General features: G+C 72.9%; 48 protein-coding genes. 34 read left to right on the top strand and 14 right to left on the bottom strand.

The genetic code is table 11. The features are described from left to right. The first annotated feature begins 320 nt into the window (after positions 1-320). From gap to AB0910_RS29360, 8 genes are all read left to right on the top strand, one after another. Positions 321-1,325 carry a type I glyceraldehyde-3-phosphate dehydrogenase gene (gene gap / locus AB0910_RS29395; RefSeq protein ID WP_366747695.1) on the top strand — a complete coding sequence of 335 codons (1,005 nt, stop codon included), beginning with the start codon at positions 321-323 and terminating at the stop codon, positions 1,323-1,325. Between the two features lie 93 nt (positions 1,326-1,418). Next, a complete protein-coding gene (locus AB0910_RS29390; protein ID WP_366747694.1) occupies positions 1,419-2,630 on the top strand; it encodes a phosphoglycerate kinase in 1,212 nt (403 codons plus the stop codon). A gap of 46 nt (positions 2,631-2,676) precedes the next feature. Continuing rightward, complete coding sequence (gene tpiA / locus AB0910_RS29385) at positions 2,677-3,432, top strand: triose-phosphate isomerase (protein ID WP_366747700.1); 756 nt, start codon at positions 2,677-2,679, stop codon at positions 3,430-3,432. Positions 3,433-3,629: 197 nt separating this feature from the next. Further along, the gene (secG, locus tag AB0910_RS29380; RefSeq protein WP_345650530.1) at positions 3,630-3,866 is read left to right on the top strand and encodes a preprotein translocase subunit SecG; all 237 of its coding nucleotides are present in this window, start codon (positions 3,630-3,632) and stop codon (positions 3,864-3,866) included. A gap of 199 nt (positions 3,867-4,065) precedes the next feature. Continuing rightward, complete coding sequence (locus AB0910_RS29375) at positions 4,066-4,401, top strand: RNA polymerase-binding protein RbpA (RefSeq protein ID WP_079060169.1); 336 nt, start codon at positions 4,066-4,068, stop codon at positions 4,399-4,401. A 145-nt stretch (positions 4,402-4,546) separates the two neighbouring features. Continuing rightward, entirely contained in the window at positions 4,547-6,202 is a 1,656-nt protein-coding gene (gene pgi, locus AB0910_RS29370; RefSeq protein ID WP_366747693.1) for a glucose-6-phosphate isomerase, read from the top strand. Positions 6,203-6,205: 3 nt separating this feature from the next. After that, positions 6,206-6,766 (top strand): PH domain-containing protein, encoded by a 561-nt coding sequence (locus AB0910_RS29365; protein ID WP_366747692.1) that lies wholly within the window; start codon positions 6,206-6,208, stop codon positions 6,764-6,766. Beyond that, entirely contained in the window at positions 6,763-8,328 is a 1,566-nt protein-coding gene (locus AB0910_RS29360; protein WP_366747691.1) for a PH domain-containing protein, read from the top strand. Before AB0910_RS29365 ends, AB0910_RS29360 begins: the two co-directional genes overlap by 4 nt. A 24-nt stretch (positions 8,329-8,352) precedes the next feature. Here the strand turns inward: AB0910_RS29360 and AB0910_RS29355 are convergent, their stop codons facing one another. After that, positions 8,353-8,622 (bottom strand): hypothetical protein, encoded by a 270-nt coding sequence (locus AB0910_RS29355; protein WP_366747699.1) that lies wholly within the window; start codon positions 8,620-8,622, stop codon positions 8,353-8,355. A 623-nt stretch (positions 8,623-9,245) separates the two neighbouring features. Next, on the bottom strand, positions 9,246-10,193 hold the full coding sequence (locus AB0910_RS29350) for a heme o synthase (RefSeq protein ID WP_366747690.1): 948 nt from the start codon (positions 10,191-10,193) through the stop codon (positions 9,246-9,248). A 317-nt stretch (positions 10,194-10,510) separates the two neighbouring features. Here AB0910_RS29350 and tkt point away from each other — a divergent pair, with 317 nt between their 5' ends. The 5 genes from tkt to pgl are packed head-to-tail and all read left to right on the top strand — an operon-like array spanning position 10,511 to position 17,078. Next, positions 10,511-12,598 carry a transketolase gene (gene tkt, locus AB0910_RS29345; RefSeq protein ID WP_366747689.1) on the top strand — a complete coding sequence of 696 codons (2,088 nt, stop codon included), beginning with the start codon at positions 10,511-10,513 and terminating at the stop codon, positions 12,596-12,598. A 34-nt stretch (positions 12,599-12,632) separates the two neighbouring features. Continuing rightward, positions 12,633-13,751 carry a transaldolase gene (tal, locus tag AB0910_RS29340; protein ID WP_366747688.1) on the top strand — a complete coding sequence of 373 codons (1,119 nt, stop codon included), beginning with the start codon at positions 12,633-12,635 and terminating at the stop codon, positions 13,749-13,751. 5 nt (positions 13,752-13,756) lie between these two features. Then, complete coding sequence (gene zwf / locus AB0910_RS29335; protein WP_366747687.1) at positions 13,757-15,289, top strand: glucose-6-phosphate dehydrogenase; 1,533 nt, start codon at positions 13,757-13,759, stop codon at positions 15,287-15,289. Then, positions 15,286-16,296 carry a glucose-6-phosphate dehydrogenase assembly protein OpcA gene (gene opcA / locus AB0910_RS29330; protein ID WP_366747686.1) on the top strand — a complete coding sequence of 337 codons (1,011 nt, stop codon included), beginning with the start codon at positions 15,286-15,288 and terminating at the stop codon, positions 16,294-16,296. Before zwf ends, opcA begins: the two co-directional genes overlap by 4 nt. After that, entirely contained in the window at positions 16,293-17,078 is a 786-nt protein-coding gene (gene pgl / locus AB0910_RS29325; RefSeq protein WP_366747684.1) for a 6-phosphogluconolactonase, read from the top strand. Before opcA ends, pgl begins: the two co-directional genes overlap by 4 nt. Before the next feature lie 91 nt (positions 17,079-17,169). Here pgl and AB0910_RS29320 read toward each other — a convergent pair whose 3' ends face one another. The 3 genes from AB0910_RS29320 to AB0910_RS29310 all read right to left on the bottom strand — a co-directional run bounded on the left by AB0910_RS29320 (position 17,170) and on the right by AB0910_RS29310 (position 20,047). Continuing rightward, entirely contained in the window at positions 17,170-18,177 is a 1,008-nt protein-coding gene (locus AB0910_RS29320; protein ID WP_366747683.1) for a COX15/CtaA family protein, read from the bottom strand. Positions 18,178-18,287: 110 nt separating this feature from the next. Next, entirely contained in the window at positions 18,288-19,094 is an 807-nt protein-coding gene (locus tag AB0910_RS29315) for an ABC transporter permease (RefSeq protein WP_366747681.1), read from the bottom strand. Then, complete coding sequence (locus AB0910_RS29310) at positions 19,091-20,047, bottom strand: ABC transporter ATP-binding protein (protein WP_366747680.1); 957 nt, start codon at positions 20,045-20,047, stop codon at positions 19,091-19,093. The genes AB0910_RS29315 and AB0910_RS29310 overlap by 4 nt, the downstream gene beginning before the upstream one ends. Positions 20,048-20,202: 155 nt before the next feature. Between AB0910_RS29310 and AB0910_RS29305 the strand changes: the two genes are divergently transcribed. The 13 genes from AB0910_RS29305 to dapD all read left to right on the top strand — a co-directional run bounded on the left by AB0910_RS29305 (position 20,203) and on the right by dapD (position 30,740). Then, positions 20,203-20,949: a helix-turn-helix domain-containing protein gene (locus AB0910_RS29305; protein WP_366747679.1), complete on the top strand. Its 747-nt coding sequence runs from the start codon at positions 20,203-20,205 to the stop codon at positions 20,947-20,949. Between the two features lie 24 nt (positions 20,950-20,973). Then, positions 20,974-22,395, top strand: a complete 1,422-nt coding sequence (gene sufB / locus AB0910_RS29300) for a Fe-S cluster assembly protein SufB (RefSeq protein WP_366747678.1) — start codon at positions 20,974-20,976, stop codon at positions 22,393-22,395. A gap of 63 nt (positions 22,396-22,458) precedes the next feature. After that, complete coding sequence (gene sufD, locus AB0910_RS29295; protein ID WP_366747677.1) at positions 22,459-23,643, top strand: Fe-S cluster assembly protein SufD; 1,185 nt, start codon at positions 22,459-22,461, stop codon at positions 23,641-23,643. Beyond that, positions 23,643-23,960 (top strand): bifunctional 3-phenylpropionate/cinnamic acid dioxygenase ferredoxin subunit, encoded by a 318-nt coding sequence (locus tag AB0910_RS29290; RefSeq protein ID WP_366747676.1) that lies wholly within the window; start codon positions 23,643-23,645, stop codon positions 23,958-23,960. The genes sufD and AB0910_RS29290 overlap by 1 nt, the downstream gene beginning before the upstream one ends. A gap of 7 nt (positions 23,961-23,967) precedes the next feature. Continuing rightward, a complete protein-coding gene (sufC, locus tag AB0910_RS29285; protein WP_366747675.1) occupies positions 23,968-24,732 on the top strand; it encodes a Fe-S cluster assembly ATPase SufC in 765 nt (254 codons plus the stop codon). Continuing rightward, a complete protein-coding gene (locus AB0910_RS29280; RefSeq protein ID WP_366747674.1) occupies positions 24,729-25,994 on the top strand; it encodes a cysteine desulfurase in 1,266 nt (421 codons plus the stop codon). Before sufC ends, AB0910_RS29280 begins: the two co-directional genes overlap by 4 nt. Before the next feature lie 15 nt (positions 25,995-26,009). Continuing rightward, positions 26,010-26,474, top strand: a complete 465-nt coding sequence (gene sufU / locus AB0910_RS29275) for a Fe-S cluster assembly sulfur transfer protein SufU (RefSeq protein ID WP_366747673.1) — start codon at positions 26,010-26,012, stop codon at positions 26,472-26,474. Continuing rightward, entirely contained in the window at positions 26,471-26,806 is a 336-nt protein-coding gene (locus AB0910_RS29270; protein ID WP_345650478.1) for a metal-sulfur cluster assembly factor, read from the top strand. Before sufU ends, AB0910_RS29270 begins: the two co-directional genes overlap by 4 nt. A gap of 244 nt (positions 26,807-27,050) precedes the next feature. Further along, the gene (locus tag AB0910_RS29265; protein ID WP_366747672.1) at positions 27,051-28,466 is read left to right on the top strand and encodes a solute carrier family 23 protein; all 1,416 of its coding nucleotides are present in this window, start codon (positions 27,051-27,053) and stop codon (positions 28,464-28,466) included. Positions 28,467-28,532: 66 nt separating this feature from the next. Further along, positions 28,533-28,856 (top strand): multidrug efflux SMR transporter, encoded by a 324-nt coding sequence (locus AB0910_RS29260; RefSeq protein ID WP_366747671.1) that lies wholly within the window; start codon positions 28,533-28,535, stop codon positions 28,854-28,856. After that, entirely contained in the window at positions 28,853-29,431 is a 579-nt protein-coding gene (locus AB0910_RS29255) for a TetR family transcriptional regulator (RefSeq protein ID WP_366747670.1), read from the top strand. The genes AB0910_RS29260 and AB0910_RS29255 overlap by 4 nt, the downstream gene beginning before the upstream one ends. 82 nt (positions 29,432-29,513) lie before the next feature. After that, on the top strand, positions 29,514-29,693 hold the full coding sequence (locus AB0910_RS29250; RefSeq protein WP_366747698.1) for a hypothetical protein: 180 nt from the start codon (positions 29,514-29,516) through the stop codon (positions 29,691-29,693). 60 nt (positions 29,694-29,753) lie between these two features. Next, on the top strand, positions 29,754-30,740 hold the full coding sequence (gene dapD / locus AB0910_RS29245) for a 2,3,4,5-tetrahydropyridine-2,6-dicarboxylate N-succinyltransferase (RefSeq protein WP_366747669.1): 987 nt from the start codon (positions 29,754-29,756) through the stop codon (positions 30,738-30,740). A gap of 67 nt (positions 30,741-30,807) precedes the next feature. Here dapD and AB0910_RS29240 read toward each other — a convergent pair whose 3' ends face one another. Continuing rightward, a complete protein-coding gene (locus tag AB0910_RS29240; protein ID WP_366747668.1) occupies positions 30,808-32,637 on the bottom strand; it encodes an endonuclease/exonuclease/phosphatase family protein in 1,830 nt (609 codons plus the stop codon). A gap of 282 nt (positions 32,638-32,919) precedes the next feature. Here AB0910_RS29240 and AB0910_RS29235 point away from each other — a divergent pair, with 282 nt between their 5' ends. Beyond that, a complete protein-coding gene (locus AB0910_RS29235) occupies positions 32,920-34,443 on the top strand; it encodes a hypothetical protein (protein WP_366747697.1) in 1,524 nt (507 codons plus the stop codon). Positions 34,444-34,465: 22 nt separating this feature from the next. Here the strand turns inward: AB0910_RS29235 and AB0910_RS29230 are convergent, their stop codons facing one another. Both AB0910_RS29230 and AB0910_RS29225 read right to left on the bottom strand, forming a co-directional pair. Beyond that, entirely contained in the window at positions 34,466-35,584 is a 1,119-nt protein-coding gene (locus AB0910_RS29230) for a hypothetical protein (protein WP_366747667.1), read from the bottom strand. After that, complete coding sequence (locus AB0910_RS29225) at positions 35,581-36,540, bottom strand: 5-dehydro-4-deoxyglucarate dehydratase (protein ID WP_366747666.1); 960 nt, start codon at positions 36,538-36,540, stop codon at positions 35,581-35,583. The genes AB0910_RS29230 and AB0910_RS29225 overlap by 4 nt, the downstream gene beginning before the upstream one ends. Before the next feature lie 306 nt (positions 36,541-36,846). On the opposite strand from AB0910_RS29225, the gene AB0910_RS29220 reads away from it, so the two are divergent. From AB0910_RS29220 to AB0910_RS29210, 3 genes are read left to right on the top strand one after another with little or no spacing between them, the layout of a single operon-like run. Continuing rightward, the gene (locus tag AB0910_RS29220) at positions 36,847-37,656 is read left to right on the top strand and encodes an NAD(P)-dependent oxidoreductase (protein ID WP_366747665.1); all 810 of its coding nucleotides are present in this window, start codon (positions 36,847-36,849) and stop codon (positions 37,654-37,656) included. Positions 37,657-37,707: 51 nt separating this feature from the next. After that, positions 37,708-39,060: a TerD family protein gene (locus AB0910_RS29215; protein ID WP_366747696.1), complete on the top strand. Its 1,353-nt coding sequence runs from the start codon at positions 37,708-37,710 to the stop codon at positions 39,058-39,060. Then, positions 39,057-39,818: an SDR family oxidoreductase gene (locus AB0910_RS29210; protein WP_366747664.1), complete on the top strand. Its 762-nt coding sequence runs from the start codon at positions 39,057-39,059 to the stop codon at positions 39,816-39,818. Before AB0910_RS29215 ends, AB0910_RS29210 begins: the two co-directional genes overlap by 4 nt. Positions 39,819-39,933: 115 nt before the next feature. Here AB0910_RS29210 and AB0910_RS29205 read toward each other — a convergent pair whose 3' ends face one another. Beyond that, on the bottom strand, positions 39,934-43,209 hold the full coding sequence (locus AB0910_RS29205) for a glycoside hydrolase family 3 C-terminal domain-containing protein (RefSeq protein WP_366747663.1): 3,276 nt from the start codon (positions 43,207-43,209) through the stop codon (positions 39,934-39,936). A 579-nt stretch (positions 43,210-43,788) separates the two neighbouring features. After that, positions 43,789-44,586, bottom strand: a complete 798-nt coding sequence (locus AB0910_RS29200) for an IclR family transcriptional regulator (protein WP_345649159.1) — start codon at positions 44,584-44,586, stop codon at positions 43,789-43,791. A 174-nt stretch (positions 44,587-44,760) separates the two neighbouring features. Here AB0910_RS29200 and AB0910_RS29195 point away from each other — a divergent pair, with 174 nt between their 5' ends. The 4 genes from AB0910_RS29195 (at position 44,761) to AB0910_RS29180 (ending at position 51,166) form a co-directional block, all read left to right on the top strand. Next, a complete protein-coding gene (locus AB0910_RS29195) occupies positions 44,761-46,293 on the top strand; it encodes an aldehyde dehydrogenase (NADP(+)) (protein WP_366747662.1) in 1,533 nt (510 codons plus the stop codon). A gap of 361 nt (positions 46,294-46,654) precedes the next feature. Continuing rightward, the gene (locus tag AB0910_RS29190) at positions 46,655-47,134 is read left to right on the top strand and encodes a MarR family winged helix-turn-helix transcriptional regulator (RefSeq protein WP_366747660.1); all 480 of its coding nucleotides are present in this window, start codon (positions 46,655-46,657) and stop codon (positions 47,132-47,134) included. Further along, positions 47,131-50,382: an FUSC family protein gene (locus AB0910_RS29185; RefSeq protein WP_366747659.1), complete on the top strand. Its 3,252-nt coding sequence runs from the start codon at positions 47,131-47,133 to the stop codon at positions 50,380-50,382. Before AB0910_RS29190 ends, AB0910_RS29185 begins: the two co-directional genes overlap by 4 nt. Before the next feature lie 133 nt (positions 50,383-50,515). Next, positions 50,516-51,166, top strand: coding sequence for a DsbA family oxidoreductase (locus tag AB0910_RS29180; protein WP_366747658.1), 651 nt, complete (start codon positions 50,516-50,518; stop codon positions 51,164-51,166). 103 nt (positions 51,167-51,269) lie between these two features. Here AB0910_RS29180 and thpD read toward each other — a convergent pair whose 3' ends face one another. The 4 genes from thpD to ectA form a co-directional block, all read right to left on the bottom strand. Then, entirely contained in the window at positions 51,270-52,169 is a 900-nt protein-coding gene (gene thpD, locus AB0910_RS29175; RefSeq protein WP_366747657.1) for an ectoine hydroxylase, read from the bottom strand. Between the two features lie 172 nt (positions 52,170-52,341). Beyond that, a complete protein-coding gene (locus AB0910_RS29170; RefSeq protein ID WP_366747656.1) occupies positions 52,342-52,737 on the bottom strand; it encodes an ectoine synthase in 396 nt (131 codons plus the stop codon). A gap of 249 nt (positions 52,738-52,986) precedes the next feature. Continuing rightward, positions 52,987-54,276 carry a diaminobutyrate--2-oxoglutarate transaminase gene (ectB, locus tag AB0910_RS29165; protein ID WP_366747655.1) on the bottom strand — a complete coding sequence of 430 codons (1,290 nt, stop codon included), beginning with the start codon at positions 54,274-54,276 and terminating at the stop codon, positions 52,987-52,989. A 261-nt stretch (positions 54,277-54,537) separates the two neighbouring features. Continuing rightward, entirely contained in the window at positions 54,538-55,116 is a 579-nt protein-coding gene (gene ectA, locus AB0910_RS29160; RefSeq protein ID WP_366747654.1) for a diaminobutyrate acetyltransferase, read from the bottom strand. Between the last annotated feature and the right edge of the window lie 536 nt (positions 55,117-55,652).

Raw genomic sequence — 55,652 nt, 5'->3', positions numbered from 1 at the left:
GGTGTCGACCTGCGGGTCGGCGTACGAGGGGTCGACCCAGGCCGTCTCGGTGCGGGTGGGACCGTGGCCCCACCCGCCGGATGCCCGGCGGGGCACAGCGGCCGGCGGGGTGCCTCGCGGGCTCGTGGGGGCGGTCTCGGAGGGCCGTCGGGTTTCCGCCCATCGGGCCGGGTTCGCGCGCAGGTGAGCGGCCCCGCCGAGGGCCCCCTCTGATGTCACGGCCCGGAGCCGGGGGCGGTAGGGTCGTAGGTGGTCGGGGACATCCCATACAGCTCGCCGGGCGTCGCGACGCACGGCGTACCAACGAGGAGATCGGTTTCGTGACGATCCGCGTAGGCATCAACGGCTTCGGCCGCATCGGGCGTAACTACTTCCGCGCGTTGCTGGAGCAGGGTGCGGACATCGAGATCGTGGCTGTCAACGACCTGGGTGACACCGCGACCACGGCCCACCTGCTGAAGTACGACACCATCCTGGGCCGCCTCAAGGCCGAGGTGACCCACACCGCCGACACCATCACCGTCGACGGCCACACCATCAAGGTGCTCTCCGAGCGCAACCCGGCCGACATCCCCTGGGGCGAGCTGGGCGTCGACATCGTCGTCGAGTCGACCGGCATCTTCACGAAGAAGGCCGACGCCGAGAAGCACATCGCGGGCGGCGCCAAGAAGGTCCTCATCTCGGCTCCGGCCACGGACGAGGACATCACCATCGTGCTGGGCGTCAACGAGGACAAGTACGACCCCGCGAAGCACACCATCATCTCCAACGCCTCCTGCACCACCAACTGCGTGGCGCCGATGGCGAAGGTCATGCTGGAGAACTTCGGCATCGTGTCCGGCCTGATGACCACGGTCCACGCCTACACGAGCGACCAGCGCCTCCAGGACTTCCCGCACCGCGACCTGCGCCGTGCCCGCGCCGCGGCCGAGAACATCATCCCGGCGAGCACCGGCGCGGCCAAGGCCCTCGGCCTGGTCATCCCGGAGCTCGCGGGCAAGCTCAACGGCATGGCGATGCGGGTGCCCGTCCCCACGGGCTCCGTCACCGACCTGGTCGTCGAGACCGAGCGCGTGGTGACCAAGGACGAGGTCAACGCCGCGTTCCAGAAGGCCGCCGAGGGCCAGCTCAAGGGCTACCTCTCCTACACCGAGGACCCGATCGTCTCCTCGGACATCGTCAACTGGCCGGCCTCCTGCACCTTCGACTCCTCCCTGACGATGGTTCAGGGCAAGAGCGTGAAGATCATCGGTTGGTACGACAACGAGTGGGGCTACTCCAACCGCCTCGTGGACCTCACCGTCTTCGTCGGCAACCAGCTCTGATCCGTACGGCACGAGCCCAGGGCCCGGCCCGCGCAGCGTCGCGGAGCACGGGCCCTGTGGCCTGTCGGCAGCCCTGAGGAGACCAGGAGACCCATGAGGACGATCGAAGAACTTCTGGCGGACGGCGTACGCGGCAAGCGCGTCTTCGTGCGCGCCGACCTGAACGTGCCCCTGTCCGGCACCGCCATCACCGACGACGGCCGCATCCGGGCCGTCGAGCCGACGGTCGCCCGCCTCGCCGAGGCCGGCGCGCGCGTGATCGTGGCCTCGCACCTCGGCCGCCCCAAGGGCGCGCCCGACGCCGCCTTCTCGCTGGCGCCCGCCGCCGCCCGCCTCGGCGAACTCCTCGGCAAGGACGTCGCGTTCGCGACCGACACGGTCGGCGACTCCGCCGCTCGGACCGTGGCGGCCCTCCAGGACGGCCAGGTGGCCGTGCTGGAGAACCTGCGCTTCAACCCCGGCGAGACCGCGAAGGACGACGCCGAGCGCGGCGCCTTCGCCGACCGGCTCGCCGCCCTCGCCGACCTCTACGTCGGCGACGGCTTCGGCGCCGTGCACCGCAAGCACGCCTCCGTCTACGACCTGCCGGCCCGCCTGCCGCACGCCGCGGGCTTCCTCATCGCCACCGAGGTCGGCGTCCTGAAGAAGCTCACCGAGGACGTCGCGCGCCCCTACGTCGTCGTGCTGGGCGGCGCCAAGGTCTCCGACAAGCTCGGCGTCATCGACCACCTCCTGGAGAAGGCCGACCGCATCCTCATCGGCGGCGGCATGGCCTTCACCTTCCTCAAGGCCCAGGGCCACGAGGTCGGCTCCTCGCTGCTCCAGGAGGACCAGATCCCCGCGGTGCGCGAGTACCTCAAGCGGGCCGACGAGCGCGGCGTGGAGTTCGTGCTCCCCGTCGACCTGAAGGTCGCAGCCGAGTTCCCCGACCTGAGGACCAAGGCGCCCGCCCACCCCGAGACCGTGCGCGCCGACGCCATGCCCGCGGGCAGGATGGGCCTCGACAACGGCCCCGAGACCTGCGCGCTCTACGCGTCGAAGCTCGCCGACGCGGCCACGGTCTTCTGGAACGGGCCGATGGGCGTCTTCGAACACCCCGACTACGCCGAGGGCACCAGGGCCGTGGCCCAGGGCCTGCTCGACTCCTCCGCCTTCACCGTCGTCGGCGGCGGCGACTCCGCGGCCGCCGTGCGCACGCTGGGCTTCGACGAGTCGGCGTTCGGCCACATCTCGACCGGCGGCGGCGCCAGCCTCGAATACCTCGAGGGCAAGACGCTCCCCGGCCTCGCCGCACTGGAGGACTGACCTTCCCATGACCGCAACACCCGAGAGCACCGGCCGCACGCCGCTGATGGCGGGCAACTGGAAGATGAACCTCAACCACCTGGAGGCCATCAGCCAGGTGCAGAAGCTGGCCTTCGGCCTGAACGACAAGGACTTCGCGGCCGTCGAGGTCGCCGTCCTGCCGCCGTTCACCGACCTGAGGTCCGTCCAGACCCTGATCGACGGCGACAAGCTGAAGATCAAGTACGGCGCGCAGGACATCTCAGCGCACGACTCCGGCGCGTACACGGGCGAGATCTCCGGCCCGATGCTCGCCAAGCTGAAGTGCTCGTACGTCGTCGTCGGCCACTCGGAGCGGCGCCAGTACCACGGCGAGACCGACGAGCTGTGCAACGCCAAGGCCAAGGCCGCCTACCGGCACGGCCTCACCCCGATCCTGTGCGTCGGCGAGCCCGAGTCCGTGCGCGAGGCCGGCGGCCACGTCGCCCACACCCTCGCCCAGGTCGAGGGCGGCCTCAAGGACGTCACGGCCGAGCAGGCCGAGACGCTCGTCATCGCCTACGAGCCGGTCTGGGCCATCGGCACCGGCAAGACCTGCGGCGCCGACGACGCCCAGGAGGTGTGCGGCGCCATCCGCGGCAAGATCGCGGAGCTGTACGCGCAGGACGTCGCCGACAAGGTGCGCATCCAGTACGGCGGCTCGGTCAAGTCGGGCAACGTCGCGGGGATCATGGCGCAGCCCGACATCGACGGCGCCCTCGTCGGCGGCGCCTCGCTGGACACGGACGAGTACGTCAAGATCGTGCGCTTCCGCGACCAGTGAGTGTGCCGTAGCACGGATTCGTCGTACCCTTGCGGGGGCCGGCCCCGGACGCGAACGTCCGGCGGTGGGCCCCCGCAGTGCGCGGCGGGTGGTGCGGCCGCTCAGGCCGCGGCCCGTCCGTCCGATCTGCTCGACAGATCGTGTCAGATCTTGTCCCAAGTTGTCCGGTCCGCTTGTCCGAGGAAGTTGGTTCAGCCGTGGTTCTGGGGTTCTCGATCGCCCTCATCGTCTTCAGCCTGCTGCTGATGCTGCTGGTGCTGATGCACAAGGGCAAGGGCGGCGGCCTCTCCGACATGTTCGGTGGCGGCATGCAGTCCTCCGTGGGCGGCTCCTCGGTCGCGGAGCGCAACCTCGACCGGATCACGGTCGTCGTCGCCCTCCTGTGGGTGGCGTGCATCGTGGTGCTGGGCCTGGTCATCAAGCTCAAGGGCTGAGCACGCGCGGGTTCCGCCCCGCTGGACGCGGCCTATCATGAGGATCCGCGCCCGGCGCGAGGGGCAGCAACTCCCTTAACTGGACGCGTGTTCGGCGTTCTCTAGACTGGGGCGCCCAGGGGCGCCCGGCCGTCGGGGAGCCCGGCAGCGCAGCTGCCGTTCGATGCTTTGCGGCACCATCACGCAGGGAGTTACGACCGTGGCAAGTGGCAACGCGATCCGGGGCAGCCGGGTCGGAGCGGGGCCGATGGGCGAGGCCGAGCGCGGCGAGTCCGCGCCCCGCCTGCGCATCTCCTTCTGGTGCTCCAACGGGCACGAGACACAGCCGAGCTTCGCCAGCGACGCGCAGGTCCCCGAGACGTGGGACTGCCCCCGCTGCGGCTTCCCGGCAGGTCAGGACCAGGACAACCCGCCGGACCCGCCGCGCACCGAGCCCTACAAGACGCACCTCGCGTACGTGCGCGAGCGGCGCAGCGACGCGGACGGCGAGGCGATCCTCGCCGAGGCGCTCGCGAAGCTGCGCGGCGAGATCTGACCATGGCGGACCGGCCGGGACACCCAGGGGTGCCCGGCCGGACGCGTCCGTGCCCGCCGGTCCCTCGGCCGTCCGCCTGATCAATTAGGTTGGAGGCCGAACAGGGGCACGCATCGAGGCACGAGAAGAAGTGGGCTGATCCGACATGAACGCTTACGGGGCTCGCACCAGGCTGGACAAGCTGCCCGAGTGGGCCGCGCTCGCCAAGCACCGCGAACAGTTCGGCGACACGCACCTGCGCGAGCTGTTCGACTCCCGCCCCGCGCGGGGCACCGAGTACACCGCGCGGGTCGGCGACCTCAGCGTGGACTACTCGAAGCACCTGGTGACGGACGAGACGCTGGCGCTGCTGCGGGACCTCGCGAAGGCCACGGGCGTCGCGGAGCTGCGGGACGCCATGTTCCGCGGCGAGAAGATCAACACCACCGAGGACCGCGCCGTCCTGCACGTCGCGCTGCGCGCCCCGCGCGACGCGGTCATCGAGGTCGACGGGGAGAACGTCGTACCGGCCGTGCACGCGGTCCTCGACAAGATGTCCGGTTTCGCCGAGCGGGTGCGCTCCGGCGCGTGGACCGGGCACACCGGCCGGCCCATCAAGAACGTCGTCAACATCGGCATCGGCGGCTCCGACCTCGGTCCCGCCATGGCCTACGAGGTCCTGCGCACCTTCACCCGCCGCGACCTCACCGTCCGCTTCGTCTCCAACGTCGACGGCGCCGACCTGTACGAGGCGGTGCGCGACCTCGACGCGGCCGAGACGCTGTTCGTCATCGCGTCCAAGACGTTCACGACGATCGAGACCATCACCAACGCGACCTCCGCGCGCGCGTGGCTGCTCGGCGAGCTGGGCGCGGGGCAGGAGGCGGTCGCCAAGCACTTCGTCGCGCTGTCCACCAACGCGGGCAAGGTCGCCGACTTCGGCATCGACACCGACAACATGTTCGAGTTCTGGGACTGGGTCGGCGGCCGCTACTCGTACGACTCGGCCATCGGGCTCTCACTGATGATCGCGATCGGCCCCGACCGCTTCCGCGAGATGCTCGACGGCTTCCACACCGTCGACGAGCACTTCCGCACCGCGCCGCCCGAGTCCAACGTGCCGCTGCTGCTCGGCCTGCTCGGCGTCTGGTACGGCTCGTTCTTCGACGCGCAGACCCACGCGGTCCTCCCGTACAGCCACTACCTGTCGAAGTTCACCGCGTACCTCCAGCAGCTGGAGATGGAGTCCAACGGCAAGTCCGTGGACCGCGACGGCAGGCCGGTCGACTGGCAGACGGGCCCGGTCGTATGGGGCACCCCCGGCACCAACGGGCAGCACGCGTACTACCAGTTGATCCACCAGGGCACCAAGGTCATCCCCGCGGACTTCATCGGCTTCGCCCGCCCCTCGGCGGACCTGCCGGCCCCGCTCGCCGCGCAGCACGACCTGCTGATGGCCAACTTCTTCGCGCAGACCCAGGCGCTCGCCTTCGGCAAGACGCCCGACGAGGTGCGCGCCGAGGGCGTCGCCGAGGAGCTCGTGCCGCACAAGACCTTCCGCGGCAACCACCCGACGACGACCGTCCTGGTGCCCGACCTGACGCCCTCGGCGCTCGGCCAGCTGATCGCGCTGTACGAGCACAAGGTCTTCGTGCAGGGCGCCGTCTGGAACATCGACTCCTTCGACCAGTGGGGCGTCGAGCTCGGCAAGGTGCTCGCCAAGAACATCGAGCCCGTCCTCACCGGCGAGAAGTCCGCCGAGGGGCTCGACTCCTCGACGACCGGACTCGTCGCCCTCTACCGCTCGCTGCGCGGCCGCTGACCGATGACGACGGGGGCGCAGGCGGCCGGGTCCGCGCACACGGCGCCGCACCGGGGCACCGGAGGGCCCGCGGGCCCGGAGTACCGGCTGCGGCCGCCCAGCGAGGCGCTCGACCCGCGCGCCGTCGCCTGGTGGCGCACCCAGTGGCTGCTGGCCGCCGCGGGTCCCGCCGCGTCGCTCGCCCTCGTCGGCGCGCTCGTCGGGCCCGCGCGCGTGCCGCTGCTCACGGCGGCCGCCGCGGTCACGGCCGCGGGCCTCGCCTGCGCGGCCGCCGTGCCGCGCTGGTGGTACCGGGTGCACCGGTGGGAGGTCACCGACGACGCGGTCTATGCGCGCTCCGGCTTCTTCTGGCAGGAGTGGCGGGTCGCGCCGATGTCCCGCATCCAGACCGTGGACACCGTGCGCGGCCCGCTTGAACAGCTGTTCCGTCTTTCGACCGTCACGGTGACCACGGCGTCGGCGAAGGGGGCCGTGCACCTCAGGGGCCTCGACCGGGACACGGCCGCGGGCCTCGCCGAGCGGCTCACCCGCATCACCCAGGAGACGCCGGGCGACGCCACATGACGGCGGGCGCGGCGGAGGCGGACGGGCGGACCGCGCCGCCGGGCCCCGCGGAGACCGGGCGGTGGCGGCGCCTCGACCCGCGGACGTACGTCGTCACGGCGCTGGTGCTCGCCGGTGTCGTCGTCATCGCGGGCGCGCCCGCGGCGCTCGGCATCATGGCCGCGCTCGGCGTGGCCCGCGCCACGCTGTGGACGGTCGCGGGCGCCGTGCTCGCCACCGCGCTCGGCACCGGCGTCGACTACGTGCGCCGGCGCCGCACCGGCTACCGCGTCGGACCGGAGCGCGCCGAGCTGCGCCAGGGCCTGCTGCTGGTGAAGCGCCGCTCGCTGCCGCTGGAGCGCATACGGACCGTCGACCTCACCGCCAGCCCGCTGCTGCGGGTGTTCGGCCTGGTCACCGTACGGATCGGCACCGGTGAACACGCCCGCGACGGCGCCCTCGAACTGGAGTCGGTCGCCCGCGCGGAGGGCGAGCGGCTGCGGCGGGAACTCCTCGCGCACACCCCGGTGCCCAAGGCGCCGCCGCCCGACGAGGGCACGCTCGCCGCGATACGGCCCGCCTGGGTGCTGTACGCGCCGGTCTCGTTCCTCTCCCCGCTGCTCGCGGGCGCCTCCGTGGGCGGCCTGCTCCAGGTCAGCGACTGGTTCGGGGCGCAGCGCGACGTGATCGGGCTGGTGGCGCGCTGCTTCCGGCACGCGCCCCTGGGCTGGGCCGTCGCGGGCTCGGCTGCGGCCGCGCTGGCCGCGGGCGCGGTCGGTGCGCTCGGCGTGTGGACCGAGATGTGGTGGAACCACCGGCTCGAACGCGAGCCGGGCGGCACGCTGCGGGTGCGGCGCGGGCTGTTCACCGCGCGCTCGGTCTCCATCGAGGAGCGGCGGCTGCGGGGCGTCGAGGTGGTGGAGCCGCTCGGCGTGCGGCTGCTGCGCGCCGCGCGGGTCGACGCCGTCGCGACGGGGCTCGTGCACAAGGACGCGGGGGAGAAGCACGTCGACCACCGCAACCTGCTGCCCGCGGCGCCCCGGGCCGTCGCGCACGCGGTCGCCGCGCGGGTGCTCAGGGAGCCGGTGCCGCCGACGGCCGCCCCGCTGGCCGCGCACCCGGCGGCGGCCCGGGGCAGGAGGCTGCGCCGGGCGCTGGCCGCCGCGCTCGCGCCGGTCGGCCTCGCCGCCGTCCTCGGCCCCTGGTGGGCGGCCGCGTGCGCGGCGGCCGTCGCGCTGCCCGCGGCGGCGGCGCTCGCCCGGAGCGCGTACCGGGCCCTGGGGCACGGCCTGAGCGGCCCCTACCTGGTGGCGCGCTCCGGCGCGGTCCGCAGGTCCACGGTGGCGCTGCAGCGCTCGGGCGTGATCGGCTGGACCGTACGGCAGTCGTACGTCCAGCGCAGGGCCGGGCTCGTCACGCTCACCGCCACCACGGCTGCGGGCCGCGGCCGCTACCGCGTGCCGGACGCCGCGGAGTCCGAGGCGCTCGCCTTCGCCGAGGAGGCCGTACCCGGCCTGCTCGCCCCGTTCCTGATCACGCGGCCGCCGCGGGGCGGGGACAGCAGCGTGCGGCACGCTCTCTGACGGGGTGCGGGCGGGCGCCCGTCCTCAGGCCGCGCCGCGCCCGCCGAGCTGGATGCCCGCCATCCGCCTCCACTCGTACGGGCCCGTGACGACCTTGGCCGCGAGCTCGCCTTCGAAGGACTCCCGCAGTGCGAGACCCGCCTGCTCGGCCGCGCTGCGCGCGACCTCGTCGGACGGCGCCACGAGGTCGCCCCAGCCGCCGTCGGCGCCGACCAGCACGATGCGGGTGCCGCGCCTGCCGAGGTAGGCGAGCTGCCCCTCGGCGCCGCCGTGCCGCGCCCCGAACGCGCGGATCTGCTGGGCGAGCCGCGCCGCACTCCGCGCGGCCCGCGCCGTGCGCCGCCGCTCCCCGGCATCGACCTTCCCGACCGGAGCCTCAGCCGTGGCGCCGGCCTTGCCCGCCGAGCCCTCACCCTCCGCCGAGCCCTCCCCGGCCGCCGCGTCGGCTGCCGCCTTCCCCGCCGGAGCCTCAGCCTGCGCGCCGGCCTTCTGGGCCGGTGCCTCAGCCTTGGCAGGGGCCTTCTGGACCGGGGCCTCGGCCTTGGCTGCGGGCTTCCCGGCCGCGGGCTCGGCCCGCGCGGCGCCCTTCTGCTCGGGCTCGGCCCGCGCGTCGGGCTCGGTCTCGGCGGCCTTCGGCGCTCCGGCCGGTTCCGCGGCGGGAGCCTTCGCGGCCTCGGGCGTGGCGGCCGGCTTCTCCGCCGCGGCCTCGGCATCCGAAGCGGCGGGCGCCTGCGCTGCGGGCTTCGCCGGTGCGGGCGCGGGCTTCGGGTTCGCGTCCTCGGGCGGTGCGGCGCCTTCGGCGCCCTTCTCTTCGCTCTCTGCCATGTGCGAAGGCTACCCACGGGTAGCGGGTACGGCGACGCCCCGGGCGCGTGGTGTGGGCCACGCGATCACCGGGGCGTCGGGGAGCGTGCGGGTCAGCGCAGGAACGGGTCCACGGCCACCGCGACGAACAGCAGCGACACATAGGTGATGGACCAGTGGAACAGGCGCATCTCCTTGAGCTTCGCGCCCACCACGCCCGCGTTGGCGCGCGCCCTGAGGCGGTGCGCCTCCATGAGCCACCACGCGCCGGACAGCGCGGCGACCGCCGTGTAGAACCAGCCGGTGTAGCCGAGCGGGGTGAGCGTCAGCGAGACCAGGACCATCACCCAGCTGTAGACCACGACCTGCTTGGCGACCGCCTTGTTCGTGGCGATGGCGGGCAGCATCGGCACGCCCACCCGCTCGTAGTCGTCGCGCACGCGCATCATCAGGACCCAGGTGTGCGGCGGCGTCCAGAAGAAGATGACGAGGAAGAGGACGACCGCGGCCCACGACATCGAGTCCGTCACCGCGGACCAGCCGATGAGCACCGGCATGCAGCCCGCGATGCCGCCCCAGACCACGTTCTGTGACGTACGGCGCTTGAGGCCGAGCGTGTAGACGAAGACGTAGAAAAGAAGCGCGCCGAGCGCCATTGCCGCCGACAGCCAGTTGACCAGCAGACCGAACCAGAGCGTCGAGACCGCCGCGAGCGCGATGCCGAATACGAGCGCCTCGCGCGGCGAGACCATTCCGGTCACGAGGGGCCGCTGGGACGTCCGGTCCATCAGGGCGTCGATATCACGGTCGATATACATGTTCAGCGCATTGGCGCCGCCCGCGGAGAGGTAACCGCCGAGGCAGGTCGCGAGCACCAGCCACAGATCGGGCACGCCCCGGGCCGCGAGGAACATCACCGGCACGGTGGTGATCAGCAGCAGCTCGATGATCCGCGGCTTCGTCAGCTCCACGAATGCCCTGACGCGGGCTCCGAACGGCCGTTGGGCCCTCGGGCTCGACGTCGCGGCGACCCCTGCGGGTCGGGACTCGACGGCCGTCACGTACACCCCTGACAGAGAAATCCCAGCAAGCCCCGGGCGTCGTGAAGCCCCGGTGAAGTCTTGCGCGTACCACGCCACTCTAGACGTTGCCCAGATGCCGCCCCCCGCGGGGGTCGCTCGTGTTGGGGGCGCTCAGAGGCGCGGCGAACGGCTCATCGGGAGGCGGACTTCCGGCCGAGACCGCACCCTGGGAATGCACGGGAAATACCGGGGAAATGCGTGCGCGGTCGGCCACGGCCGCGAGGGTAGGCTCGACACCGATCCGGTGCCTTAGCAGGACACCGGCCGCGACATGTGGAGAGGAGCCCTGACTCAGGGTGAGCACCAAGCCGACCACCACAGACTTCAAGTGGACAGAGCTGGACCAGAGGGCGGTCGACACCGTCCGAGTCCTGGCAGCGGATGCCGTGCAGAAGGTCGGCAACGGCCATCCCGGTACGGCGATGAGCCTGGCCCCCGCCGCGTACACCCTCTTCCAGAAGGTGATGCGGCACGACCCCGCGGACGCCGACTGGACCGGGCGCGACCGGTTCGTGCTGTCCGCCGGGCATTCGTCCCTGACCCTCTACATCCAGCTCTACCTGGCCGGCTTCGGCCTTGAGCTGGACGACCTGAAGGCCCTGAGGACCTGGGGCTCCAAGACCCCCGGACACCCGGAGTACGGCCACACCGTCGGTGTCGAGACGACGACGGGCCCCCTCGGCCAGGGCGTCGCCAACGCGGTCGGCATGGCCATGGCCTCCCGGTACGAGCGCGGCCTCTTCGACCCCGAAACCGCGCAGGGCACCTCCCCGTTCGACCACTACATCTACGCGATCGCCGGCGACGGCTGCCTCGAAGAGGGCATCTCGGCCGAGGCGTCCTCCCTCGCGGGCCACCAGAAGCTCGGCAACCTGATCCTGCTGTGGGACGACAACCACATCTCGATCGAGGGCGACACCGAGGTCGCGATCAGCGAGGACACCCTCAAGCGGTACGAGGCGTACGGCTGGCACGTCCAGCGCGTCCAGCCGAAGGAGGACGGCGACCTCGACCCGCACGCGCTGTACGCGGCGATCCAGGAGGCCAAGGCCGTCACCGACCGCCCCTCCTTCATCGCGATGCGCTCGATCATCGCCTGGCCCGCCCCGCACGCGCAGAACACCGAGGCCGCGCACGGCTCGGCGCTCGGCGCCGACGAGGTCGCCGCGACCAAGAGCGTCCTCGGCTTCGACCCGGAGCAGAGCTTCGCCGTCGCCGACGAGGTCATCGAGCACACCCGCAAGGCGCTCGACCGGGGCCGCGAGGCGCGGGCCGAGTGGGAGAAGTCGTTCGCCGCCTGGCGCACCGCCAACCCCGAGCACGCCGCGACCTTCGACCGGGTCGCCTCCGGCACCCTGCCCGAGGGCTGGGAGGACGCGCTGCCCGTCTTCGAGACCGGCACGTCCCTCGCCACCCGCGCCGCGTCCGGCAAGATCCTCCAGGCGCTCGGCCCTGTCGTCCCCGAGCTGTGGGGCGGCTCCGCGGACCTCGCGGGCTCGAACAACACGACGTTCGACAAGAACTCGTCGTTCCTCCCCGTCGGCAACCCGCTGCCGGAGGCTGACCAGTACGGCCGCACGATCCACTTCGGCATCCGCGAGCACGCCATGGCCGCGGCGATGAACGGCATCACCCTGCACGGCAACACCCGTGTCTACGGCGGTACGTTCCTCATCTTCTCGGACTACATGCGCAACTCTGTGCGCCTGTCCGCGCTGATGCACCTGCCGGTCACGTACGTGTGGACGCACGACTCCATCGGCCTCGGCGAGGACGGCCCCACGCACCAGCCGGTCGAGCAGCTGGCCTCGCTGCGCGCCATTCCCGGCCTGAACATCGTCCGCCCCGCCGACGCGAACGAGACGGTCGTCGCGTGGCGCGAGATCCTGCGCCGCTACACCAAGGAGTACGGCAAGGGCCACCCGCACGGCCTCGCGCTGACCCGCCAGGGCGTGCCGACGTACGCGCCGAACGAGGACGCGGCCCGCGGCGGCTACGTGCTCGCGGAGGCGGAGGGCGGCGCCCCGCAGGTGGTGCTGATCGCCACCGGCTCCGAGGTGCAGCTCGCCGTGGCGGCCCGCGAGCAGCTCCAGTCCGAGGGGGTCGCCACGCGCGTCGTGTCGATGCCGTCGGTCGAGTGGTTCGAAGAGCAGGACCAGGGGTACCGGGAGTCCGTGCTGCCGCCGTCCGTGAGGGCGCGGGTCGCGGTCGAGGCCGGTGTCGGCCTGACCTGGTACCGGTACGTGGGCGACGCGGGCCGGGTCGTCTCGCTCGAGCACTTCGGCGCCTCCGCGGACGGCAAGGTCCTCTTCCGCGAGTTCGGCTTCACGCCCGAGGCCGTGGCCGCGGCCGCGCGGGAATCTCTGGCCGCCGCCGCACGCTGACGCCTGTACACGACAAGTAGGAGATGCAACCGACATGACAGACGCACTGAAGCGCCTCTCCGACGAAGGCGTAGCGATCTGGCTGGACGACCTGTCGCGCAAGCGGATCACCTCGGGCAACCTGGCCGAGCTGATCGACGAGCAGCACGTGGTGGGCGTCACGACGAACCCGTCGATCTTCCAGAAGGCGATCTCCCAGGGCGACGGGTACGACACCCAGCTCACCGAGCTCGCGGCCCGCAGGGTGACCGTCGAGGAAGCCGTCCGGATGATCACCACGGCCGACGTCCGCGACGCCGCGGACATCCTCCGCCCGACGTTCGACGCGACGGGCGGCCAGGACGGCCGGGTCTCCATCGAGGTGGACCCGCGTCTCGCGCACAACACCCTGGCGACGATCGCCGAGGCCAAGCAGCTGGCCTGGCTGGTGGACCGGCCGAACACGCTGATCAAGATCCCGGCGACCGAGGCGGGCCTGCCCGCGATCACCGAGACCATCGCGCGAGGCATCAGCGTCAACGTGACCCTGATCTTCTCGCTGGAGCGCTACCGCAAGGTCATGGACGCCTACCTGACCGGCCTGGAGAAGGCCAAGGCGGCCGGCCTCGACCTCTCGAAGATCTACTCCGTGGCGTCGTTCTTCGTCTCCCGCGTCGACACCGAGATCGACAAGCGCCTCGACGCGCTCGGCACGGACGAGGCCAAGGCGGCACGCGGCAAGGCCGCCGTCGCCAACGCCCGCCTGGCGTACGAGGCGTACGAGGAGGTCTTCGGCAGCGACCGCTGGGCCGCGCTCGACCGCGCGCAGGCCAACAAGCAGCGTCCGCTGTGGGCCTCGACGGGCGTCAAGGACAAGGCGTACAAGGACACCATGTACGTCGACGACCTGGTCGCGCCGAACACGGTGAACACCATGCCCGAGGCGACCCTCGAAGCGGTCGGCGACCACGGCGGCGCCACGGGCGACGCCGTCCGCGGCACCTACGACCAGGCGCGCGCCGACCTGGCGGCCGTGGAGAAGCTGGGGATCTCCTACGACGAGGTCGTCCGGCTCCTTGAGGACGAGGGCGTCGAGAAGTTCGAGGCGTCCTGGAACGACCTGCTCAAGTCGACCGAGGCGGAGCTCAAGCGCCTCGCCCCCTCGGAGGGCTGATCCCCTTGACCGCAACACACGGAGCCAACCCGCTCCGTGACGCCGCGGACCGGAGGCTCCCGCGCATCGCGGGGCCTTCGGGCCTGGTCATCTTCGGTGTCACGGGCGACCTGTCCCGCAAGAAGCTGATGCCGGCCGTCTACGACCTGGCCAACCGCGGCCTGCTGCCGCCGGGCTTCTCGCTCATCGGCTTCGCCCGCCGCGACTGGGAGGACGAGGACTTCGCCCAGGTCGTCCACGACGCCGTCAAGGAGCACGCGCGCACCGCCTTCCGCGAGGAGGTCTGGCAGCAGCTGAGCCAGGGCATGCGGTTCGTCCAGGGCACCTTCGACGACGACGAGGCGTTCGACACGCTGAAGGCGACCATCGACGACCTCGACAAGTCCCAGGGCACGGGCGGCAACTTCGCCTTCTACCTGTCGGTGCCGCCGAAGTTCTTCCCCAAGGTCGTGCAGCAGCTCAAGAAGCACGGGCTCGCCGACCAGAAGGAGGGCTCCTGGCGCCGCGCCGTCATCGAGAAGCCCTTCGGCCACGACCTCAGGTCCGCGAAGGAGCTCAACGCGGTCGTCCACGAGGTCTTCCCGCCGAACGAGGTCTTCAGGATCGACCACTACCTCGGCAAGGAGACCGTCCAGAACATCCTGGCGCTCCGCTTCGCCAACACCCTCTTCGAGCCGATCTGGAACCGGTCGTACGTCGACCACGTGCAGATCACCATGGCCGAGGACATCGGCATCGGCGGTCGCGCCGGGTACTACGACGGCATCGGCGCGGCCCGCGACGTCATCCAGAACCACCTCCTCCAGCTGATGGCGCTGACCGCGATGGAGGAGCCCGCCTCCTTCGACGCGGACGCGCTGGTCGCGGAGAAGACCAAGGTCCTCGGCGCCGTGCGGCTGCCGAAGGACCTGGCGGCCGACACCGTGCGCGGCCAGTACGCGGCGGGCTGGCAGGGCGGCGAGCGGGCCGTCGGCTACCTCGAAGAGGACGGCATCGACCCCAAGTCGAAGACCGACACCTACGCGGCGGTCAAGCTGGGGATCGAGAACCGCCGCTGGGCGGGCGTGCCGTTCTACCTGCGCACCGGCAAGCGCCTCGGCCGCCGCGTCACCGAGATCGCGGTCGTCTTCCAGCGCGCCCCGCACTCGCCCTTCGACCACACCGCGACGGACGAGCTGGGGCAGAACGCCCTGGTCATCCGGGTCCAGCCGGACGAGGGCGTCACCATGCGGTTCGGCTCGAAGGTCCCCGGCACCTCCATGGAGGTGCGGGACGTCTCGATGGACTTCCAGTACGGCGAGTCCTTCACGGAGTCCAGCCCCGAGGCGTACGAGCGGCTCATCCTCGACGTGCTGCTCGGCGACGCCAACCTCTTCCCCCGCACGGAGGAGGTCGAGCTGTCCTGGAAGATCCTCGACCCGATCGAGGACTTCTGGGACAAGCACGGCAGGCCCGCCCAGTACGAGTCCGGGACCTGGGGTCCCGCCGAGGCGGACGAAATGCTCGCACGAGACGGACGGAGCTGGCGGCGGCCATGAAGATCGACCTCACGGACACCACGTCCAGCAAGATCAACAAGGCGCTGGTGCAGGGCCGCAGGGCCATCGGGTCACCGTCGGTCGGCATGGTCCTCACCCTCGTCGTCGTCACCGACGAGGAGAACGCGTACGACGCCCTCAAGGCGGCGAGCGACGCCTCGCGCGAGCACCCCTCGCGGATGCTCGTCGTCGTCAAGCGGCCCTCGCGCTCCCCGCGCGACCGCGCCAACGCCCGCCTCGACGCCGAGGTCAGGGTCGGCGAGGACGCGGGCATCGGCGAGACGGTCGTCCTGCGGCTGTACGGCGAGGTCATCGACCACGCCCAGTCGGTGGTGCTGCCGCTGCTGCTGCCCGACGCGCCCGTCGTCGCCTGGTGGCCCGTCGACGCGCCGGCCAACCCGGCCAAGGACCCGCTGGGCGCGCTCGCCCAGCGCCGCGTCACGGACTCGTTCGCCGCGCAGAACCCGGTCGAGGAGCTGAAGAAGCGCGCCTCCGTCTACACGCCGGGCGACACCGACCTCGCCTGGAGCAGGATCACCCCCTGGCGCTCCATGCTCGCCGCCGCACTCGACCAGGTGACCTGCAAGGTCAGCTCCGTCGAGGTGGAGGGCGAGCAGGACAACCCGAGCTGCGAGCTGCTCGCCATGTGGCTCGCCGACCGCCTCGGCGTGCCGGTCAGGCGCGCGGTCTCCAAGGGGCCAGGGCTCACGGCCGTCCGGATGGAGACGACCTGCGGCCCGGTCGCCATCGACCGCGCCGACGGCTCCCTCGCCACGCTCTCCATCGAGGGCCAGCCCGACCGCGCCGTCGCGCTCAACCGCCGCGAAACGGCCGAGCTGATCGCGGAGGAGCTGCGCAGGCTCGACCCCGACGACACCTACGCGGCGACGCTGCGCTTCGGCGTCGACCGGCTGCGGGAGGCGTCGGCCGAGGCGGGCCAGGGGAAGGACGGCGCGGCCCCGGCACCCGCGAAGAAGACGGCTGCCAGGAAGGCGGCGTCCACGTGAGTACCACGCCCCAGCTCGTCGTTCACCGCGACAAGGAGCTCATGGCGTGTGCCACGGCCGCGCGGCTGATCACGAGGATCGTGGACGCGCAGGCCTCGCGCGGCTCGGCCTCGGTCGTCCTGACCGGCGGCCGCAACGGCAACGGCCTGCTGGCCGCGCTCGCGTCCTCCCCGGCGCGCGACGCGGTCGACTGGGCCCGCCTCGACCTGTGGTGGGGCGACGAGCGCTTCCTGCCCGAGGGTGACGGCGAGCGCAACGCCACCCAGGCGCGTGAGGCGCTGCTCGACAGCGTGCCGCTCGACCCGAAGCGTGTACACGCGATGCCCGCGTCCAACGGCCCCTACGGCAGCGACATCGAGGCGGCGGCCGCCGCCTACGCCGCCGAACTGGCCGCGGCCGCGCGACCTGAGGACCACGCGCAGGTCCCGTCCTTCGACGTCCTGATGCTGGGGGTGGGCCCCGACACGCATGTCGCGTCCCTCTTCCCCGAGCTGCCGGGCGTACGGGAGACGGAGCGCACGGTCGTCGCGGTGCACGGCGCGCCGAAGCCGCCGCCGCTGCGGATCTCCTTCACGCTGCCCGCGATCAGGGCGGCGCACGAGGTGTGGCTGCTGGCCGCGGGCGAGGACAAGGCGGAGGCCGCGGAGATCGCGCTCTCCGGCGCCGGGGAGGTCCAGGCGCCCGCGGCGGGCGCCACCGGCCGCTCCCGCACGCTCTGGCTGATGGACGAGGCGGCGGCGTCGAAGCTGCCCCGCGCGCTCCACCCGCCGGGCAAGCCCTGACGCCCGTACGCACCGCACGTACCGCGCACGACGGCCCGGTCCCACCCCGCGGGGGAGGGTCCGGGCCTTCGGCCGTACGGCGGGGTTGCGGTCAGACCGCGGCAGCGAGCGGCGGCTCGGTCTGCGCCGGGAGTCCCGGCGCCGCGTCCGGGCGCTCGCGCAGGCTCACCGCGACGCGCAGGACGCCGATCCACACGGCGCAGATGCCCAGCATGTGCACGGCGACGAGCCCCTCCGGCACACCGGTGGCGGACTGCACGACGCCGACGACGCCCTGCGCGAGCAGTACGAAGAGGAAGTTGCGTGCCAGTGCGCGGGTGTCGCGCGGCGCGTCCACGACGTGCAGGCCGATCCAGAGGGCGGCCGACATCGCGACGACGAGGCAGGCGAGGCCGCCGTGCACGTACACCGTGTCGAGCCAGTCGAACGGCATCCGCGGCACCTTGCTGCTGTCGCCCGCGTGGATGCCGGACCCGGTGGTGACGGTGCCCGCGGCGATCAGCACGGCCGTCGCCGCGACCATCCACGCCGTCAGGCGGCGCAGCGGCAGCGGCGCGCGCGGCCTGGCGGGCAGGTCGCCCTCGCGGGAGCGCAGCCAGGCCAGGGTCGTGACGGTGACGAAGACCATGGCGAGCAGCAGATGGCCTGCGACCGTCCAGGGGTTGAGCTTGACCAGCACGGTGATGCCGCCGAGCACCGCGTTCGCCACGACCAGCCAGAACTGCGACCAGGCGAGCCGGGTGACGCTGCGCCTGCGGGGCCCGGCGCAGCGTGCTACGACGATCGCCCAGCCGACGACGACGCAGAGCACGTCGGTCAGCATCCGGTTGCCGAACTCGATCGCGCCGTGCAGGCCGAGCGTGGGGGTCGCCGTCAGGCTGGCGTCCGAGCACTTGGGCCAGGTGGGGCAGCCGAGTCCCGAGCTCGTCAGGCGGACCGCGCCGCCGGTGACGACGATGACCACGCTCATCACCACGGCCGCGAGCAGCGACCAGCGGACCAGGCGGGGGGAGGGCGTCCAGCGCGCGGCGAGGAAGGCCAGGGGGTTGCGGGCCGCTTCGGCCGCGGCCGCCCGGGTGACGTTCGGCATGGGCCTCATCGTAGGCGCCCGCTTGTGCGCGTTTTCACGAGGGGTGCTCCGCCGCACTCCCACCCGCCGCCCCCGTCACTCCCACCCGCCGCCCACGTCACTCCCACCCGCCGCCCACGTCACTCCCAGCGGAAGAGGGCGCCCGCGGCGCCGAGCCCCGCGACGGTCCACGCGGCGAGGACGCCGAGGTCGCCCCAGGGCATCGAGGCGCCGTGCTGGAGCACGTCCCGCAGCCCGCCGGAGAGCGCGGCGATCGGCAGCAGCTGGAGGGCCTCGCGCGCCGCGTCGGGGAACTTGTCGAGCGGCACGACCACGCCGCCGGCGACCAGCAGCAGGACGAAGACCAGGTTGGCGGCCGCGAGCGTCACCTCGGCCTTGAGGGTGCCCGCCATCAGGAGCCCGAGCCCGGAGAACGCGGCCGTGCCGAGCAGGAGCAGCAGGGCGACGGAGCCCGGGTCGCCGTGCGGCGACCAGCCGAGCAGCAGCGCGATGACCGTGAGCAGCGCCACCTGGAGGATCTCCGTGACCAGGACGCACAGCGTCTTCGCGGTCATCAGGCCCCAGCGGGGCAGCGGCGAGGCGCCGAGCCGCTTGAGCACGCCGTAGCGCCGGTCGAAGCCCGTGGCGATGGCCTGCCCGGTGAAGGCGGTGGACATCACGGCGAGCGCGAGGACGCCGGGCGCGAGGAAGTCCACGGACCTGCCGCCGCCGGTGTCGACGATGTCGACCGTCGAGAACAGGACGAGCAGCAGCGCCGGGATGACCGCCGTGAGCAGCAGCTGCTCGCCGTTGCGCAGCAGCAGCCTCGTCTCGAACGCGGTCTGCGCCGCGATCATCCGCACGAGCGGCGCCGCGCCCGGCGCCGGCGCGTAGGTGCCCGTACCCGCGCCCGCGGGCGCGCCCACGGGGTCGGTGGTGGCGGTCATCGGCGCAGCTCCTTGCCGGTCAGTTCGAGGAAGACGTCCTCCAGCGTGTGCCGCTCCACGGAGATGCCGTCGGGCAGCACGCCGTGCTGCGCGCACCAGGAGGTGACGGTCGCGAGCAGCTGCGGGTCGACCGTGCCGGTGATCCGGTACGCGCCGGGCGTCAGCTCGGCGGCCCCCGTGCCGTCCGGCAGGGCCTTCAGCAGCGAGCCGAGGTCGAGCCCGGGGCGGCCGGTGAAGCGCAGGGTGTTCTCGGCACCGCCCCTGCACAGCTCCTCGGGGTCGCCCTGCGCGACGACACGCCCGGCGTCGACGATCACCACGTCGTCCGAGAGGCTCTCGGCCTCGTCCATGAAGTGCGTGGTCAGCACCGTGCTGACGCCGTCGGCGCGCAGCTCGCGCACCAAATCCCAGGTGGCGCGGCGGGCCTGCGGGTCGAGGCCCGCGGTGGGCTCGTCGAGGAAGACCAGCTCGGGGCGGCCGACGACGGCGAGCGCGAGCGCGAGCCGCTGCTGCTGGCCGCCGGAGAGCCGCCGGTAGGCCGTACGGCCGCAGGAGCCGAGGCCGAGGCGTTCGATCAGCGCGTCCACGTCCAGCGGGTCGGCGTACAGGCGCGCCATGTGGCGCAGCATCTCCTCGGCGCGCGCGCCGGAGTACACCCCGCCCGACTGGAGCATCACGCCGACGCGGGGGCGCAGCGCCGCCGCGTCGGCGACCGGGTCGAGGCCGAGGACGCGTACGCTGCCCGCGTCGGGTCTGCGGTAGCCCTCGCAGATCTCGACGGTGGTGGTCTTGCCCGCGCCGTTCGGCCCGAGCACCGCGGTCACCGTGCCCGCGCGCACCAGCAGGTCGAGGCCGTCCACGGCGGTCTTGGTCCCGTAGCGCTTGACCAGGCCCCGGATCGACACGACGGGGCCGGGCCCGCCGCCGGTGGTGTCGGGGGAGTCGCTGTGCATGGCGGAAGTCTAGGTGTATTGCCCCGTGAGGTTGGGGGCGCGGGGACCACCGGGGACCCGACCCCTTGGTTAGGTAACCCTAAGTGACATAGGGCACCGTCGATCGTTGCGGACCGTGGTTGTCACCACGCTCGGAATTACGCAACAATGGCGTTGTGAAAAACGTCGGCGAGACTCGGGAGGCCCCCAGGGGGACCCCGCAGGACGACCTGGCGACCGGTGAGCACTCGACCCGCAACCGCGTCGCGCGGTCCATCCTGGACCACGGCCCCTCCACGGTGGCCGAGCTCGCCGACCGCCTCGGCCTGACCGCCGCCGCCGTACGCCGCCACCTCGACGCGCTGGCCGCCGAGAGCGTGGTCGAGCCCCGCGAGAAGCGGGTCTACGGCTCGCGCGGCCGCGGCCGCCCCGCGAAGGTCTTCGCCCTCACGGACTGCGGCAGGGACGCCTTCGACCAGTCCTACGACAAGCTCGCCGCCGACGCGCTGCGCTGGATCGCCGCCGCCGCGGGCGGCGGCGAGGCGGGCGAGGCCGCCGTCGCCGCGTTCGCCCGCGCCCGGCTCGCCGCCCAGATGGAGGCGTACCGGGCCCCCGTCGAGGCCGCGCCCCCCGGCACCCGCGCCGCGGCGCTCGCCGAGGCGCTCAGCGCCGACGGCTTCGCCGCCGCCACCCGCGCGGCGCCGAACGGCCAGGGCGAGCAGCTCTGCCAGCACCACTGCCCCGTCGCGCACGTGGCGGAGCAGTTCCCGCAGCTCTGCGAGGCCGAGACGGAGGCTTTCTCCCAGCTCCTCGGCACGCATGTGCAGCGGCTCGCGACCATCGCCCACGGGGACGGCGTGTGCACGACCTTCGTACCGCGGACGCCTCACGGCGCCGCCCCCCCGCACCGACCCCACCACTGACAGCACAGCCGGGAGGAACCCCGCATGACGCTCCCCACGGAGACCGCCCACCCCGAACTCGAAGGCCTGGGCAACTACGAATTCGGCTGGGCCGACCCCGACACCGCGGGTGCCGCCGCCAAGCGCGGCCTCTCCGAAGAGGTCGTCCGCGACATCTCGGCGAAGAAGAACGAGCCCGAGTGGATGCTGAAGCTGCGGCTCAAGGGCCTGCGGCTGTTCGGCAAGAAGCCCATGCCCAGCTGGGGCTCCGACCTGTCGGGCATCGACTTCGACAACATCAAGTACTTCGTGCGCTCCACCGAGAAGCAGGCCGAGTCCTGGGAGGAGCTGCCCGAGGACATCAAGAACACCTACGACAAGCTCGGCATCCCCGAGGCGGAGAAGCAGCGCCTCGTCGCGGGCGTCGCGGCGCAGTACGAGTCCGAGGTGGTCTACCACCAGATCCGCGAGGACCTGGAGTCGCAGGGCGTCATCTTCCTGGACACCGACACGGCCCTCAAGGAGCACCCCGAGCTGTTCAAGGAGTACTTCGGCACGGTCATCCCGGTCGGCGACAACAAGTTCGCGTCGCTGAACACGGCCGTGTGGTCAGGCGGCTCCTTCATCTACGTGCCGAAGGGCGTGCACGTCGACATCCCGCTCCAGGCGTACTTCCGCATCAACACGGAGAACATGGGGCAGTTCGAGCGGACGCTGATCATCGTCGACGAGGACGCCTACGTCCACTACGTCGAGGGCTGCACCGCGCCGATCTACTCCTCCGACTCGCTGCACAGCGCCGTCGTGGAGATCATCGTCAAGAAGGGCGGCCGCTGCCGCTACACGACGATCCAGAACTGGTCGAGCAACGTCTACAACCTGGTCACCAAGCGCGCCGTGGCGTACGAGGGCGCGACCATGGAGTGGGTCGACGGCAACATCGGCTCCAAGGTCACCATGAAGTACCCGGCCGTCTACCTGATGGGTGAGCACGCCAAGGGCGAGACCCTCTCCATCGCCTTCGCCGGCGAGGGCCAGCACCAGGACGCCGGAGCCAAGATGGTGCACATGGCGCCCCACACGTCCTCCAACATCGTCTCCAAGTCGGTGGCGCGCGGCGGCGGCCGCACCTCCTACCGCGGCCTGATCGAGATCGGCGAGGGCGCCGAGGGCTCCAAGTCCAACGTGCTGTGCGACGCGCTCCTCGTCGACACGGTCTCGCGCTCCGACACGTACCCCTACGTGGACGTGCGCGAGGACGACGTGTCGATGGGCCACGAGGCGACCGTCTCCAAGGTCTCGGAGGACCAGCTGTTCTACCTGATGAGCCGCGGCCTCTCCGAGTTCGAGGCGATGGCGATGATCGTGCGCGGCTTCGTCGAGCCGATCGCCAAGGAACTCCCCATGGAGTACGCGCTGGAGCTCAACCGGCTGATCGAGCTGCAGATGGAGGGCGCGGTCGGCTGACGCCCCGCGCCCCCGCCTCCCGAGACAGCACCAGTGACAGACAGAGAGAACACGACGACAGCCATGGCTGAGGCCCAGAATTCCCCCGCACCCGCGGGCTCCACGACCACCGGTGCCATCGCGGTGGCGGCCGAGTCCACCGTGGCCACGCGCATGAGCGCGCCGCCCTCCTACGACGTCGGCGACTTCCCCGTGCCGCACGGCCGCGAGGAGGAGTGGCGGTTCACCCCGCTGGAGCGCCTGCGCGGGCTGCACGACGGCACCGCGGTCGCCGACGGCCGCATCCGGGTGGACCTGACGGCGCCCGAAGGCGTCACGCAGGAGACCGTGGGCCGCGACGACCCCCGCGTGGGGCGGGCGGGCGTGCCCGCGGACCGCGTGGCCGCGCAGGCGTACTCCTCCTTCGAGAAGGCGTCCGTGGTGACGGTCCCCAAGGAGACCGTCCTCACGGAGCCCATCAGAATCGCCGTGCACGGGCAGGGCGGGACCGCCTTCAGCCACCAGGTGATCGAGCTCGGGGCGTTCGCCGAGGCCGTCGTCGTCCTCGACCACAGCGGGGACGCGGTCGTCGCGGCCAACGTCGACTTCCTCGTCGGTGACGGCGCCAAGCTGACCGTCGTGTCCGTGCAGGACTGGGACGACACCGCCGTGCACGTCGCGCAGCACAACGCGCGCGTCGGCCGCGACGCGTCGTTCAAGTCCGTCGTCGTCACCTTCGGCGGCGACCTGGTGCGGCTGCACCCCCGCGTCGAGTACGCGGGCCCCGGCGGCGAGGCCGAGCTGCTCGGCCTGTACTTCACCGACCGCGGCCAGCACCAGGAGCACCGCCTCCTCGTCGACCACAACACCCCGCACTGCAAGTCCAACGCGACCTACAAGGGCGCGCTCCAGGGCGACGACGCGCACGCGGTGTGGATCGGCGACGTGCTGATCAGGGCGGCGGCCGAGGGCACCGACACCTACGAGATGAACCGCAACCTCGTCCTCACCGACGGCGCCCGCGTCGACTCCGTGCCGAACCTGGAGATCGAGACCGGCGAGATCGCCGGCGCCGGGCACGCCTCCGCCACCGGCAGGTTCGACGACGAGCAGCTGTTCTACCTGATGGCCCGCGGCATCCCGGAGACCGAGGCGCGCCGCCTCGTCGTCCGCGGCTTCTTCACCGAACTCGTCCAGCAGATCGGCCTGCCGGACGTCGAGGAGCGGCTCATCGCGAAGATCGAGGCGGAGCTGGAGGCATCCGTCTGATGGCCTTCGCCCGCGTCTGCGCCCTGAGCGAGCTCGAAGAGGACACCCCCAAACGGGTCGAGCTCTCAGGCACCCCCGTCGCCGTCGTCCGCACCGAGGGCGAGGTGTTCGCGATCAACGACATCTGCTCGCACGCGAACGTCTCCCTCTCCGAGGGCGAGGTGGAGGACTGCCAGATCGAGTGCTGGCTGCACGGCTCCAGCTTCGACCTGCGCACCGGCAAGCCGTCCGGACTGCCCGCGACGCGCCCCGTCCCCGTATACCCCGTACAGATCCAAGGGGACGATGTGCTCGTCTCCGTCACCCAGGAGTCCTGAGGCACCCATGGCAACGCTCGAAATCAACGACCTGCACGTCTCCGTCGATGCGGAGGGCGGCCCCCGCGAGATCCTCAAGGGCGTCGACCTGACCGTCAGGCAGGGCGAGACGCACGCCATCATGGGCCCCAACGGCTCCGGCAAGTCGACGCTCGCCTACTCCCTCGCGGGCCACCCCAAGTACACGGTCACCGGCGGCACCGTCACCCTCGACGGCGAGGACGTCCTCGCGATGACGGTCGACGAGCGCGCCCGCGCCGGCGTCTTCCTCGCCATGCAGTACCCGGTCGAGGTCCCCGGCGTCTCCGTCTCCAACTTCCTGCGCACCTCGGCCACCGCCGTGCGCGGCGAGGCCCCCAAGCTGCGCACCTGGGTCAAGGAGGTGCGGGAGACCATGGAGAACCTCCAGATCGACCCGGCCTTCGCCGAGCGCAACGTCAACGAGGGCTTCTCCGGCGGCGAGAAGAAGCGCCATGAGATCCTCCAGCTCGAACTGCTCAAGCCGCACATCGCGATCCTCGACGAGACCGACTCCGGACTCGACGTGGACGCCCTGCGCATCGTCTCCGAGGGCGTCAACCGCGTCCGCGGGACAGGGGCGGTCGGCACACTGCTGATCACCCACTACACGCGCATCCTGCGCTACATCAAGCCCGACTTCGTCCACGTCTTCGCGCAGGGCCGCATCGCCGAGTCCGGCGGCGCCGAGCTCGCCGACAAGCTGGAGAACGAGGGCTACGAGGCATACGTGAAGGGAGGCGCGACGGCGTGACGCAGACGCGGGAACCGCACGGCCTGCTGGACACGGAGGCGATCCGCAAGGACTTCCCCGTCCTCGGCCGACTGGTCCACGACGACCGCAGGCTCGTGTACCTGGACAACGCCGCGACGTCCCAGACGCCGCGCCAGGTCCTCGACACGATGACCGAGTACTACGAGCGCCACAACGCCAACGTCCACCGCGGCGTGCACGTGCTCGCCGAGGAGGCCACGGCGCTCTACGAGGGCGCGCGCGACAAGATCGCGTCGTTCGTCAACGCGCCGAGCCGCGACGAGGTGATCTTCACCAAGAACGCCTCCGAGTCGCTGAACCTGGTCGCCAACATGCTGGGCTGGGCCGACGAGCCGTACCGCGTCGACAGCGACACCGAGATCGTCATCACGGAGATGGAGCACCACTCCAACATCGTCCCGTGGCAGCTGCTCGCGCAGCGCACCGGCGCGAAGCTGAAGTGGTTCGGCCTCACCGACGACGGCCGCCTCGACCTGTCGAACATCGAGGAGGTCATCACCGAGAAGACGAAGATCGTCTCCTTCGTGCTGGTCTCCAACATCCTCGGCACGCACAACCCCGTCGAGCAGATCGTCCGCAGGGCGCAGCAGGTCGGCGCCCTCGTCATGATCGACGCCTCGCAGGCCGCCCCGCACATGCCGCTCGACGTGCAGGCGCTGCAGGCCGACTTCGTCGCCTTCACCGGCCACAAGATGCTCGGCCCGACCGGCATCGGCGTGCTGTGGGGCCGCCAGGAGCTGCTGGAGGACCTGCCGCCGTTCCTCGGCGGCGGCGAGATGATCGAGACCGTGTCGATGCACTCGTCCACCTACGCGCCCGCCCCGCACAAGTTCGAGGCGGGCACGCCCCCGATCGCCGAGGCCGTGGGCCTCGGAGCGGCGGTGGACTACCTCTCCGCCATCGGCATGGAGAAGGTGCTCGCCCACGAGAAGGCCCTCACCGCGTACGCGGTCGAGCGGTTGCTCCACGTCCCCGACCTGCGCATCATCGGCCCCACCACGGCCGAGGAGCGGGGCGCGGCGATCTCCTTCACGCTGGGCGACATCCACCCGCACGACGTGGGGCAGGTGCTGGACGAGCAGGGCATCGCCGTGCGCGTCGGCCACCACTGCGCGCGGCCCGTCTGCCTCAGGTACGGAATTCCCGCGACCACCAGGGCGTCGTTCTATCTGTACTCCACCCCGGCCGAGGTGGACGCCTTGGTCGACGGCCTGGAGCACGTCCGTAACTTCTTCGGATAGGGACAGGGCCGAGTCGTGAAACTGGATTCGATGTACCAGGACGTCATCCTGGACCACTACAAGCACCCGCATGGGCGCGGTCTGCGGGACGGCGACGCCGAGGTGCACCACGTCAACCCCACGTGCGGCGACGAGATCACGCTGCGCGTCCGCTACGAGGGCTCGACCGTCGCCGACGTCAGCTACGAGGGCCAGGGCTGCTCCATCAGCCAGGCCAGCGCGTCGGTGCTGAACGACCTGCTGGTCGGCAAGGACCTCGCGGAGGCGCAGCAGATCCAGGGCACGTTCCTGGAGCTGATGCAGTCCAAGGGACAGGTCGAGCCGGACGACGCCATGGAGGAGGTGCTGGAGGACGCGGTCGCGTTCGCCGGCGTCTCCAAGTACCCCGCCCGCGTGAAGTGCGCCCTGCTGAGCTGGATGGCCTGGAAGGACGCGACGGCCCAGGCCCTGGGCGAGAGCCCGCACAAGGAGACGGCATGAGCGAGAACGAGACCCTGATGAAGCCGGCCTCGGAGGACGAGGTCCGCGAGGCGCTGTACGACGTCGTCGACCCGGAACTCGGCATCGACGTCGTCAACCTCGGCCTCATCTACGGGATGCACATCGACGACGACAACACCGTCACCCTGGACATGACGCTGACGTCCGCGGCCTGCCCGCTGACCGACGTGATCGAGGACCAGGCGAAGGCGGCCACCGACGGCATCGTCAACGAGCTCAGGATCAACTGGGTCTGGATGCCGCCGTGGGGCCCGGAGAAGATCACGGACGACGGCCGCGAGCAGCTGAGGGCGCTCGGCTTCAACGTCTGACCGCGCCCGCAGGACGCCGCACGGCCCCGCGGTCCGCCCCTCGACGGGCGGGTCGCGGGGCCTGCTGCGTTCCCCCGGCCCGCGCGGCCTCCGAGTCCCTCCGGCCCGTCCGGTTTGGCCGGGGGCTGACGTTCCGCTTTAAATGAGCTGTTCAGCTGTTCGACCGGTGGCGGAGCGGCGCGGCTCCGCAGGAAGAGCGGCGACGCAGGCGAGAGCCGAAAGCGAAGAAGCGGGAGAACGGCCAATGGCGGGCTTCGGGTGGAAGCTGCACGGCGACGGCAAGCACCTGGGCCCCGGGGACGTGGTCAGGCCGGGGGAGCGGCTCTCCTGGGGCCGCACGGTCGGCCTCGGCGCCCAGCACGTGGTGTCCATGATCGGCGCGTGCTTCGTCGCGCCGGTGCTGATGGGCCTCGACCCCAGCCTCGCGCTGCTGGCGTCGGGCGTGGCGACCGCGCTGTTCCTGCTCGCGACCCGCGGGCGGGTGCCCAGCTACCTCGGCTCCTCGCTCTCCTTCGTCGGCGTCTCCGCCGCCATCGCGGGCCAGGGCGGCGACACCGGCACCCTGACCGGCGCGATGCTCGTGGTCGGCGCCTGCCTCGCGGGGTGCGGCATCGCCGTGCAGGTGCTCGGCGCGCGGATCATCCACGCGGTGCTGCCGCCGCCCGTGACCGGCGCCGTCGTCATGCTGATCGGCTTCAACCTGGCGCCCGTCACCGCCGGCACGTACTGGCCGCAGGACCAGTGGACGGCCCTCGCGACCATGGCCTTCACCGGCCTCGCCCTGGTCGTGCTGCGCGGCTTCTGGTCCCGTGTCGCGATCTTCCTCGGGCTGGTCTTCGGATACGTCCTGTCCTGGGTGCTCGACCGCACCGCGGGCCGCATCCACGCGCCCGACGGCTCGGGCAAGGTCGTCGACCACTGGCGCGTCGACTTCTCCGGCGTCGGCTCCGCCCACTGGATCGGCCTGCCGCACGTCCACGCCCCGCACTTCACCGGCTCCGCGATCCTGGTCGCGCTGCCGGTGCTCGTCGCGCTGCTCGCCGAGAACACCGGACACGTCAAGGCCGTCGGGGAGATGACGGGCGACCCGCTCGACGACACGATGGGCACGGCGATCGTCGCCGACGGCGCCGCCACCGTGCTCTCCACCGCCTTCGGCGGGCCCGCGACCACGACGTACGCGGAGAACATCGGCGTCATGGCCGCGACCCGGGTCTACTCGACGGCCGCCTACTGGGCCGCCGCCTGCTTCGCGCTGCTGTTCGGGCTCTGCCCGAAGTTCGGCGCCGTCGTCGCCGCGATCCCCGGCGGGGTGCTCGGCGGCATCACCGTCATCCTCTACGGCATGATCGGGCTGCTCGGCGCGCAGATCTGGATCCGCAACAAGGTCGACTTCACCCAGCCCCTCAACCTGGTCCCGACCGCGGCGGGCGTCATCATCGGCGTCGGCGGCGTCTCACTGAAGATCAGCGGGGACTTCGAGCTGAGCGGCATCGCCCTGGGCACGCTGGTCGTGCTCGCCGCCTACCACGCCCTGCGCCGGCTCTCGAAGACCGCGGGCACGCCCCAGCCGCCGCTGCTCGACGGCGGGACCGCCCAGTACGACACGGCCCCCGCCGCCGCTCCCCGCCCCGGCGAGGACGCCGGGCCCGCGGCCTGACCGGGCCCGCGGCCGCCCCGCAGGGGGTGTGTACTGCCGTACGCATCGCTGTGTACGCTCGTACGCATGGGATATCTGCTCCTCTCGGGAGCCATCGCGGCGGAGATCGCCGCCACCACCGCCATGAAGTCCAGCGAGGGCTTCACCCGGCTGTGGCCCTCGCTCGTCACGCTCTGCGGGTACGTGCTCTCGTACGCCCTGCTCTCGCAGACGCTGAGGACGCTGTCCGTCGGGACCGCCTACGCGATCTGGGCCGGTGCGGGCACGGCCGTCATCGCCGTGATCGGGATGGTGTTCCTGCACGAGTCCGTGAGTCCCGCGCGGCTCGCGGGCATCGCCCTCGTTATCGTCGGGGTCGTGCTGCTCAACCTCGGCGGAAGCCACTCATGACGCGCCGCTACGACCCCGACAGGCGCGGGCGGATCATCGACGCCGCCATCCGGGTCGTCGGCCGCTCCGGCATCGCCGGGCTGAGCCACCGCACCGTCGCCGCAGAGGCCGACGTGCCGCTCGGCTCGACCACGTACCACTTCGCCTCGCTCGACGAGCTGCTGATCGCGGCGCTGCGCCAGGCCAACGAGGGCTTCGCCGCGCTGATCGGGGACGCCGGGGGGCTCGCGGACCCCGGCGCCGACGTCGCCGCCGCCCTCGCCCGGCTCACCGGCGAGTGGCTCGCGGGCGAGCGCACCGGGGTCGAGCTGGAGTACGAGCTCTACCTCGCGGCCCTGCGCAGGCCCGCGCTGCGCCCCGTCGCCGCCGAGTGGACCGACGCCGTGTCCGAGATCCTCTCCGCGCACACCGACCCGACGACCGCCCGCGCCCTGGTCGCCCTCCTCGACGGCATCTGCCTCCAGGTGCTGCTGACCGGCGACACCTACGACGAGGCGTACGCGCGCGAGATGTTCGGCCGGGTGCTGCGCGGCGGCGGGCCGTGCGGGGCCGGCGCACCGGCCGGGGACGGGTAGGTTGGTCCGCGTGAACACGCCCGTACCGCCCGACCCCGCGCCGCAGGGCAGCCCCGCGGCAGGCACCGGCACGGACCCCGAGATCACCTACGCCGAGTGCCGCCAGTGCGGCACGCTCATCGCGGGGCTCGACGGCCGCTACAGCTGCGGCGTCTGCGGCTGGGTCAACCACCACTCCGAGGGGCACAGGCCCCTGCCGCGCGCCGAGGACGACGAGCACCGCGGACGCGACTGCGGGGCCGACGCCAACCGGCTGGGCTGAGCGGTCCCCACGGGCCGGGGCGGTTGGCCCGGGGCGAGCCGCTGCGGATAGGTTTTCGGTATGACCGATACGACCTCCCGCCCCTCTGGCGCGGCCGCCGCCGGCCTCGCCACCGTCGCCGCAGACGGCTCCGTACTCGACACCTGGTTCCCCGCCCCCGAACTCGTCGCAGAGCCGGGCCCCGCGGGCACCGAGCGCCTCTCCGCCGAGCGCGCGGCCGAACTGCTCGGCGACGCCGCCCGGCGCGCCGTGGGCCCCGACCCGCGCCGCGGCGTCGAGGTCGTGGCCGTGCGTACGGTCATCTCCTCGCTGGACGAGAAGCCGCTCGACGCGCACGACGCCTACCTGCGGCTGCACCTGCTCAGCCACCGGCTCGTCCGCCCGCACGGCCAGAGCCTCGACGGCATCTTCGGCCTGCTCGCCAACGTGGCCTGGACCTCGCTCGGCCCGGTCCCCGTGGACAGCCTGGAGACCGTGCGGCTCAACGCCCGCGCTGACGGCCTGCACCTCCAGGTGACCTCCGTCGACAAGTTCCCCCGCATGACGGACTACGTGGCGCCCCAGGGTGTGCGGATCGCCGACGCCGACCGGGTCAGGCTCGGCGCCCACCTCGCCGCCGGCACGACCGTGATGCACGAGGGCTTCGTCAACTTCAACGCGGGCACGCTCGGCACGTCCATGGTCGAGGGCCGGATCTCGCAGGGCGTCGTGCTCGGCGACGGCTCCGACATCGGCGGCGGCGCCTCCACCATGGGCACGCTCTCCGGCGGCGGCACGGAGCGCATCGTCATCGGCGAGCGCTGCCTCATCGGCGCCGAGGCGGGCGTCGGCATCGCCCTCGGCGACGAGTGCGTCGTCGAGGCGGGCCTGTACGTCACGGCCGGCACCCGGGTCACGCTCCCCGACGGCCAGGTCGTCAAGGCGCGGGAGCTGTCCGGCGCGAGCAACATCCTCTTCCGCCGCAACTCGGAGACGGGCCGCGTCGAGGCCCGCCCCAACAACGCGGCCTGGGGCGGCCTCAACGACGTGCTGCACGCCCACAACTGACGGCGGCAGCGGCGGTTCCGGCGGCTGCGGGGGCGCGGGGGCACACGGCCCCGCGCCCCCGCGCGCCTCACGGGCGCAGGCGCAGCACCTGCGGGTCGTGGTCGCTGTCCTGCCGGGCGAACTCCGCGTTGATGTGCACGCTGTCGTACTGGAAGTCCGTGATCGACGGCGTGGTCAGGATGTGGTCGAGCGTCTGCGTGTTGCCGTTGTAGACGTACGAGTAGCGCTCGGGCACCGGCAGCGTGTCGATGTCGTCGTCGAGCACGCCGCCCTTGGTCAGGGCCGCGAGCGTGCCGGAGAACTGGAAGTCGTTGAGGTCGCCGAGCACCACCACGTCCGCGTTCTTCCGTGCCGTGCGGATGTCCCTGACGAAGGAGTTGACGGCCTTCGCCTGCTCCTGCCGCTGCGTCTCCGACGAGCGCGTCGGCGGCTGGTGCTGCGAGGTGAGCGACTCGTCGCCGCCCTTCGAGACGAAGTGGTTCGACACCACGAAGACCCGCTTGCCGCGGAAGGTGAACTCGCCGACGAGCGGCTTGCGGCTGTCCTGCCAGGCGGCGTTGCCCGGGTCGATGCGGCCGGGGGAGAGCGTCAGGTCGGGCCCGCCCTGCGCGGCGACGACCTGCGTCCCGGTGGTGGCGTCCGCGGTGCCGCGGTCCTCGAAGGAGACCCGGGCGGGGTTGTAGAGGAAGACGTTGCGGATGTTGCCGCCCGGCTGGCCGCCGTCCTTGTCGTTCTCCGGGTCGACGGAGCGCCAGGCGTACGCGGGGCCGCCGTGCGCGGCGATCGCGTCGATGAACTTCTGCACGGTCTTGCCCGCGGAGACGGTCCCGTCGTCCTTCGCGCCGTCGTCGTCCTGGATCTCCTCAAGCGACACGATGTCGGGCGACGAGAGGTTGGTGACGACGGCGGACGCCAGCGAGTCGAACTTCGACTGCGGGTCGGTGGGCGCGAGGTTCTCCACGTTGTACGTGGCGACGGCGAGCTGGTCCTTCTTCTGCTTCGCCGTCACCTCGCGCCCCAGCCCCTTGTCGACGACGGTGCCGAGCCGGCCCGCGACGATGGTGTAGCCGCCGAACTGGTTGAAGTCGAGGGGGCCCTGGGTGGTGCCCTTGAGCCGGTCGCCCACGTTCGCGGCGGGGAACGGGCTCTGCGCCGTGGACGCCTGCTGCTGGATCTGCACCCGGCCGGTGTTCTGCTCGTCGTACGAGCCGTAGACCGTGCCGCCGCGCCGGTCGGCGTCCTCCGACGGCTTCACTGTCACCCACAGCTCGCCGTACGGGTCGCTCGCGCCCACGACGCGGGTGTCGGAGACGCTGACGTTCATGCCCTCGATGGACTCGAAGTAGTCGAGCGCGTACTGCCGTGGCTTCAGCGTGAGGCCGTTGACCGAGCCGCCGGTCGCCGCGGTGCCCGCGGGGGCGTACGCGGCGGGCACGGACCTGGCGGTGATCTTCACGGGGGCGGGCAGCGGGTCGCCCGAGGAGACGACCGCGACCTTGGCCGACGACAGCTCGGTCTCCGACTGCTCGCCCGAGGCGGCGCCGCCCGGCACGAACTCGCTGACGGTGCCCGACACCTTGACGCTGTCGCCCACGGCGACGGTCGGGTCGGAGCCGGTGTAGACGAACAGGCCCTCGCTGGTGGCCGGGTCGTCGTCGGGCTTCGGGTCCTGGAACCAGAACCCCTTCGAGCTGCCGTAGGCCCGTACGCCGGTGACAATGCCGGGCACGTCGGCGACGGGCGACCCGACGAGCGGCGAGATCCTGGTGGTGCCCTGGATGCCGTGGATGCGCACCCCGGCGGCGGACGCCGGCCCCGCGGTCACGAGGAGACCGCCGGCGAGGGCGAGGGCGACGAGGGCCGGCACGGCGGCCGTTCTCGGCGGGGAAGAGACCATCACAGACTCCGAAACTGGCAGGTGCCGGCGGAAGCGGGGGCGTGGACTTCGATGTCTTCTACGCGCGTCAATCTCGTCTCTCGGCGTCCGGTGTGTCAAGAGTGCCTGGATGTACGGGGGTTGTCGCCGCGGTGAACCCCCGCGGCGGCCGCGCCCGCAGGGGGTGTGCGGCGCGCGTGGTGAGCGGTGCGGGGCGGGAGCCCTGCGCGGTTACGCTGGGGTCGCCGACCGCCGACGCTGCGGCGCGCAGCCGTCCACCGAGGAGTGAGCCGTCAGATGTCCGTGCCCGCAGACCGCATGACCCTGCCGCCGGTGCGGCTGCCATCGGAGGCCGAGCTCGCGCGGGACGCGCTCGCCGCGCCGCTGGTCGGCCGTGCCGTGCGGCTCGCGCGCTGGGCGGGCCCCGCGACCCGGGTCGACGCGGAGGGCGAGCTCGTCCCCGACGAGCTCGCGGCCGCCGCCGAGGTGCTCGGGCTCGCGGGGGAGACGGGCGAGGACGACGCGGCCGACGCCTGGCGGGCCGCGCTCGACACCGGTCTCCTGGAGGTGGCGCGCGGCGCCGGGGCCGCGGATGACGAGGACCGCGACGAGTACGGCGGCGACAGCGGGGAGGGCGGGGACGGCGGCGAGCCCGCGGCCCGGGTCCTGCCGGGCGAGCAGCTGAAGGCGGTCACCTCGGGCAGTCCCAAGGACGTCCTCGCCTACTGGCTCGACCTGCTCGACGTGGCGCTCGTGGACGCGGCGGCCCCGGTGCTCGACGCGGCGTCCGCCGCCTTTCAGGAGGACGGCGGCTTCGACTTCGACGCGCTCGACCTCGACCCGGAGGCGGAGGCCGAGTTCCTCGACGGCGTGCTCGGCAACCTCTACCAGCTGACCGTCAGGGACGACACGGCCCCGGGCCGGGCGGCCGCACCCGTGCCGCTGCCCGCGCTCGCCGCTTCGGTGATCGTGCCCGACGACATGGACGAGCCGACCGACGACGTCCTGGAGCAGGTCTCCGACGCGATGGTCCGGCTCGACGACCAGTTCCAGGTGCTCGAACCGGTCGGCCTCGTCGCGTACACCCCCGTCGACGCGGCCCTGATGGCGGACGTCGACGCGCCCCCCGGCGAGCAGGAGGCGCCGCTGGGCGAGGACGACGTGGCGCGCTACGGCCTGGTGACGCTGACCCCGCTCGGCCTGTACGGGCTCAGGGCCAGGCTGCTGGACGCCGGCCTCGCGGCGCCCCGGGTCGGCGACCTCGCCGACCGGGACGCGCGCGGCCTGCTCGACGGCATCGCGGGCTACCCGGAGTGGGCGGCGCGCGAGGAGACCGAGCAGTGGCTCGCCGGCCGCGGGCCCGGGCAGGCGGCCGCCGCCCTGCTGGAGGCCGCGCACGGCAGGGACGAGGGCGCTCCGCTGCGCCGCCTCAACTGCCAGCAGGCGCTCGCGCTGATCGGCCCCGCCGCCGAGCCCGCGGTGCGCGGCGTGCTCGACGACCCGGAGCTCGGCGGCCTCGCGCGGGTCTGGCTCGCCGAGCTCGGCACGGGCACCCCGGTGCCGCCGCCCTCGCCCGAGCTGGTGTTCTGGCTGACGGTCGACACGATCGCGGCCCAGCTCGACGCGGAGGGCGAGCCCGACGAGCTCCAGGAGCTGGTCGAGGGCCTCGTCGGCAGGCACGCCGGGTTCTTCGACGAGGCGTGGCGGGTGGACCACCCGGCGACCGCCGACGTGCTGGAGGCGATCGGCAGGCTCCACCCGGACCGCACCCTCGCGAAGGAGGCCAGGAAGGCCGCGTTCCGCACGCGCTCCCGCAGCGGGGACTGACCCGCCGCGGGAGGGCCACGCCTCACAGCGCGCGCAGGGCCTCCCGTACGGCCGCCAGGTCGGCCGTGGAGGCGAGGCCCGCGTGGTACAGGCGCAGTTCGGTGGCGCCGAGCGCGCGGGCACGCGCCGCGTCGGCGGCGAGGGTGGCGGGGCTGCCGCCCATGCCGCCGACCACGGTGAAGTTGGCGGCCACCACCCCGGCGCCCGCGGCGGCGAACGGTTCGAGCATGCCCTCGGGGCCGCCGGCGCACGGGACGACGACGCCGTCGGCGACCTTCGCGATGTGCCCGGCGTCCACCCCGGTGTTGGCGCCGGTGCGGTGCGGGTGCGGGTCCGCGTGCAGCAGGATCCTGAACCCGGCCGGCGCCGCCGCGCGGACCGCGGCCACCACCCGCTCCTGGAAGGCGCGGGCCACCCGGCCGCGCCACCCCATGGTCCTGCGCCGCAGCGCGCCGTCGGCGTCCGGGGCGCCGTCCGCGAGCGCGGCACGCACCTCCTCGGGCGTCACGCCGTCGCCGTGCTCCGCGAGGCCCGCGCGGCAGACGGCGCAGAAGCAGACGGACATCAGGTACTGCTCGGCCTCGCCCGCGGCGAACCCGGCGGTCTTGTCGTGGGCGTGCAGGTGCGCGAGCCCGTACCAGCCGCAGGACTCCAGCTCGGTGCCCGCGGCACCGGGCCGCACGGCCGCCTCGACCGCGAGGTCGGTCAGGTACGCGGCCACCTCGGGGCGCGCGATGCACGGCGCCCACGGGTAGCGGTCGCCGTACGCGTTGACCACGGAGGTCTCCGGATGTTCGGCGCCGAGGCGGGAGTTGTGCGCGAGCACCACCCAGCTGTGCACGGCGAGGCCCGCGTCGGCGAGCGCGGCCGCGGCCTCGCCGAAGGCGTCGCCGGGCGCCCAGCCGCCCGCGGCGTACGGCCGCAGCTCCCGGCCGGCCCAGCGCTCGCCCGACGGCGGGTAGAGCACCGCGGCGTGCTCCGCCGTGACGATCCGGTGGCGCGGGTGGCGCGGGGTGACGGCCCGCGTCGAGTGGTAGGCGGAGGCCAGCGTGGCCTGCTGGACGCCGAGGTCCGCGACGCGCCCCGCGGCCGCCGCGTCGCCCCGCACGTCCCACGGGTAGAGGAAGGCGGACGCCCTCATGCGTCCTCGCCCTGCGCCCGGGCGACGAGCGCGAGGCCGTGCTCCACGATCTCCGTCAGCTCCTTGAGGTGCGCGGGCTGCGGCTCGGACAGCGGGCTGCGCACCTCGCCTACGTCCAGGCCGCGCATCCGCACGCCCGCCTTGACCAGCGAGACCGCGTAGCCGCGGCCCTTGGCGCGCAGTTCGACGAGCGGCCGGTAGAAGCCGTCGAGCAGCCGGTTCACGGTGGCGTCGTCGCCGGTGTCCAGCGCCCGGTGGAAGGCGACGGCGATCTCCGGCGCGAAGCAGAACACGGCCGACGAGTAGAGCGTGATGCCGATGCCGCGGTAGGCGAGACCGGTCAGCTCGGCGGTGGGCAGGCCGTTGAAGTAGAGGAAGTCGCGGCCGGGCTCCGCGCTGCGCACGGCGCTGACGATGCGCTGCATCAGGTCGAGGTCGCCCACGCCGTCCTTGAGGCCGACGATGTTCTCGGTGCGCGCGAGCTCCACCACGGTCTCGGGCGTGAAGACGGCGTTGTCCCGCTGGTAGACGATGACCGGCAGCTCCGTGGCCGCGGCGAGCGCGGTGTAGTGCCGCAGCAGGCCCTCCTGGTCGGCGACGACCAGGTAGGGCGGCATGGCGAGCAGACCCTCGGCGCCCGCCTCCTGCGCGATGCGCGCGTACTGGACGGCGAGCGCGGTGCCGTAGCCGGCGCCCGCGACGACGGGCACGCGCCCGGCGGTGGCCTCGACGGCGGCGGCGACGCACGCGCGGAACTCCTCGGGCGTGAGGGCGTGGAACTCGCCGGTGCCGCAGCAGGCGAAGACGGCAGCGGCGCCCGCCTCGACGCCCGCGGCGACGTGCGCGCGGTAGGTGGTCAGGTCGAGACCGCCGTCCGGGCCGTACGCGGTGACGGGGAAGAACAGCGGCCCCTCCCCGCGGGTGAGGCGGTCGGTGAGCGGGGCGGCTGAGGTCACGGAATGCTCCCTGCTGCTTCTGTGCACGTCTGTGATTTGTGTCTACATTTCTGAACGATCCCACGCTAATGGGCCCCGTCCGCTCCGGTCAAGCCGGGCGGCCCCCGATCCGGCGCCCCGCCGGGCCTCGGGCGGGTGGCGCGCCGGCCCGGTCCGATTCACGATATTCCCGCGAGGGAAGAGGGGGAACGAGGCGGCGGGGCGCCCCGAGGGCCGCCCCCTTGACGCCCCCGAGCGGCCTCCCTAGGTTGAGCGGGAACCGCTGATCATGCATATGAACAACGTTTACGGAGCTGAGTGACCGCCATGCCCGCACCTCGTACCGTCCTGCTCACCGGCGCGGCCGGCGGCCTCGGCACCCTGATGCGCGGGCTGCTGCCCGCCCACGGCTACGCACTGCGCCTCTTCGACGCCGTCCCCGTCGAGGGCGAGCCGGAGGCGATCACCGCCGACCTCGCCGACACCGGCGCGCTGCGCGAGGCCGTGCACGGCGTGGACGCGGTGCTCCACCTCGCCGGGATCTCCCTCGAATCCACCTTCGAGAAGATCCTCGGCGCCAACATCGAGGGCACGTACAACCTCTACGAGGCGGCGCGCGCCGAGGGCGTCGGGCGGATCGTCTACGCGTCGAGCAACCACGCCGTCGGCTACACCCCGCGCCCCGCCGAGGGCGGGCCGCTGGTGCCCGTCGACACCCCGCGCCGCCCCGACACCTTCTACGGTCTCTCCAAGTGCTTCGGCGAGGACCTGGCGCAGCTCTACTGGGACAAGCACGGCATCGAGACCGTCTCCGTCCGCATCGGCTCCTGCTTCCCCGAGCCGACCACCGTGCGGATGCTCTCCCTGTGGATGAGCCCCGCCGACGGCGCCCGCCTCTTCCACGCGGCCCTCACCGCCGAGGGCGTCGGGCACACCGTCGTCTACGGCTCCTCGGCCAACACCCGCCTGTGGTGGGACCTGTCGAGCGCGCGGGCCCTCGGCTACGAGCCGCAGGACGACTCGGAGCCGTACGCGGCGAAGCTCGTCGCCGAGCAGGGTGAGCTGCGCCCCGACGAGCCCGACCACGCCGGGCTCGGCGGCCCCTGGGTGTCCCACCCGCCCCTGTGGCCGCGCTGAAAGTAAGGGAACGGCAAAGCCGGGCCGCTCGTTACGCCTGGCATGACTGAGATGACCCCGGGCTCGAACCTCCCGCTCCCGACCACCCGCGTGACGGTGGACGTCGCGGCGCCCGTCCGGCTCGACGTGTCGGCCCTGCTGCTCACGGCCGCGGGCAAGGTCCGCTCCGACGACGACTTCATCTTCTACAACCAGCCCGCGGGCCCCGGTGTCACCCACCGCTCGGGCGGCGGCTCCGCGCCCGACGCCATCGCCGTCGACACGGCGGCCGTGCCCGCGGACATCGAGAAGATCGTCGTCACGGCGAGCCCGGACGCGGCGGGCGCGACCTTCCAGGGCACGGAGCCCACCGCGACGGTCCGGGGCACCGACGACGGAACCGCCGTCGGCACGTTCACCCCGCCGCGCCTCGGCGCCGAGACCGCGCTGCTCGTCGTGGAGCTCTACCGGCGGGGCGACGCGTGGAAGGTGCGCGCCGTGGGCCAGGGGTACGCGAACGGGCTGGCCGGGATCGCCACCGACTTCGGCGTCTCGGTGGACGAGGACGACGCGGCCCCCGCCGCACCGCAGGCCCCTGCGGGCCCGCCCGCACCGCCCGCACCGTCCGCACCGCAGGCCCCGGCCGCTCCGCAGGCCCCCGCAGGCCCGCCCGCCGCGCCCACGCCCGGCGCCTGGCCCGCGGCCGCGCCGGCCGCGCCGCCCGCCGCCCCGCCCGCGCCGCCGACCCCCTCGTACGACCCGGGGGCGGCGGCGGGCGGCGCGCCCACGCCCCCGCCCGCCGCGCCCGCGCCGGCCTCCGCCCCCGGGCCAGCGCCCGCCTCCGGCGGGCGGATCAACCTGGACAAGGGCCGCGTCGACCTCCGCAAGAACCAGACGGTCTCGCTCGTCAAGGGCGGCCGCCCGCTGCTCTCCCAGGTGAAGATGGGCCTCGGCTGGGAGCCCGCGTTCCGGGGCAAGGACATCGACCTGGACGCCTCCGTCGTCGCGTTCGGACCCGACCGCAAGCACCTCGACAGCTGCTACTTCGGCCGGCTCAGCATCCTCGGCGGCGCGGTCAAGCACTCCGGCGACAACCTCACGGGCGAGGGCGCGGGCGACGACGAGGTCATCGTCGTCGACCTCGGCAGGGTGCCCGCCGAGGCCACCGGGCTCGTCTTCACCGTCAACTCCTTCTCCGGGCAGAAGTTCACCGAGGTCGCCAAGGCGTACTGCCGCCTCGTCGACGCCACCACCGACGAGGAGCTCGTCCGCTTCGACCTGACCGGCGCCGAGCCGCAGACAGGCGTCATGATGGCCAAGTTGATCAGGCAGTTCTCGGGAGAGTGGGAGATGACGGCGATGGGTGACTTCGTGAAGTCCCGTACGGTGCGCGGCATGGTCAAGCCAGCGGCGCAGGCGCTGTGACCGCGGCGGGCCGCGGCGTCCTCGTCACCGGCGCCTCGGGCGGCCTCGGCCGGGCCGTCGCCGTGGCGTTCGCCGCGCAGGGCGACCGGGTCGCCGTGCACTACGGCAGCCGCGAGGAGGGCGCCCGCGAGACGCTCGGACTCCTCGCGGGCGGCGGGCACGCCCTGGTCGGCGGCGACCTCGCGGACCCGGCGGGCGCCGCCCGCGTCGCCGACCTGGCCGACGAGGGCATCGGCGGGGTGGACGTGCTGGTCAACAACGCCGCGGTGAACGACGCGCATCCGCCGCTGAGCACGCCGTACGAGGAGTTCGCCGCGCACTGGCAGCGCCATGTCGCGGTCAACCTCACCGCGCCCGCGCTGCTCGCCCACCGGGTCGCGGGGCGGATGGTGGAGCGCGGCGTGCGCGGCAGGGTCGTCAACGTCGGCTCGCGCGGCGCCTTCAGGGGCGAGCCCGACTACCCCGCGTACGGCGCGTCCAAGGCGGGCCTGCACGCGCTCGGCCAGTCGCTCGCGGTGGCGCTCGGGCCGCACGGCATCGCCGTCGCCTCCGTCGCGCCCGGCTTCATCGCCACCGACCGGGTCGCGCACCGGCTGACCGGCGCCGAGGGCGAGGCGATCCGCGCCCAGAGCCCGTTCGGCCGGGTCGCCACGGTCGAGGAGGTCGCGGCCGCCGTCCTCTGGCTCGCCTCGGACGGCGCCGAATGGGCGTCGGGCACCGTGCTCGACCTCAACGGCGCCTCGTACCTGCGGACCTGAGCCGTACGGCTCCGACCGCGTGAAGGGCAGGGCCCCGCAGGAGTGCTCCTGCGGGGCCCTGCCCTTCAAGGAGCCGCGCGGGGTGGGCGGGCGGGCGCCACCGCGCGCGGCCGTCTCAGGTGACCGTCCAGACGAACGTCGTCGCGGCCCGCGCCCCCGCGGGGGTGGTCGCCGTGACCGTCACCGTGGCCGTGCCCTTCTGCGTGGCACGCCCGGTCACCACGCCGTCCCGCGTCAGGGACAGGCCCTTCGGCAGGCCGGACGCCGTGTACGCGGCGTCCGCGGCCGACGCCTTCACCGGCAGCGACACCTTCGCGCCCGCCGGGCTGCTCATCCCCTGCGGATCGGCGATCTTCAGCGAGCCGCTGGTGCCGCCCACCGCCTGCGGCGCCGCCTTCGCGGCGGCCGTCGCGCCGGCCGCCGAGACGTTGAGCGTGCCCGTCAGCGGCAGGTTCCGCGACGAGTCGCCCACCTGGACCCGGAAGGCGCCCGACGGCGTCTGCCAGGCGTTCGCCGACGTCGACCAGTACGCCAGGTCGTGCGGGGTCAGTGTGAACGACACCTGCGCGCTCGCCCCCGGCTGGAGGTCCACCCGCTGGAAGCCCTTCAGCTGCTTCGCCGGCTCGCCCGCGGCGGGGGAGCCGAGGTAGAGCTGCGCCACCTCGGCGCCCGCGCGCGACCCGGTGTTCGTCACGGTCGCGGTGACCGTGCGGTTGCCCGCGCCGTCCGCCCCGCCGATCTGGAGCCCGGAGAAGCCGAACGACGTGTACGAGAGGCCGTAGCCGAACGGGAAGAGGGGCTCGATGCTCTTGTCGTCGTACCAGCGGTAGCCGACGTCGAGGCCCTCCGAGTACTGCACGTTCGTCCCGTTGCCCGGCCACTGGGCGGTGGTGTGCGCCGGCACGTCCGCGAGGCTTTTGGGGAACGTCACCGGCAGCTTGCCGGAGAAGTCGTCGTCCCCGTACAGCAGCCGCGCGAGCGCCGTGCCGACCTCCTGGCCCGCGTACCAGTTCTCCACCACGCCCTTGACCTGGCCGAGCCACGGCATGGTCACCGCAGAACCGGTGTTGAGCACCACGATGGTGTTCGGGTTCGCGGCGGCCACCTGCGAGATCAGCGTGTTCTGCTGGCCCGGCAGGTCGATGCTGGTCAGGTCGGTGCCCTCCTGCTCGCCATAGCTGGCGAACACGATCGCCACGTCCGACGACCTGGCGAGCGCGACCGCGGCGCCGGTGTCCGTGGCGTCGTTGTACTGCACGTTGACGCCGGAGCCCGCGCGGGCCTTGATGCCGTCGAGCGGGGAGACCGTGCCGGAGCTGGTGGCGGTGGCGCTGCCGCCGCCCACGCTCTGCACGCCCGCGCCGCCGTCCGTGCCCAGGATCGCGATGGACTTGGTGGACGAGGTCAGCGGCAGGACGTTGCCGCCGTTCTTCAGCAGGACCGTGCCCTGCTCGGCGACCTGCCGCGCGGTGTCCTGGTGCGCCGCGGAGGTGACCGTCGCGCTCGGGGACCCGGTGTTCTTCTTGTCGAAGAGGCCGAACGCGAACATCTGCGTCAGCACCCGGCCCACCATCGTGTTCAGCGTGTCCTGGCTGACCTGGCCGTTGGCCAGGGCCTGCGCGAGGAAGTCGGCGTAGAAGTAGCCGCCGGGCATCTCGATCGTCATGCCGTTGTTCGCGGCCTTCACGGTCGAGTGGGCGCCGCCCCAGTCGCTGGTGACGAAGCCGTCGAACCCGGCCTGCTGGTAGAGCGCCGTGTTCAGCAGATAGCCGCTGTCGCAGTCGTAGTCGCCGTTGACCGTCGCGTACCCGCACATCACCGACGCCGCGGCGCCCTTGCCGACGACCGACTGGAACCCGGGCAGGTAGATCTCCTGGAGGGTCCTGGTGTCGACGATCGCGTTGTCGGCCGGGCCGTTGCGGTTGGTCTCCTGGTTGTAGACGGCGACGTGCTTCGGCTCCGCCATCACGCCCTGGCTCTGCAGGCCCTGCACGTTGGCGGTGGCCATCGAGGCCGTCAGGTACGGGTCCTCGCTGTACGTCTCGAACGCGCGGCCCCAGCGCGGGTCGCGCACGATGTTCAGCGTCGGGCCGAGCGCGACGCCCGCGCCCTTGCCCGCGAACTCGGCGCCTGCGACCGCCCCGTACTGCTGCACGAGCGACGGGTTCCAGGTGGCCGCCGACGAGACGGCGGACGGCAGCTGCGTCACGCCGCCCATGCCGTCGCCCACGCCGCTCGGCCCGTCCTGGAAGCCGACGTCGGGGATGCACAGCGACGGGATGCCGGAGAGGTTGCCGATGTACGGCGACGCGTTGCCGTTGCCGTGCAGCAGCGAGATCTTCTGGGCCTGCGTCATCTCGGCGAGCACCTGGCCGACCCGGGTGGCGACCGGCGCGGTCGAGCCCACCCACGGGCAGTCCCCGTTGCCGCCAGAGGGCGGCGCTGTGCCGCCCGGTGTCAGCACGGTGAACTCCCACAGCGAGTAGCCGTACGGGGTGGCGCGCTGCGTGCCGTACATCCGCAGGTAGCGGGTGCTGGTGGGGGAGAAGGAGATGTTCTCAGTGCCGCCCTTGCCCGACGTGGTCGAGTAGACGCTCGTCCAGTCGGTGCCGTTGTCCGACACCTGGATCTGGTACGCGGTCGCGTACGCGGCCTCCCAGGTCAGCTGCGCGCCGCAGACGGTCGTGGCGGCGCCCAGGTCGACCTGGATCCACTGCGGGTCGCTCGCCTCGCTCGACCAGCGGGTGCCCGCGTTGCCGTCGAAGGCCGCGCCCGGCGTGAAGCTCTGGTCCTGCACGGAGGACGCCTTGGCCGGCTTGCCGAGCGCGGCCGTCGCGGTGCCGCACGGCTCGGCGCCGCCGGTGTCCCGGGACGGGCCGTAGACCTGGAACTCCCACAGGGAGTAGCCGAAATCCGTGGCGCGCTGCGTGCCGTACATCCGCACGTAGCGCCCGGAGCCCGAGACCGGGACGGTCTGCGTGCCGCCGGTGCCGTTCGCCGTCGAGTAGACGGTCGTCCAGTGGGAGTTGTCGGTGGAGGTCTGGATCTGGAACGCCTTCGCGTACGCGGCCTCCCAGGTGAGCGTCACCTGGGAGAGTGCCTGTGCCGAGCCCAGGTCGACCTCGATCCACTGCGGGTCGGCGCCCTGCGCGCTCGACCAGCGGGTGCCGGAGTCGCCGTCGACCGCGGCGGACGCGGGGAAGACGCTGTTCTCGGCCGACGAGGCCGTGGCGGTCCTCCCCTGCGACAGGAGCACGGGCCCGTCGGCGCGGGAGTCGGTGGCACCCGCGCCGAGCAGTGTGCTCGCCGCGAGCACGACGAAGCCGAGGAGGAGGGCGAGTCGCGCGCGGGACGACGGGGCGCGGCTGAGGGTTCTTGGGGGATGGGGCATGGGGGTTCGCCTCTCGTCAGGAGAGCGCTCTCAAAGGGTGAGCCGATAATGTGGCGTTGGCCGGTCCGCGTCAAGAAGATGAACGTCTTTCGGGACGGACGGAGTGGGGGCCGCCAAGTTGTGAACACGGCGCGCGGGGCGCGCGGGGCGCGCCGCGGGGCCCGGCTTGGGGGCGGGCGTCGTGTGCGGGCCCCGAACCGGGGCCGGACGGGCCGGGCGCGTCGGGCTCGTGCGGCGCCGGGGTGCGGCCGGGCGGGCGTCGGCCTGGGCGGCTACCGGGGCGGGGGCGCGGGGGCGCCGGGTTCGCGGGGCGGGTGTTGTGCGGTCCCGGGACGAGGGCCGGGGGCGGTGGGGCTGGGGCCAGTGGGGTTGAGGCCCGGCGCCCGGCCTCTGGGGGGCGAAGGGCGGCCGTCCCGGGCGGGTTGCGCCGGGGGCCGCCGACTTCCGGGGGCGGGCGGTGGTGCCGGGCGGGGCGCCGGGCGGTCCCGCGTCGCGGGTGCGGGAGCGGGTGTCGCGGCGGCGCCCGGGGCCGCGGGGGCGTCGGGCGGGCGAGGACGGAGCTGCGCCGGGGCGTGGGGGTCAGAGGTGGCGGGTTGCCATCGTGAGGCGGTCGCGGGCGTCGAACAGGGCGTCCCGCACGGTCTGCTCGTGCGCGGGCGTCAGCCGCGCCACCGGCACCGAGCAGCTGACCGCGTCCCGCGCGGGCGTGCGGTACGGGATCGCGATGCCGAAGCAGCGCAGGCCGAGGGTGTTCTCCTCGCGGTCGACCGCGTAGCCCTGCTCCCGTACCGCGTGCAGCTCCTCGATCAGCTTCTCGCGGTCCGTGATGGTGTTCTCCGTCAGCGCGGGCAGCTCGGCCGGCAGCATCGAGCGGACCTGCTCGTCGCTGTACGTCGAAAGCAGCGCCTTGCCGAGCGAGGTCGAGTGCGCGGGGAGGCGGCGGCCGACCCGGGTGAACGGCCGCAGATAGTGCTGCGACTGACGAGTCGCGAGATAGACGACGTTGGTGCCGTCGAGCCGCGCCAGGTGGATCGTCTCGGCCGTGTCGTCCGACAGCCGGTCGAGCGCGGGGCGGGCCGCGGCGACGACCTCGTCGCCGTCGATGTACGACGTGCCCACCAGCAGGGCGCGGACCCCGATGCCGTAGCGTGTCCCCGTGGCGTCCGTCTCCACCCAGCCGAGCTCGACCAGCGTGCGCAGCAGCATGTAGAGGCTGGACTTCGGGTAGCCGACCGCCTCCTGCACGGTGGCGAGCGAGTGCATGCCGGGGCGCCCCGCGAAGTACTCCAGCAGCTCAACCGTCCGTACGGCCGACTTGACCTGGGCCCCGCCCGTCCCGCCGGCCCCGACCGCCCCGCCTGTCTCCGCAGCCGCCATAACGCCTCGCCTCGCCCCTTCTCCCTGACCGCTCTTGACGGCCTTGACCCCACAGAACGCCGGAAATAGAGTCCCTGAAGATTCACTGTCGGGAATCATGTTCAGAATAGCGAACACTGACGATGGCAGTTCCGGAACGGCCCGCAGGCCCAGGCCCTTGGGAAGGAAGCCGCGGTGGCAGCAACACCAGTCTGGAGTGTCGACCCTCGCACGGGGAAGGAGCGCGAGCACGTAGCCGACGAGGCGACACCGGAAGAGGTCGACCACGCGGTACGCAGGGCGCACGCCGCCCGCGGCGCGCTCGCCGACCGCACGAAGCGGGCCGCGCTGCTGCGCACCGCCGCCGACCTGCTGGACGAGGCGGGCGAACACGTCATCGAGGCGGCCGACGCGGAGACCGCGCTGGGCCCGGCCCGGCTCACCGGCGAACTCGCCCGCACCTCCGCGCAGTTCAGGGCGTTCGCGGAGGTCGTCGACGACGGCTGGTTCCTCGACGTGCGCATCGACCACGCCGACCCGCAGCGCACCCCGCCGTGGCCCGACCTGCGCCGCTACAAGCTGCCGCTCGGTGTCGTCGCCGTCTACGCGGCGAGCAACTTCCCGCTGGCGTTCTCCGTGCCGGGCGGCGACACCGCGAGCGCGCTCGCCGCCGGCTGCCCCGTCGTCGTCAAGGGCCACCCCGACCACCCGGCCACCTCCGAGCTGTGCGCGTCGGTGATCCGCCGCGCCGCCGCCCAGGTCGGCCTGCCGGAGGACGTGCTCATCCTCGTGCACGGCTTCGACGCGGGCGTCGCCCTCGTCAAGCACCCGCTGGTCGCGGCGGCCGGCTTCACGGGTTCCGTACGCGGCGGCCGCGCGCTGTTCGACGCGGCGGCGGCCAGGCCGGAGCCGATCCCCTTCCACGGCGAGCTCGGCTCCCTCAACCCCGTCGTCGTCACCGAGGCGGCCGCCGCCGAGCGCGCCGACGAGATCGGCGCCGGGCTCGCGGCCTCGATGTCCTCGGGCGTCGGCCAGTTCTGCACCAAGCCGGGCTTCGTCCTCGCCCCCGCGGGCGAGGCGGGCGACCGGCTGCTCACGGCGCTGACCGCGGCCGTCAGCGAGACCGAGCACGGTGTCATGCTCGACCACCGCATGCGTGACGCGTTCATCGCGGGCATCGAGAAGCGCGCCGCGCTCGACGACGTGACCGCGCCGGTCACGCCGGGCGCCGGCAGCGAGCACACCGTCAGCGCGGGCTTCCTCACCGTCCCCGCCGCCCGCCTCACCGGTCCCGGCGACCACGACCTGCTGCTGGAGGAGTGCTTCGGCCCGGTCACCGTCGTCGCGCGCTACACGTCGGCGGACGAGATCTCCGCGGTCCTCTCCCGGCTGCCGGGCAACCTCACGGCGACGCTGCACCTCTCCGACGGCGAGGGCGACGGCAGCGTGCCGGGCGCGGGCAGCCTCGTCGAGGCGCTGACCCCGCTCGCCGGCCGGGTCCTCGTCAACGGCTGGCCGACCGGTGTCGCCGTCGCCGACGCGCAGCAGCACGGCGGCCCGTACCCGGCCACCACCTCCACCTCCACCTCGGTGGGCGCCACCGCCATCGAGCGCTGGCTGCGCCCGGTCACCTACCAGTCGACGCCGCCCGCCCTGCTCCCGCCCGAACTCCGCGACGGCAACCCCCTCGGCCTCCCGCGCCGCGTCGACGGCGCCCAGGAGAAGTAACCCGCAGCACCCCCCCCGCCGGGCCGCGGACCCCAACGGGTCCGCGGCCCGTCGGCATGTGGCACCGGGCGAAGGCGCCCCAAGCGTCATCGGGTGACGCAGTGGCGGGCGAGGGAGAGGTCGAGGGCGGCGTCGTTGCTCGCGAAGCGCCCCGGTCGCGCCCCCGCCTTCGGCCGCCGAGGCGGTCCGCCGTGCACCCCGCCGTGATTCCGCTCACGCCGTCGCACGCGCGGACGGGTGCGACGGAGCGGGGCAGGCCGGGCGGGACAGGGGGTGAGGGTGGGCTGGGGGAGGCGCGGGGGTTGACCGTGGGGGTGCGGGGCGGTATTGGAGGCCGGGCGAGGTCTTATATAATTGCTGTATGCATTCATCGCCGGTGCCCGACGAGCAGCGCGTCGTCGCCGCTGCCCGTGGCCTGCTCAGGTCCATCGGCCGGCTCTCCCGCGACCTCTACCTGGCGGGGGACTTCGGCCTCTCCCGGAGCCATGTCTCCGTGCTCGACGCCCTGGAGGCGCGTGGCCGACGCGTCACCGAGCTCGCCGCCGACACGGGTCTGACCCAGCCCCGGGTCACCGTCGTACTCCAGGAGCTGACCGAGCGCGGGCTCGCCGAGCGCACCCGGTGCGCCACCGACCGCCGCGCCGTCGACGCGGCCATCACCCCCGAGGGCAGCCGCTACCTCGACGAGGCGCGCCGCCGCATGGCCGCCGCCATCCACTCCGGGCTCGCCGCCCAGGGCCGCGGCCCCGACGACTCGGAGCGCGCCGTCCTCGCCGCGCGCGCCGCCGTCTCCACCCTTCTCGACGCCCTGCACACCCCGATCGAAGCGGAGGTCAGTTGACCGCCCCCGTCCGCACGACGACCGCCACCACGGCGGACCCCGACACGTCCCCCACCCGGCACCACGCCACCCACCACCCCCTGCCCATAGCGCCCCGCCGCGTCGGCGGGCCCCGCCACTGGTGGGACTGGGTCCTCGCGGCCGACCCCGGCCTCGGCCAGCTCCAGGCCGGCTGGCGGTCCGTCATATCCATGATCGCGGCGCTCGCCGTCGGCTACGGCATGTCCGTCGCCGTCGGGCTGCCCGCGATGCTCGGCATGACTGTCGGCGGCATGATGGGCCTGATGAGCGCCTTCGCGGTCGCGGAGAACACCGCGCCGCGCCTGGCCCGCGCCATCCTGTGGATGCCGTTCCCCTTCTCCGCCGTCCTCCCGCTCTCGGCGACCCTGAGCGACAACCGCCCCCTCGAACTCAGCCTGATGGGCTTCGGGCTCGCGCTCACCTTCTTCCTCGCCAGGTTCGGCACGCTGTACCTGCTCACCGGCATGATGATGTTCAACTCGTTCATGGTCGGCATGATGGCCGGCATCCCGGTGAACCTCTGCTTCAAGGCCTTCCTCGTCGCCCTGGTCTCCTGCGCCGGCGTCCTCGTCGCCCGGCTCGTCTTCTGCTACCCGATGCCCCGCGAGGACCTGCTGCGCACCCAGCGCGCCTTCGTCGTGGAGGCCCGCCGCGTCGCGGACGCCGCGGTCGCCGCGCTCGACCCCGACGCCGACCACGACACCGCCGTCAAGCGCATGCGCCGCAGCCTGCGCCGCCTCAACATGACAACCGTCATCATCGACGGCCGCCTCGCCCAGCCCGAGGTCGCCGCCGACCCGGGCACCGCCGAACTCCTGCACCGCCACCTCTTCGACGCGGAACTCGCCCTCCAGGGCATCGGCCAGGCCGTCCAGCAGCTCACCCGCCTCAAGATGACGCCGTCCCTGCGCGAGACCGTCGTCGTCGGGCTCGTCATCGCCCGCGGCACCCCGCTCGGCCGGGCCGGCGCGCTGCGCCCTGCCGCCCAGCTCATCAGGCAGCAGGCCGCTGCCGTGGCCGCCGAGGGCCCCGCGCTGACCACCGACGAGGCCGAGGCCGCCGTGCTCGCCGAGCGCGTCGGCCGGCTCCTCGACTCGCTCGCCGAGTCCCTCGCCCACTGGCTCGGCCTCGGCCTCGACACCCCGACGACCCGCGCCAAGGTCCCCTTCCAGCCGACGATCGCGCTGGAGCAGAACCGCCCCGCCGGCACCGGCGCCGTCGCCCGCCGCCTCGCCGACGCCCAGGACGTGAAGGGCTGGCGCCGCCTCCTCCCGTACCTGCGGCTGCCGCTGCACGCGGGCGTCGCCGTCGCGATCGTCATGCCGATCTCCGACGCCATCGACCCCAGCCGCTTCTACTGGGGCCTGGTCGGCGTGATGATCACACTGTTCGGTACGAACACCACCCACGACCGGGTGCGCAAGTTCGGCCACCGCATGGTGGGCACCGCCGTGGGCGCCGTCATCGGCATCGTCCTCCTGCACCTCATCGGCCCCGGCCACGTCTACGCGACGCTCGCGGTCATCGTCGGCAGCCTCGCCTTCGGCGCCTGGGGCATGCAGCGTGCGTACGCGCTCTGGGCGGTCGGGCTCGTCACCGCGCTGGTCCAGCTGTACGGGCTGACCACGCCCTACAGCGGCATGGACCACCTGCTGGCCGAGCGGCTCCTGGACAACGCGATCGGCATCGCCGTCGCCACCGTCTGCGCGGCGCTGATCTTCCCCGTCTCCAACGGCCGCCTCATCCGCGAGGCCGAGCGCGGCTACGCCGCCGCGATCCAGCAGCTGATCACGCAGGTCGTGGAGCGCTGGAAGGACCCGGAGGCCCCGGTACGGCTGCGCGGCGCAGCCCGCGGCGTGGACGCCGCACTCTTCCAGATCCAGGGCGTGGCCCGGCCGCTGATCAAGATGCCGATCGGGGTGCGGGGGCCGGACGGCGCGAACCGTCTCGCGCTGCTCACCAACGCCACCGGGCACGCACGCGCGCTCGCCGCGGCCGCCGACATCGACATCGACCTGGCGCCGCAGCTCGCGGGCCGGATCGAGGAGATCATGCGGACGTTCACCGAGTCGCTCGGCGCGCTCGACCGGCGCTTCGCCACCGGCGGGCCCGAGGACGCCTGGGTGCGGATCGACCCCCTGGTGTGCGAGCTGGAGTCGGAGCTCGGCACCCCGTCGGGGCCGCGCGGCGAGCAGTTGGGGACCGCGCTGCGCGAGCTGAAGGCGCTGGACGAGACCCTGGCGGGATACGCGCAGGCCCGCGGCCTGAAGGTCGTGACAGCCGCCGGCTTCGGCCGCGACCCGCGCGAGGCGGCCGCACCGGTCCGCGCGGCGATGCCGTCCTGGGCGAAGCCCACCGCCGCCGACCTGGCGGAGACGGCGGCGGCCGCGGAGGCCGCCCCGGCCCAGGCCGCCGCCCGGGCCGCGGCGCAGAGCGCCGCCCTGCGGGCGGCCACCGCGCAGGGCCAGGCCGTACGGGGCGCCTCAGCGCCGCCGCGGCCCGGCGCCTCCGGTGCCCAGCCGGGCGGCGTGCCCACGCAGCGCCCCCCGCACTCCCGCCCCCCGGGCACCACCGGCCCCAGCGGCATCACCGGCACGGTCGGCACCACCGGCGCGCACGGCGCCACGGGCGCCACAGGCGCCACCAGCACCAGCGGCACGGTCGGCACCAGCGGCGCGTACGGCACCACCGGCATCACCGGTACGGCCGGCGCCCCCGGCGTGTACGGCTCCTCCGGCACCAGCGGTGCGGCGGGCGCCCCCGGCGTGCACGGCGCCACCGGCCCCACCGCGCCGACCGCACACCACCCCGCCCCCGCCCGGGCCGTACCGCCCGCAGGGCGCGCCGCACCGCAGGCCGGTGCCGTACCGCCCGCAGGACAGGCACAGGCACACGCCGCGCAGGCGGGCGCCGCCGCCGGCCGCCGGCACGCCGCGCCCGCGGCGTACCCCGCGGCCGGCGCGGTGACCGTCACCGGGACGCTGCGCTGCGCCCGGCACCCCGGCGGCTGCGACGCGTGGATCACGGTCGTCAGCGACCGCGGCAAGCGGCGCGCGGGCGTGCGCGCCGTGGGCGGCGGCTACCGGATCGAGGGCCTCGAACCCGGCCGCTACACGCTGATCGCGGCGGGCGCGGCGCACCGCCCGCGCGCCGACTACCTGTCGGTGCGGCAGCAGGACGGCGAGCTGCGCCACGACATCGACCTGGACGCGGAGCCCCGCCCCTGACCCCGCCCCGCGCGGGAATGCCACGGCGCCCGCCGGACGTTGACCGTCCGGTGGGCGCCGTCGTCCGTCCTGGGCGTTCGTCCCGAGCATTCCCCAGCACCTGAGCAACCGAGAGAAACGGACCCGGATACCCATGCGCGTCGAGATCTGGAGCGACATCGCCTGCCCGTGGTGCTACATCGGCAAGGCGCGCTTCGAGAAGGGCCTCGCGGCCTTCGCGGAGCGCGACGGCGTCGAGGTCGTGCACCGGTCCTTCGAGCTGGACCCGGCCGTCGCCCCCGCGCCGGGGGAGACCGTCGTGGACCTGCTGGCCGCGAAGTACGGGCGCTCGCGCGAGGAGGCGCAGGCCATGGAGGAGCAGGTCGCGTCCAACGCCCGCGCGGAGGGCCTCGGTTACCGTACCGAGGGCCGCGACCACGGCAACACCTTCGACCTCCACCGGGTGCTGCACCTGGCCAAGGAGCGCGGTGTCCAGAGCGAGCTGCTCGACCTCGCCTACCGCGCGAACTTCGCCGAGGAGCGGTCCGTGTACGCGCCGGACACCGTCCTCGCGATCGCCGCAGACGCGGGTCTCGACGAGGCGGAGGTGCGGTCGGTGCTCGGCGACCCCGACGCGTACGCGGACGCGGTACGCGACGACGAGCGCGAGGCCGCAGAGCTCGGCGCGAACGGCGTGCCGTTCTTCGTGCTCGACCGGCGCTTCGGCCTGTCGGGCGCGCAGCCCGTCGAGGTGTTCACACAGGCGCTCCAGCAGGCGTGGGAGAGCCGCGCCGCCGCCGTCTGACACCGGCGCGCACGCCTCCGCCGCGGTGCGCGGGCGCGGCGAAGGGGGCGGCGACCCGGTGGTCCGCCGCCCCCTTCCCGTACGCGCCCCGCGGCGCGGTTGCTCAGCGCACGGGCGTGAAGTCCCGCGAGCCGATGAAGTCCGGGCGCGGCACCGGCGCGGCGAACGGCTCGACCGCGCTGTTCTCCACGCTGTTGAACACGATGAACACGTTGCTGCGGGCGTACGGCGTGATGTTGTCGCCCGAGCCGTGCATGCAGTTGCAGTCGAACCAGGTCGCCGAGCCTGCCTTGCCGGTGAACAGCTTGATGCCGTGCGCGTCCGCCATGGTCGTCAGCGCCTCGTCCGACGGGGTGCCCGCGTCCTGCATCTGGAGCGACTTCTTGTAGTTGTCCTTCGGCGTCTCGCCCGCGCAGCCGAGGAACGACATGTGCGAGCCAGGCATGATCATCAGCCCGCCGTTGGTGTCGAGGTTCTCGGTCAGCGCGATCGACACCGAGACGGCCCGCATGTTCGGCAGGCCGTCCTCCGCGTGCCAGGTCTCGAAGTCCGAGTGCCAGTAGAAGCCGGAGGCGCCGAAGCCCGGCTTCAGGTTGATCCGCGACTGGTGCACGTACACGTCGGAGCCGAGGATCTGCCGGGCGATGCCGACGACCCGCTCGTCCCGCACGAGCGAGGCGAACACGTCGCTGATCTTGTGGATCTCGAAGACGGACCTGATCTCCTGCGAGCGCGGCTCGACGATGGAGCGCTCGTCGGCCCGGATCGCCGGGTCGGTGGTCAGCCGCTCGGTCTCCGCGCGGAAGCGCTCCACCTCGGCGGGGCCGACGAGCTGGTCGATCGCGAGGAACCCGTCGCGCTGGAAGGCGCCGAGACCGGCCGGCTGGATCGGTCCCGGAGCGTCCGGGGCCGACCAGACGACGGGGTCCTGGCGCGGGGTGACGACCTCGGTGGCGCCGCGGGTGGGGTAGAGGTCCTTCGGCTTGGCTGGGGCGGTGGTCATGGTCTTCCTTCCTCGGTATTCCGGGTTCCGGTGGAGTACCGGTGCTGCTCTGTTCCCGTCGTGTCCTTCTGTTCCGTCCGTCCCGCGGGGTGCCGCCCGCCGTGCGGCCGGCGGCACCCCGCGGGACAGTCCACGGCGCCCCGCCCGCGCGGGCGGGGCGCGCTGCCCGGGGTCAGTCCTCGGTCAGCAGCGGGTAGACGCCGTTCTCGTCGTGGTCCTCCCGGCCCGTCACCGGCGGGTTGAACACGCAGATGACGCGGAAGTCCGACTTGGGCCGCACGGTGTGGTGCTCGTGCCCGTCGAGCAGGTACATCGTGCCGGGCGTGACGTCGTGGACCTCGCCGGTCTCGTCGTTGGTGACCTGGGCCTCGCCCTCGACGCAGAGCACGGCTTCGATGTGGTTCGCGTACCACATCGACGTCTCCGTACCCGCGTACATGGTGGTCTCGTGCAGCGAGAAGCCCACCTTCTCCTTGGCGAGCACGATGCGCTTGCTCTCCCACGTACCGGACGTGGCCTTCACATGGCGGTCGGTGTTCTCGATGTCCTTGAACGATCGGACGATCACGGTACTTTCTTGCCTCTCTCTGTACAGACCTGCGGACCTGCGGGTGCCCGGGGACGGACCGGGTGCGGGACGCGCCGCACCGGCCGGGTACCCGGGCGGCACGGCGCCTCCCGCACCCGGTCCGTCCGTCCGGCGGTGGCCGGGCGGACGGACCGTGCAGGTCTCCGGTCTTCTCCTGTGGGGTTCTCGCTCCGGCCCGGCCACACGGCACGAACGGTTCTGCACCGTACGGCCGCGCGGTCGGCCCGGTCAGACGGCGGCGGCCGGGACCCGCGCGGTGTCCCGCACGGCGCGCGCCAGCGTGCGCAGGCCCTCGTCCAGCTCCTCGGGCGTGACGGTCAGCGGCGGCAGCAGCTTCACGACCTCGCTCTCGGGACCCGACGTCTCCAGCAGCAGGCCGAGCTCGAAGGCGCGCCTGCACACGGCGTTCGCCCGCGCCTTGTCGCGGAACTCCAGGCCCCATACGAGCCCGCGCCCGCGGAACTCGGCGTCGCCGCCCGCGCTCTCCGCGCAGATCTCGGCGAGCGCCTGCTCGACCTGCTCGCCGCGTGCGAGGGTCTGCTTCTCCATCTGCCCGTCGGCCCAGTACGTGTTGAGCGCGGCGGCGGCGGTGACGAAGGCGGGGTTGTTGCCGCGGAAGGTGCCGTTGTGCTCGCCGGGCTCCCAGATGTCGAGCTCCGGCTTGAACAGGCAGAGCGACATCGGCAGGCCGTAGCCGCTGATGGACTTGGAGACGGTGACGATGTCGGGGACGATCCCGGCCTCCTCGAAGGAGAAGAACGGGCCGGTGCGGCCGCACCCCATCTGGATGTCGTCCACGATCAGCAGCATGTCGTGGCGCTCGCACAGGTCGGCGAGCGCGCGCAGCCACTCGGGCCGCGCCACGTTGATGCCGCCCTCGCCCTGCACGGTCTCCACGATCACGGCGGCGGGCTTGTTCAGGCCGGAGCCGCGGTCCAGGAGCAGCCGCTCGAACCAGAGGAAGTCCGGCACGCTGTCGTCGAGGTAGTGGTCGAACGGCATCGGCGTGCCGTGGACCAGCGGGATGCCTGCGCCCGCGCGCTTGAAGGCGTTGCCGGTGACGGCGAGGGAGCCGAGCGACATGCCGTGGAAGGCGTTGGTGAAGGAGACCACCGACTCGCGGTCCTTCACCTTGCGGGCCAGCTTCAGCGCCGACTCGACGGCGTTGGTGCCCGTCGGGCCGGGGAACATGACCTTGTACGGCAGGTCGCGGGGGCGCAGGATCACGTTCTGGAAGGATTCCAGGAACGCGCGCTTCGCGGTGGTGGCCATGTCCAGGCCGTGCGTGATGCCGTCGCGCTCGATGTAGTCGATCAGCGCGCGTTTCAGCACGGGGTTGTTGTGGCCGTAGTTGAGTGATCCGGCGCCGGCGAAGAAGTCGAGGTACGAGTGGCCGTCCTCGTCGGTGAGGCGGCTGCCCTGCGCGCGGTCGAAGACGGCAGGCCAGCCGCGGCAGTAGCTGCGCACCTCGGACTCGATGGTCTCGAAGACGCTCAGGGCGGGCGGGGTGATGGTCACGGCGATCTCCTGCGGTGCAGAGAACGGAGGCTTCATGGGCCAGGTGCGGCGTGGGGGGTCTCGGGGCCGCGTCGGTCGAGTGGATCGCACAGATCCCGCGGCTCATGGTCGGACTTGCTGCTGGTGGGGTGGGCTCGTAGGCGGGTCGGAATCGGATCGGACAGGGATGGGACCTGGTCGGTTTCGGTACCGGGTGCCTGTGCCGCGCGTACCGCGGCGGGCCGGTGTCAGCAGCCCGCCGTGGTGCGGCCCGGCGGGGGATCAGCCCGAGGTCAGCGGGCCGATGCGGTAGAGGACCTCGGGCGCGTGGGCGCTCGACCCGTCCTCGGGGAACAGTCCGCCGTCGAAGAGGACCTCGCGGTCCAGCGCGGCACCGCGGCGTGCGGCGTACGCGGTGAACATGCGGTCGGACGGGACGTTGTCGGGGGTCACCGTCGTCTCGATCCCGGTGATGCCCAGGTCGCGGACGACCCGGTCGGTGAGGGCGTCGAGCAGGGTGCCCGCGATGCCCTTGCCGCGGTGCGCGCCGTCGACGGCGACCTGCCAGACGACCAGGATCTCGGGCCGCTGCGGCCGTACGTAACCGGTCACGAAGCCCATCGGCTCGCCCGCGGCGTCCCGTGCGACGACGGACGTGTCGGCGAAGTCGCGGCACCACAGCAGGTAGCTGTACGAGGAGTTGAGGTCGAGCACCTCGGAGTCACGGGCTATGCGCCAGATCGCGGCTCCGTCCTCGACTCGTGGGGTGTCGATCACGAAAGCTCCCGGGGAGCCCGGGGAACCTGGGGCCGAGGTGAATTCGCTACTGGCACCTGCAAGGTCTGCTTGTGCGGCGGTCATACGGATTGAATTTACCGAGCAATTTAAAAACATGCATCCGGGCAAGGGGTTGGGTGATGCGCGTTGATGTGTTATTGCGCGGGCGCGGGCGGTCCCTGGCCGGAAGGCGAATGAGGGCGATTTGTGGTGGATTTTTCGGGCAAATCGCTGCGCCTTGTGGACTCGGTCACAAGTGGATGACGGGCGTAAATGTGTCCGAATTACGCTGAACATCCTGTCGAAACCTGTGTGTTTAGCCTCGGAGAAACCGGGCACAAGCATTACGGGAAGCTGCTCGTAAAAGAGCGGGAATTCCTATCCTCAACTTAACATATTCTTCGTGCCGTATGGCGCGGGAATTCTGCTCGGAAACCACAGAAGCATCATCGGGCGCCACGAGGCGTGAGGACGCGCCGGTGGCGGGCCCCCTCGCGGGATGCGGAGCACGGGCGCGAGCGGGTGCCCGCGGCGGATCGCACACGGGTGGGGGCGGTGCCGGGACCCCCGCCCCCCCCCCCCCCGCGGTTGCCGGGAAGGCCCCCGGCCCCCCCCCCGGC

The organism is Streptomyces sp. NPDC047002 (assembly GCF_040704505.1).
GTDB lineage: Bacteria > Actinomycetota > Actinomycetes > Streptomycetales > Streptomycetaceae > Streptomyces.
Note: the sequence above shows the minus strand (reverse complement) of the source record. Positions and strands in the feature narration are given on the sequence as shown.

What these genes read in the sequence shown, in the direction of transcription:
- AB0910_RS29390 (WP_366747694.1), top strand. Translation starts at nt 1,419, where the DNA reads ATGAGGACGATCGAAGAACTTCTGGCGGACGGCGTACGCGGCAAGCGC.
- tpiA (WP_366747700.1), top strand. Translation starts at nt 2,677, where the DNA reads ATGGCGGGCAACTGGAAGATGAACCTCAACCACCTGGAGGCCATCAGC.
- pgi (WP_366747693.1), top strand. Translation starts at nt 4,547, where the DNA reads ATGAACGCTTACGGGGCTCGCACCAGGCTGGACAAGCTGCCCGAGTGG.
- AB0910_RS29365 (WP_366747692.1), top strand. Translation starts at nt 6,206, where the DNA reads ATGACGACGGGGGCGCAGGCGGCCGGGTCCGCGCACACGGCGCCGCAC.
- AB0910_RS29360 (WP_366747691.1), top strand. Translation starts at nt 6,763, where the DNA reads ATGACGGCGGGCGCGGCGGAGGCGGACGGGCGGACCGCGCCGCCGGGC.
- tal (WP_366747688.1), top strand. Translation starts at nt 12,633, where the DNA reads ATGACAGACGCACTGAAGCGCCTCTCCGACGAAGGCGTAGCGATCTGG.
- opcA (WP_366747686.1), top strand. Translation starts at nt 15,286, where the DNA reads ATGAAGATCGACCTCACGGACACCACGTCCAGCAAGATCAACAAGGCG.
- AB0910_RS29320 (WP_366747683.1), bottom strand. Translation starts at nt 18,177, where the DNA reads ATGAGGCCCATGCCGAACGTCACCCGGGCGGCCGCGGCCGAAGCGGCC.
- AB0910_RS29315 (WP_366747681.1), bottom strand. Translation starts at nt 19,094, where the DNA reads ATGACCGCCACCACCGACCCCGTGGGCGCGCCCGCGGGCGCGGGTACG.
- AB0910_RS29310 (WP_366747680.1), bottom strand. Translation starts at nt 20,047, where the DNA reads ATGCACAGCGACTCCCCCGACACCACCGGCGGCGGGCCCGGCCCCGTC.
- sufB (WP_366747678.1), top strand. Translation starts at nt 20,974, where the DNA reads ATGACGCTCCCCACGGAGACCGCCCACCCCGAACTCGAAGGCCTGGGC.
- sufD (WP_366747677.1), top strand. Translation starts at nt 22,459, where the DNA reads ATGGCTGAGGCCCAGAATTCCCCCGCACCCGCGGGCTCCACGACCACC.
- AB0910_RS29290 (WP_366747676.1), top strand. Translation starts at nt 23,643, where the DNA reads ATGGCCTTCGCCCGCGTCTGCGCCCTGAGCGAGCTCGAAGAGGACACC.
- sufC (WP_366747675.1), top strand. Translation starts at nt 23,968, where the DNA reads ATGGCAACGCTCGAAATCAACGACCTGCACGTCTCCGTCGATGCGGAG.
- AB0910_RS29270 (WP_345650478.1), top strand. Translation starts at nt 26,471, where the DNA reads ATGAGCGAGAACGAGACCCTGATGAAGCCGGCCTCGGAGGACGAGGTC.
- AB0910_RS29265 (WP_366747672.1), top strand. Translation starts at nt 27,051, where the DNA reads ATGGCGGGCTTCGGGTGGAAGCTGCACGGCGACGGCAAGCACCTGGGC.
- AB0910_RS29260 (WP_366747671.1), top strand. Translation starts at nt 28,533, where the DNA reads ATGGGATATCTGCTCCTCTCGGGAGCCATCGCGGCGGAGATCGCCGCC.
- AB0910_RS29255 (WP_366747670.1), top strand. Translation starts at nt 28,853, where the DNA reads ATGACGCGCCGCTACGACCCCGACAGGCGCGGGCGGATCATCGACGCC.
- dapD (WP_366747669.1), top strand. Translation starts at nt 29,754, where the DNA reads ATGACCGATACGACCTCCCGCCCCTCTGGCGCGGCCGCCGCCGGCCTC.
- AB0910_RS29240 (WP_366747668.1), bottom strand. Translation starts at nt 32,637, where the DNA reads ATGGTCTCTTCCCCGCCGAGAACGGCCGCCGTGCCGGCCCTCGTCGCC.
- AB0910_RS29230 (WP_366747667.1), bottom strand. Translation starts at nt 35,584, where the DNA reads ATGAGGGCGTCCGCCTTCCTCTACCCGTGGGACGTGCGGGGCGACGCG.
- AB0910_RS29220 (WP_366747665.1), top strand. Translation starts at nt 36,847, where the DNA reads ATGCCCGCACCTCGTACCGTCCTGCTCACCGGCGCGGCCGGCGGCCTC.
- AB0910_RS29215 (WP_366747696.1), top strand. Translation starts at nt 37,708, where the DNA reads ATGACCCCGGGCTCGAACCTCCCGCTCCCGACCACCCGCGTGACGGTG.
- AB0910_RS29205 (WP_366747663.1), bottom strand. Translation starts at nt 43,209, where the DNA reads ATGCCCCATCCCCCAAGAACCCTCAGCCGCGCCCCGTCGTCCCGCGCG.
- AB0910_RS29200 (WP_345649159.1), bottom strand. Translation starts at nt 44,586, where the DNA reads ATGGCGGCTGCGGAGACAGGCGGGGCGGTCGGGGCCGGCGGGACGGGC.
- AB0910_RS29190 (WP_366747660.1), top strand. Translation starts at nt 46,655, where the DNA reads ATGCATTCATCGCCGGTGCCCGACGAGCAGCGCGTCGTCGCCGCTGCC.
- AB0910_RS29180 (WP_366747658.1), top strand. Translation starts at nt 50,516, where the DNA reads ATGCGCGTCGAGATCTGGAGCGACATCGCCTGCCCGTGGTGCTACATC.
- thpD (WP_366747657.1), bottom strand. Translation starts at nt 52,169, where the DNA reads ATGACCACCGCCCCAGCCAAGCCGAAGGACCTCTACCCCACCCGCGGC.
- ectA (WP_366747654.1), bottom strand. Translation starts at nt 55,116, where the DNA reads ATGACCGCCGCACAAGCAGACCTTGCAGGTGCCAGTAGCGAATTCACC.